55 protein-coding genes and 1 pseudogene (2 of these 56 only partly in view) are annotated in these 54,102 nt (G+C 67.5%); 28 read left to right on the top strand and 28 right to left on the bottom strand.

Going from position 1 to position 54,102, the window contains the following annotated elements:
* The 3 genes in view from ubiB to ubiE are tightly spaced (each overlapping or abutting the next) and all read right to left on the bottom strand, a layout consistent with a single transcriptional unit that may run on beyond the window.
* A protein-coding gene (ubiB, locus tag CXK94_RS01330; RefSeq protein ID WP_102892985.1) for a ubiquinone biosynthesis regulatory protein kinase UbiB crosses the window boundary here: on the bottom strand, nucleotides 1-752 show its 5' portion. Its footprint begins 859 nt before the window's first position; 752 of the gene's 1,611 nt are visible here — the first part of the coding sequence; its start codon is at nucleotides 750-752; the stop codon falls past the left edge of the window.
* Nucleotides 749-1,372, bottom strand: a complete 624-nt coding sequence (locus CXK94_RS01325) for a ubiquinone biosynthesis accessory factor UbiJ (protein ID WP_102892984.1) — start codon at nucleotides 1,370-1,372, stop codon at nucleotides 749-751. Before CXK94_RS01325 ends, ubiB begins: the two co-directional genes overlap by 4 nt.
* Nucleotides 1,372-2,142: a bifunctional demethylmenaquinone methyltransferase/2-methoxy-6-polyprenyl-1,4-benzoquinol methylase UbiE gene (gene ubiE / locus CXK94_RS01320; protein WP_102892983.1), complete on the bottom strand. Its 771-nt coding sequence runs from the start codon at nucleotides 2,140-2,142 to the stop codon at nucleotides 1,372-1,374. Before ubiE ends, CXK94_RS01325 begins: the two co-directional genes overlap by 1 nt.
* A gap of 207 nt (nucleotides 2,143-2,349) precedes the next feature.
* On the opposite strand from ubiE, the gene CXK94_RS01315 reads away from it, so the two are divergent.
* The gene (locus CXK94_RS01315) at nucleotides 2,350-2,625 is read left to right on the top strand and encodes a polyhydroxyalkanoic acid system family protein (RefSeq protein ID WP_037043643.1); all 276 of its coding nucleotides are present in this window, start codon (nucleotides 2,350-2,352) and stop codon (nucleotides 2,623-2,625) included.
* Nucleotides 2,626-2,746: 121 nt separating this feature from the next.
* Here CXK94_RS01315 and CXK94_RS01310 read toward each other — a convergent pair whose 3' ends face one another.
* The 4 genes from CXK94_RS01310 to CXK94_RS01295 all read right to left on the bottom strand — a co-directional run bounded on the left by CXK94_RS01310 (nucleotide 2,747) and on the right by CXK94_RS01295 (nucleotide 5,757).
* Nucleotides 2,747-3,121 carry a gamma-butyrobetaine hydroxylase-like domain-containing protein gene (locus tag CXK94_RS01310; protein WP_037043645.1) on the bottom strand — a complete coding sequence of 125 codons (375 nt, stop codon included), beginning with the start codon at nucleotides 3,119-3,121 and terminating at the stop codon, nucleotides 2,747-2,749.
* Nucleotides 3,122-3,234: 113 nt separating this feature from the next.
* Entirely contained in the window at nucleotides 3,235-4,575 is a 1,341-nt protein-coding gene (hslU, locus tag CXK94_RS01305) for an ATP-dependent protease ATPase subunit HslU (RefSeq protein WP_102892982.1), read from the bottom strand.
* A gap of 33 nt (nucleotides 4,576-4,608) precedes the next feature.
* Nucleotides 4,609-5,145 (bottom strand): ATP-dependent protease subunit HslV, encoded by a 537-nt coding sequence (hslV, locus tag CXK94_RS01300; protein WP_037043650.1) that lies wholly within the window; start codon nucleotides 5,143-5,145, stop codon nucleotides 4,609-4,611.
* Between the two features lie 117 nt (nucleotides 5,146-5,262).
* On the bottom strand, nucleotides 5,263-5,757 hold the full coding sequence (locus CXK94_RS01295; protein ID WP_102892981.1) for a tRNA (cytidine(34)-2'-O)-methyltransferase: 495 nt from the start codon (nucleotides 5,755-5,757) through the stop codon (nucleotides 5,263-5,265).
* Here CXK94_RS01295 and CXK94_RS01290 point away from each other — a divergent pair.
* Complete coding sequence (locus CXK94_RS01290; protein WP_102892980.1) at nucleotides 5,756-6,193, top strand: hypothetical protein; 438 nt, start codon at nucleotides 5,756-5,758, stop codon at nucleotides 6,191-6,193. The genes CXK94_RS01295 and CXK94_RS01290 overlap by 2 nt on opposite strands.
* Before the next feature lie 271 nt (nucleotides 6,194-6,464).
* Here the strand turns inward: CXK94_RS01290 and ntrC are convergent, their stop codons facing one another.
* The 5 genes from ntrC to glnA all read right to left on the bottom strand — a co-directional run bounded on the left by ntrC (nucleotide 6,465) and on the right by glnA (nucleotide 12,002).
* Nucleotides 6,465-7,901 (bottom strand): nitrogen regulation protein NR(I), encoded by a 1,437-nt coding sequence (ntrC, locus tag CXK94_RS01285; RefSeq protein WP_037043658.1) that lies wholly within the window; start codon nucleotides 7,899-7,901, stop codon nucleotides 6,465-6,467.
* Nucleotides 7,898-8,980, bottom strand: a complete 1,083-nt coding sequence (gene glnL, locus CXK94_RS01280; protein ID WP_102892979.1) for a nitrogen regulation protein NR(II) — start codon at nucleotides 8,978-8,980, stop codon at nucleotides 7,898-7,900. The genes ntrC and glnL overlap by 4 nt, the downstream gene beginning before the upstream one ends.
* 170 nt (nucleotides 8,981-9,150) lie before the next feature.
* On the bottom strand, nucleotides 9,151-9,774 hold the full coding sequence (locus CXK94_RS01275; protein WP_102892978.1) for a DUF4124 domain-containing protein: 624 nt from the start codon (nucleotides 9,772-9,774) through the stop codon (nucleotides 9,151-9,153).
* On the bottom strand, nucleotides 9,771-10,310 hold the full coding sequence (locus tag CXK94_RS01270; RefSeq protein WP_102892977.1) for a DUF4124 domain-containing protein: 540 nt from the start codon (nucleotides 10,308-10,310) through the stop codon (nucleotides 9,771-9,773). The genes CXK94_RS01275 and CXK94_RS01270 overlap by 4 nt, the downstream gene beginning before the upstream one ends.
* A gap of 288 nt (nucleotides 10,311-10,598) precedes the next feature.
* A complete protein-coding gene (glnA, locus tag CXK94_RS01265) occupies nucleotides 10,599-12,002 on the bottom strand; it encodes a glutamate--ammonia ligase (protein ID WP_102892976.1) in 1,404 nt (467 codons plus the stop codon).
* A gap of 339 nt (nucleotides 12,003-12,341) precedes the next feature.
* Here glnA and thiI point away from each other — a divergent pair, with 339 nt between their 5' ends.
* The 3 genes and pseudogenes from thiI to tnpC form a co-directional block, all read left to right on the top strand.
* Nucleotides 12,342-13,796, top strand: coding sequence for a tRNA uracil 4-sulfurtransferase ThiI (gene thiI, locus CXK94_RS01260; protein ID WP_102892975.1), 1,455 nt, complete (start codon nucleotides 12,342-12,344; stop codon nucleotides 13,794-13,796).
* A gap of 167 nt (nucleotides 13,797-13,963) precedes the next feature.
* Nucleotides 13,964-15,784 carry a translational GTPase TypA gene (gene typA, locus CXK94_RS01255; protein WP_102892974.1) on the top strand — a complete coding sequence of 607 codons (1,821 nt, stop codon included), beginning with the start codon at nucleotides 13,964-13,966 and terminating at the stop codon, nucleotides 15,782-15,784.
* Nucleotides 15,785-16,242: 458 nt separating this feature from the next.
* Nucleotides 16,243-16,965: pseudogene (gene tnpC, locus CXK94_RS01250) on the top strand (IS66 family transposase); the annotation flags it as partial.
* A 58-nt stretch (nucleotides 16,966-17,023) separates the two neighbouring features.
* Here the strand turns inward: tnpC and CXK94_RS01245 are convergent.
* The 6 genes from CXK94_RS01245 to CXK94_RS01225 all read right to left on the bottom strand — a co-directional run bounded on the left by CXK94_RS01245 (nucleotide 17,024) and on the right by CXK94_RS01225 (nucleotide 21,506).
* Nucleotides 17,024-18,451, bottom strand: coding sequence for a GMC oxidoreductase (locus tag CXK94_RS01245; RefSeq protein WP_102892973.1), 1,428 nt, complete (start codon nucleotides 18,449-18,451; stop codon nucleotides 17,024-17,026).
* Entirely contained in the window at nucleotides 18,451-18,582 is a 132-nt protein-coding gene (locus tag CXK94_RS22560; protein WP_256046097.1) for a hypothetical protein, read from the bottom strand. The genes CXK94_RS01245 and CXK94_RS22560 overlap by 1 nt, the downstream gene beginning before the upstream one ends.
* A gap of 93 nt (nucleotides 18,583-18,675) precedes the next feature.
* Complete coding sequence (locus CXK94_RS01240; protein ID WP_102892972.1) at nucleotides 18,676-19,383, bottom strand: NADPH-dependent F420 reductase; 708 nt, start codon at nucleotides 19,381-19,383, stop codon at nucleotides 18,676-18,678.
* 79 nt (nucleotides 19,384-19,462) lie between these two features.
* Nucleotides 19,463-20,035 (bottom strand): antibiotic biosynthesis monooxygenase, encoded by a 573-nt coding sequence (locus CXK94_RS01235; RefSeq protein ID WP_102892971.1) that lies wholly within the window; start codon nucleotides 20,033-20,035, stop codon nucleotides 19,463-19,465.
* A 276-nt stretch (nucleotides 20,036-20,311) separates the two neighbouring features.
* On the bottom strand, nucleotides 20,312-20,920 hold the full coding sequence (locus CXK94_RS01230) for a flavodoxin family protein (protein WP_102892970.1): 609 nt from the start codon (nucleotides 20,918-20,920) through the stop codon (nucleotides 20,312-20,314).
* A 199-nt stretch (nucleotides 20,921-21,119) separates the two neighbouring features.
* Complete coding sequence (locus tag CXK94_RS01225) at nucleotides 21,120-21,506, bottom strand: DUF4168 domain-containing protein (protein ID WP_102892969.1); 387 nt, start codon at nucleotides 21,504-21,506, stop codon at nucleotides 21,120-21,122.
* Nucleotides 21,507-21,656: 150 nt separating this feature from the next.
* Between CXK94_RS01225 and CXK94_RS01220 the strand changes: the two genes are divergently transcribed.
* The 4 genes from CXK94_RS01220 (at nucleotide 21,657) to CXK94_RS01205 (ending at nucleotide 26,490) form a co-directional block, all read left to right on the top strand.
* Nucleotides 21,657-23,141: a sensor histidine kinase gene (locus CXK94_RS01220; protein ID WP_102892968.1), complete on the top strand. Its 1,485-nt coding sequence runs from the start codon at nucleotides 21,657-21,659 to the stop codon at nucleotides 23,139-23,141.
* Entirely contained in the window at nucleotides 23,134-24,525 is a 1,392-nt protein-coding gene (locus CXK94_RS01215; protein WP_102892967.1) for a sigma-54-dependent transcriptional regulator, read from the top strand. The genes CXK94_RS01220 and CXK94_RS01215 overlap by 8 nt, the downstream gene beginning before the upstream one ends.
* 339 nt (nucleotides 24,526-24,864) lie before the next feature.
* Complete coding sequence (locus tag CXK94_RS01210) at nucleotides 24,865-26,133, top strand: PQQ-dependent sugar dehydrogenase (RefSeq protein ID WP_102892966.1); 1,269 nt, start codon at nucleotides 24,865-24,867, stop codon at nucleotides 26,131-26,133.
* 15 nt (nucleotides 26,134-26,148) lie between these two features.
* The gene (locus tag CXK94_RS01205; protein WP_102892965.1) at nucleotides 26,149-26,490 is read left to right on the top strand and encodes a c-type cytochrome; all 342 of its coding nucleotides are present in this window, start codon (nucleotides 26,149-26,151) and stop codon (nucleotides 26,488-26,490) included.
* A 112-nt stretch (nucleotides 26,491-26,602) separates the two neighbouring features.
* On the opposite strand, the gene CXK94_RS22555 is transcribed toward CXK94_RS01205, so the two are convergent.
* Complete coding sequence (locus CXK94_RS22555) at nucleotides 26,603-26,812, bottom strand: hypothetical protein (RefSeq protein ID WP_256046090.1); 210 nt, start codon at nucleotides 26,810-26,812, stop codon at nucleotides 26,603-26,605.
* Between CXK94_RS22555 and CXK94_RS01195 the strand changes: the two genes are divergently transcribed.
* From CXK94_RS01195 to CXK94_RS01150, 10 genes are all read left to right on the top strand, one after another.
* Nucleotides 26,811-27,479, top strand: coding sequence for a phosphoribosyltransferase (locus CXK94_RS01195; protein ID WP_102892964.1), 669 nt, complete (start codon nucleotides 26,811-26,813; stop codon nucleotides 27,477-27,479). The two genes, CXK94_RS22555 and CXK94_RS01195, sit on opposite strands and share 2 nt — an antisense overlap.
* A complete protein-coding gene (locus CXK94_RS01190) occupies nucleotides 27,476-28,126 on the top strand; it encodes a dienelactone hydrolase family protein (RefSeq protein WP_256046089.1) in 651 nt (216 codons plus the stop codon). Before CXK94_RS01195 ends, CXK94_RS01190 begins: the two co-directional genes overlap by 4 nt.
* A gap of 146 nt (nucleotides 28,127-28,272) precedes the next feature.
* Nucleotides 28,273-28,764, top strand: coding sequence for a Na+/H+ antiporter subunit E (locus CXK94_RS01185; RefSeq protein ID WP_256046087.1), 492 nt, complete (start codon nucleotides 28,273-28,275; stop codon nucleotides 28,762-28,764).
* Nucleotides 28,764-29,015, top strand: a complete 252-nt coding sequence (locus CXK94_RS01180) for a monovalent cation/H+ antiporter complex subunit F (protein ID WP_037045370.1) — start codon at nucleotides 28,764-28,766, stop codon at nucleotides 29,013-29,015. Before CXK94_RS01185 ends, CXK94_RS01180 begins: the two co-directional genes overlap by 1 nt.
* The gene (locus CXK94_RS01175; RefSeq protein WP_102892961.1) at nucleotides 29,008-29,301 is read left to right on the top strand and encodes a cation:proton antiporter; all 294 of its coding nucleotides are present in this window, start codon (nucleotides 29,008-29,010) and stop codon (nucleotides 29,299-29,301) included. Before CXK94_RS01180 ends, CXK94_RS01175 begins: the two co-directional genes overlap by 8 nt.
* A complete protein-coding gene (locus CXK94_RS01170) occupies nucleotides 29,294-30,202 on the top strand; it encodes a hydrogenase subunit MbhD domain-containing protein (protein ID WP_102892960.1) in 909 nt (302 codons plus the stop codon). Before CXK94_RS01175 ends, CXK94_RS01170 begins: the two co-directional genes overlap by 8 nt.
* On the top strand, nucleotides 30,199-30,477 hold the full coding sequence (locus CXK94_RS01165) for an NADH-quinone oxidoreductase subunit K (RefSeq protein ID WP_102892959.1): 279 nt from the start codon (nucleotides 30,199-30,201) through the stop codon (nucleotides 30,475-30,477). The genes CXK94_RS01170 and CXK94_RS01165 overlap by 4 nt, the downstream gene beginning before the upstream one ends.
* Nucleotides 30,474-31,898, top strand: a complete 1,425-nt coding sequence (locus tag CXK94_RS01160; RefSeq protein ID WP_102892958.1) for a proton-conducting transporter membrane subunit — start codon at nucleotides 30,474-30,476, stop codon at nucleotides 31,896-31,898. Before CXK94_RS01165 ends, CXK94_RS01160 begins: the two co-directional genes overlap by 4 nt.
* Nucleotides 31,895-33,391, top strand: a complete 1,497-nt coding sequence (locus CXK94_RS01155; RefSeq protein WP_102892957.1) for a complex I subunit 5 family protein — start codon at nucleotides 31,895-31,897, stop codon at nucleotides 33,389-33,391. Before CXK94_RS01160 ends, CXK94_RS01155 begins: the two co-directional genes overlap by 4 nt.
* Nucleotides 33,388-35,037 (top strand): complex I subunit 5 family protein, encoded by a 1,650-nt coding sequence (locus CXK94_RS01150; RefSeq protein ID WP_102892956.1) that lies wholly within the window; start codon nucleotides 33,388-33,390, stop codon nucleotides 35,035-35,037. Before CXK94_RS01155 ends, CXK94_RS01150 begins: the two co-directional genes overlap by 4 nt.
* A 7-nt stretch (nucleotides 35,038-35,044) precedes the next feature.
* On the opposite strand, the gene CXK94_RS01145 is transcribed toward CXK94_RS01150, so the two are convergent.
* From CXK94_RS01145 to CXK94_RS01125, 5 genes are all read right to left on the bottom strand, one after another.
* Nucleotides 35,045-35,488 carry a ketosteroid isomerase-related protein gene (locus CXK94_RS01145; protein WP_102892955.1) on the bottom strand — a complete coding sequence of 148 codons (444 nt, stop codon included), beginning with the start codon at nucleotides 35,486-35,488 and terminating at the stop codon, nucleotides 35,045-35,047.
* A gap of 82 nt (nucleotides 35,489-35,570) precedes the next feature.
* Nucleotides 35,571-36,968, bottom strand: a complete 1,398-nt coding sequence (locus CXK94_RS01140; RefSeq protein WP_102892954.1) for an ATP-binding protein — start codon at nucleotides 36,966-36,968, stop codon at nucleotides 35,571-35,573.
* Complete coding sequence (locus tag CXK94_RS01135; RefSeq protein WP_102892953.1) at nucleotides 36,965-37,642, bottom strand: response regulator; 678 nt, start codon at nucleotides 37,640-37,642, stop codon at nucleotides 36,965-36,967. The genes CXK94_RS01140 and CXK94_RS01135 overlap by 4 nt, the downstream gene beginning before the upstream one ends.
* 58 nt (nucleotides 37,643-37,700) lie before the next feature.
* Nucleotides 37,701-38,303 carry an outer membrane beta-barrel protein gene (locus CXK94_RS01130; RefSeq protein WP_037044705.1) on the bottom strand — a complete coding sequence of 201 codons (603 nt, stop codon included), beginning with the start codon at nucleotides 38,301-38,303 and terminating at the stop codon, nucleotides 37,701-37,703.
* A 227-nt stretch (nucleotides 38,304-38,530) separates the two neighbouring features.
* Nucleotides 38,531-39,115: a response regulator transcription factor gene (locus tag CXK94_RS01125; protein WP_037044718.1), complete on the bottom strand. Its 585-nt coding sequence runs from the start codon at nucleotides 39,113-39,115 to the stop codon at nucleotides 38,531-38,533.
* 261 nt (nucleotides 39,116-39,376) lie between these two features.
* Between CXK94_RS01125 and CXK94_RS01120 the strand changes: the two genes are divergently transcribed.
* On the top strand, nucleotides 39,377-41,095 hold the full coding sequence (locus tag CXK94_RS01120; protein WP_102892952.1) for an OPT/YSL family transporter: 1,719 nt from the start codon (nucleotides 39,377-39,379) through the stop codon (nucleotides 41,093-41,095).
* Nucleotides 41,096-41,180: 85 nt separating this feature from the next.
* Nucleotides 41,181-41,507, top strand: a complete 327-nt coding sequence (locus CXK94_RS01115) for a hypothetical protein (RefSeq protein ID WP_102892951.1) — start codon at nucleotides 41,181-41,183, stop codon at nucleotides 41,505-41,507.
* Between the two features lie 1,504 nt (nucleotides 41,508-43,011).
* Here the strand turns inward: CXK94_RS01115 and serA are convergent.
* Nucleotides 43,012-44,241 carry a phosphoglycerate dehydrogenase gene (gene serA / locus CXK94_RS01105; RefSeq protein WP_102893328.1) on the bottom strand — a complete coding sequence of 410 codons (1,230 nt, stop codon included), beginning with the start codon at nucleotides 44,239-44,241 and terminating at the stop codon, nucleotides 43,012-43,014.
* 200 nt (nucleotides 44,242-44,441) lie between these two features.
* Here serA and CXK94_RS01100 point away from each other — a divergent pair, with 200 nt between their 5' ends.
* From CXK94_RS01100 to CXK94_RS01090, 3 genes are all read left to right on the top strand, one after another.
* Complete coding sequence (locus tag CXK94_RS01100) at nucleotides 44,442-45,836, top strand: FAD-binding oxidoreductase (protein ID WP_102892949.1); 1,395 nt, start codon at nucleotides 44,442-44,444, stop codon at nucleotides 45,834-45,836.
* Between the two features lie 28 nt (nucleotides 45,837-45,864).
* On the top strand, nucleotides 45,865-46,530 hold the full coding sequence (locus tag CXK94_RS01095; RefSeq protein ID WP_102892948.1) for a fumarylacetoacetate hydrolase family protein: 666 nt from the start codon (nucleotides 45,865-45,867) through the stop codon (nucleotides 46,528-46,530).
* Nucleotides 46,531-46,620: 90 nt separating this feature from the next.
* Entirely contained in the window at nucleotides 46,621-47,523 is a 903-nt protein-coding gene (locus CXK94_RS01090) for an SdiA-regulated domain-containing protein (protein WP_102892947.1), read from the top strand.
* A gap of 179 nt (nucleotides 47,524-47,702) precedes the next feature.
* Here CXK94_RS01090 and CXK94_RS01085 read toward each other — a convergent pair whose 3' ends face one another.
* A complete protein-coding gene (locus tag CXK94_RS01085) occupies nucleotides 47,703-48,050 on the bottom strand; it encodes a YegP family protein (RefSeq protein ID WP_102892946.1) in 348 nt (115 codons plus the stop codon).
* 88 nt (nucleotides 48,051-48,138) lie between these two features.
* A complete protein-coding gene (gene rpiA / locus CXK94_RS01080; protein ID WP_102892945.1) occupies nucleotides 48,139-48,810 on the bottom strand; it encodes a ribose-5-phosphate isomerase RpiA in 672 nt (223 codons plus the stop codon).
* 158 nt (nucleotides 48,811-48,968) lie between these two features.
* Between rpiA and ilvA the strand changes: the two genes are divergently transcribed.
* Together ilvA and CXK94_RS01070 are read left to right on the top strand one after the other, a co-directional pair.
* On the top strand, nucleotides 48,969-50,492 hold the full coding sequence (gene ilvA, locus CXK94_RS01075; protein ID WP_102893327.1) for a threonine ammonia-lyase, biosynthetic: 1,524 nt from the start codon (nucleotides 48,969-48,971) through the stop codon (nucleotides 50,490-50,492).
* Nucleotides 50,493-50,516: 24 nt separating this feature from the next.
* A complete protein-coding gene (locus CXK94_RS01070; RefSeq protein ID WP_102892944.1) occupies nucleotides 50,517-50,957 on the top strand; it encodes a DUF2269 family protein in 441 nt (146 codons plus the stop codon).
* Between the two features lie 32 nt (nucleotides 50,958-50,989).
* Here the strand turns inward: CXK94_RS01070 and CXK94_RS01065 are convergent, their stop codons facing one another.
* Complete coding sequence (locus tag CXK94_RS01065; protein WP_102892943.1) at nucleotides 50,990-51,643, bottom strand: HAD family hydrolase; 654 nt, start codon at nucleotides 51,641-51,643, stop codon at nucleotides 50,990-50,992.
* Nucleotides 51,644-51,833: 190 nt separating this feature from the next.
* On the opposite strand from CXK94_RS01065, the gene CXK94_RS01060 reads away from it, so the two are divergent.
* Together CXK94_RS01060 and ptsP are read left to right on the top strand one after the other, a co-directional pair.
* Nucleotides 51,834-52,313 (top strand): RNA pyrophosphohydrolase, encoded by a 480-nt coding sequence (locus tag CXK94_RS01060; RefSeq protein WP_037043199.1) that lies wholly within the window; start codon nucleotides 51,834-51,836, stop codon nucleotides 52,311-52,313.
* Between the two features lie 22 nt (nucleotides 52,314-52,335).
* Nucleotides 52,336-54,102, top strand: partial view of a phosphoenolpyruvate--protein phosphotransferase gene (gene ptsP / locus CXK94_RS01055; protein WP_102892942.1) — the 5' portion only. The gene runs 507 nt beyond the window's last position; 1,767 of the gene's 2,274 nt are visible here — the first part of the coding sequence; it begins with the start codon at nucleotides 52,336-52,338; its stop codon lies beyond the right edge, outside the window.

Below are 54,102 nucleotides of genomic sequence, written 5' to 3'. Positions count from 1 at the left end.
GGCACGCCGTAGATGCGCTCCATCACCAACACCTGCGGGCGGCAGTAGTCCCAGTACACCTGCGGCACGTAGAGCAGCGCCGAGCCCTCGAAGTTACGCTTGAGCTGGCTGGCATTGGCCGCCTCGCGCAGCAGGTCGAGCTCGTCGTAGATGGTCTTGGCGTAGTCCTCGACCACCTCCACCAGGTGCAGGCGGCGGGCGTCGATGGAGATCCGCTCGGCGCTCTTGGCCAGCATGAACAGCCAGGCCAGGTCCTGGGCGATGACCGGCTTGAGATTCGGCCGCACCACCTTGACCACCACTTCCTCGCCGCTGCGCAGCCGGGCCGCATGTACCTGGGCCACCGAGGCCGAGGCCAGCGGCTTGCTGTCGAAGCGGGCGAACAGCTCGTCGACCGGGGCGCCCAGCTGCTGCTCGATCAGCGCGGTGGCGCGGGCGGAGTCGAACGGCGGCACGCGGTCCTGGAGCATCGCCAGTTCGTCGGCGATGTCCGGCGGCAGCAGGTCGCGACGGGTCGAGAGCAACTGGCCGAACTTGATGAAGATCGGCCCCAGTTCCTCCAGCGCCAGGCGCAGGCGGGCGCCGCGCGACAGCTCGCTGTGCCGCCGCGGAATCCAGCGCCAGGGCAGCAGGTAGCTGGTGCCGCGCAGCCACCAGGGCATCGGCAGGTCGAGGATGATGTCATCGAGGCGGTAGCGGATCACCACCAGCAGGATGCGGAACAGGCGGCGGGCGGCGGCGAACAGCTTCATTCGGGGCGATCTGGATTCAGGTTGTGGGCGAGGCGCTCGATGCGGGCCTCGAGGCGGTCGAGGGTGAGCTTCATGTCGTCCAGTTCGTCGAAGCACGCCTGGGCTTCGGCCTGGCCAACCAGGGCGCGGGCTTCTTCACTGAGATAGTCGGCCAGGTCCTGGCGCAACGTGTCAGCGTTTTCACGCATCCAGTGCAGCGGGTTGCGCAGGCTGCTGCCGAGCAGCTGGGTGCCGACCGGGCCGAGCCAGCGCGAGAATTCGTATTCCCAGTCGAGCTCCAGGTCCTGGAGAATTTCGGCCAGCCCCATCAGCAGGCCGCTGTCGCCGTCGATCTCCACGTCCGGGCCATGCAGCACGGCGGTCTTGTCGCGGCTGGCGGCCAGGCGCAGCAGGCTGGTGGCCGGCGCGCGCAGGCGGCAATCGGCTTCCGCGCCCCAGCTGGAGGCCAGGCGCAGGCCTTCGTCGTCGGCGAGCAGGAACAGCCGCCAGGCCGGCGCCGTGCAGTCGATCTCGATGATCCGTCCGCCCAGCCGCGCCAACCGCGGCAGTGCCGTGGGGTCCAGGCGCAGGACGCGATTGATGCCGCGCTCGGCACCGGCCAGCAGAGCCGCGCGCAGCATCAGGGCTTGATGCCCCGGTGCAGGGCGACGATACCGCCGGTCATGTTGTGGTAGGTGACGCGCTCGAAGCCGGCGTCGACCATCATGCCCTTGAGGGTTTCCTGGTCCGGGTGCATGCGGATCGACTCGGCCAGGTAGCGGTAGCTGTCGGCGTCGTTGGTGATCAGCTTGCCCATCAGTGGCAGCAGGCTGAACGAATAGGCGTCGTAGGCCTTGGAGAACAGCTGGTTGGTCGGCTTGGAGAACTCCAGCACCAGCAGCCGGCCGCCCGGCTTGAGTACGCGCAGCATCGAGGCGATGGCGTCTTCCTTGTGCGTCACGTTGCGCAGGCCGAAGGCGATGGTCACCACGTCGAAGTAATTGTCAGGGAACGGCAGCTTCTCGGCGTCGGCCTGGACGAACCGGACGTTGCCGGCCACGCCCTTGTCCAGCAGCTTGTCGCGGCCGACCTTGAGCATCGAGGCGTTGATATCGGCCAGCACCACTTCGCCGCTGGGACCGACGATGCGCGAGAACTGCCGGGTCAGGTCGCCGGTGCCGCCGGCGATGTCCAGCACGCGGTTGCCGTGGCGCACGCCGGAGAGTTCGATGGTGAAGCGCTTCCACAGCCGGTGGATGCCACCCGACATCAGGTCGTTCATCAGGTCGTACTTGGCGGCCACGGAGTGGAACACCTCGGCCACCTTCTGCGCCTTCTGGCTTTCCGGCACGTTCGTGTAGCCGAAATGGGTGGTCGGTTCTGCGTCATGCGCTTTGCGGGGATCGGTCATGTCACTGTCACCGGAAGAATGTGCCGGGCATTCTAAACCTAAAAAGCCAGCTAATAAGCGTCCAGCTGCGAGCGGTCGGCAAAAGGCGCAGCGACGACGCGTCGCAGGGGGCGACGTGGGTTTGGGGCGCGGTCGGCGGCCTTCGCGCCGTATGCCGGCGCTTTGCTATAGTGCGCACCTTTTCGGGCACAGCAGCCAGGAGTCGTAATGGCCCAGATCATCGTCGAACGTTCCCATAGCCTCGGCCGCGAGGCCGCTCGCGAGAAGGCCGAGCAGCTGGCTGGGCGGCTGGCCCGCGAGTACGGCGTGCACTGCCAGTGGCAGGGCGACGTGCTGGCGGTCAAGCGTAGCGGGGCGGACGGCCGCATCGAGGTGCACGCGGACAGCGTCAGGGTACAGCTCAAGCTCGGCCTGCTGCTCTCGGCGATGGGCAGCAGCATCCAGAGCCAGATCGAGCGCGCGCTGGACAAGGCGCTGGCCTGAGCCCCGCGCTGCCGTCAGCGCACCGAATGTGGCGAGACGGCGAGCTAGGGTGGCTGTCGCTTTTTACATCCACCGCAGCGTCGCCCGGTGGATCGCTGGAACGCGATCCACGGTTTCGCGCTCAGAGCATCAGCTTGACCACCGACTCATCGGGGTCGCGGGATTTGCCGGCGGCCGCCAGGGCCGCAAGGTAGTCATCCCAGAGCACCTGCTGATTCAGCGCCAGGCGTTCCAGGTAGTCCCAGGTGAACAGCCCGCTGTCGTGGCCGTCGCTGAAGGTCAGCTTCAGGGCGTACTGGCCGGCGGGCTCGATTCGCTCCAGGCCGACATTCAGCTTGCCGGTCTGCAACACCGGATTGCCATGGCCCTGCACCTCGGCCGAAGGCGAGTGCACGCGCAGGAATTCGGCGGGCAGGACGTAGCGTTCAGCGCCGCCGTATTCCAGCTCCAGCGTCTTCGAGGCCTTGTGCAGCTTGATGGCGGTGGGGATGCGCATGGGCATACTCCGTATGAGCTTGAAGCGGAAAGCCAAAGCCGGAAGCCTGTCTGCTGCTGAACAGGTCATCCATACCCTTCTTCCAGTTTCTGGCTTCCAGCTTCCAGCTGCTTTTAAAGGATATACCGCGACAGGTCTTCGTCCTGCGCCAGTTCGCCGAGGTGCTCGTTGACGTAGGCCGCGTCGATGCGGATCGGCTCGCCGTTACGCTGGCCGGCCAGGTCGGCGGCGCTGAAGGAGACTTCTTCCAGCAGGCGCTCGAGCAGGGTGTGCAGGCGGCGCGCGCCGATGTTCTCGGTCTTCTCGTTGACCTGCCAGGCGATCTCGGCGATGCGCTGGATGCCATCGGCGAGGAATTCGACGTGCAGGCCCTCGGTCTTCAGCAGCTCGCGGTACTGCTCGGTGAGGCTGGCATGCGGTTCGCTGAGGATGCGCTCGAAGTCCTGCGGGGTCAGCGCCTTGAGTTCGACGCGGATCGGCAGGCGGCCCTGCAGTTCCGGCACCAGGTCGCTGGGCTTGGACAGGTGGAAGGCGCCCGAGGCGATGAACAGGATGTGGTCGGTCTTGACCATGCCCAGCTTGGTGTTGATCGTGCTGCCCTCGATCAGCGGCAGCAGGTCGCGCTGCACGCCCTCGCGGGAGACGTCGGCGCCGCCGGTGTTGCCGCGCTTGGCGACCTTGTCGATCTCGTCGATGAAGACGATGCCGTTCTGCTCCACCGCTTCCAGGGCGCGGGCCTTGAGCTCTTCCTCGTTGACCAGGCGCGCGGCTTCCTCGTCGCGGATCAATTTGAGCGCGTCCTTGATCTTCAGCTTGCGGCTCTTCTTCTTGCCCTTGCCCATGTTGGCGAACAGGTTCTGCAACTGGTTGGTCATCTCCTCCATGCCGGGCGGGGCCATGATCTCGACGCCAGCGGGACTTTCGGCGACCTCGATGTCGATCTCCTTGTCGTCCAGCTGGCCTTCGCGCAGGCGCTTGCGGAACAACTGGCGGGTGTTGGAATCGCTGCTTGGTGCCGGGTCCTCGTTGAAGCCGGCGCGAGCCGGCGGCAGCAGGGCGTCGAGGATGCGCTCCTCGGCGGCGTCCTCGGCGCGGTGGCGCATCCGGTGCACTTCCTGCTCGCGTAGCATCTTCAGCGCGGCGTCGGCCAGGTCGCGGATGATCGAGTCGACGTCGCGGCCGACATAGCCGACTTCGGTGAACTTGGTCGCTTCCACCTTGATGAACGGCGCGTTGGCCAGCTTGGCCAGGCGGCGGGCGATCTCGGTCTTGCCGACGCCGGTCGGGCCGATCATCAGGATGTTCTTCGGGGTGACTTCCTGGCGCAGCTCGGCCGGCAGCTGCATGCGCCGCCAACGGTTGCGCAGGGCGATGGCGACGGCACGCTTGGCGTCGTCCTGGCCGATGATGTGGCGGTTGAGTTCGTGGACGATCTCGCGGGGCGTCATGGGCATTTTCGGTACTCCGGAGGGACGGGACGGCCGGTACTAGACCTCGCTGTCCAGCTCCTCGATGGTCAGATTCTGGTTGGTGAACACGCAGATGCTGCCGGCGATGTTCAGCGCCGTCTCGGCGATTTCCTGGGCCGACATGTCGTCGCCGGCCTTGAGCAGCAGCGCCTTGGCCGCGGCCTGGGCGAAGCCGCCGCCGGAGCCCATGGCGATCAGGTCGTCCTCGGGCTGCACCACGTCGCCGTTGCCGGTGATGATCAGCGAGGCGTCCTTGTTGGCCACCGCCAGCATGGCTTCCAGGCGGCTCAGCGAGCGGTCGGTACGCCAGTCCTTGGCCAGCTCGACGGCGGCGCGGACCAGGTGGCCCTGGTGTTTTTCCAGCTGGCCCTCGAAGCGCTCGAAGAGGGTGAAGGCGTCGGCGGTGGCACCAGCGAAGCCGGCCAGCACCTGGCCGTGGTAGAGACGGCGGACCTTCTTGGCGTTGCCCTTCATGACGGTGTTGCCCAGGGAAACCTGGCCATCGCCGCCCATGACGACTTTGCCGTTGCGGCGCACTGAAACGATGGTGGTCAAGGGGAAATCTCCACGCAGCGGGGCGATGAATGCCCGAATGCGCTTGATATGGGGGAGCCCCTGGAGCTTTTCAACGCCGTACGACCATCGGCGTGCAGGCCGCGTGCGGTAGGCTCTTCAGTCCATGGCGAAGTCGAGCTGGCGCCAGGCCTCGTAGACCGCGACCGCCACGGTGTTGGAGAGATTCAGGCTGCGGCTGTCGGGGCGCATCGGCAGGCGCAGGCGCCGGTCGGCAGGCAGGGCGTTGCGGATCTGCGCCGGCAGGCCGCGGCTTTCCGGGCCGAACAGGAAGGCGTCGCCGCGGCGGTAGCGCACTTCATGGAACGGTTGCGAGCCCTTGGTGGTGAAGGCGAACAGGCGCGGCGCGCCGGGCTCGGCCGGGCTGCCCGGCGGCGCGATGCCGAGCTGGCGCAGGCAGCTGTCCAGGTCGGCGTGCCGCGCGAGGCTGGCGTATTCGTGGTAGTCCAGGCCGGCGCGGCGCAGGCGCTTGTCGTCCAGTTCGTACCCCAGCGGTTCGATCAGGTGCAGGTTGCAGCCGGTGTTGGCGCAGAGCCTGATAATGTTGCCGGTATTCGGAGGGATCTCCGGTTGGAACAGGATGACGTGGAACATGCGTGGCACCGAGGCGGAAGACGAGCGACATTCTACTGTGCCGGACGATCCGCGGCCGCGCCTGCGGCGGCGCTTTTTCGCCTCACTGGTGCTGATCGGGCTGCTGCTGGGCGCGATGATCGGCCGGCTCACCGCGCCGGGGCCGGTGCAGCTGGAGCGCATCGAGGAGCAGGCAGGAGGGCTTACGCTGTGGTTCGATCGCCAGCCCGAGCTCTACGACGAGCACCTCGAAGGCGCCTTCGCCCTGCTGTTGCAGGCGCAGGGTGAGGCACAGTCCGGCCAGTTGCAGGTCGATGGCACGCGGGTCGGCTGGCGGCTGCAGCACACCGCCAAAGGCCTGCTCCTGCACCTGGTGGCGGCCCGCCCGTTGCGGGGGGAGTGGGCCGGGCAGGCCGAAGCCGGCGGCTGGCGCCTCGACGTGCGGGTGACGCCGTAGGGTGGATGGCCGAAGCCATCCACGCGGATGCGCTGCCGGATTTCTCGAGGCGTATCGCTGCACGCCCGCGTGGAAAATCGCTTCGCGAGTTTTCCACCCTACGCTCCTTCGCCCGCCCTCCGCGCCCCGCGCCAGCCTGCTGCCCATGCGTGATCGATACCCGGGTAGGTTGGCGCTGAGTGCAGCGAAGCCCAACAGATACAGGCCCCGCACGTGTTGGGCTTCGTCTCGGCGCTCCTTCGCAAGGATGGGGAGCATGGAGGGCGGCGGCTCAGCCGTCGTCGCCCTCGTCGTCGTCATTGCCGTCGACGCGCATGCCCAGTTCCTTGATCTTGCGCGTCAGGGTGTTGCGGCCCCAGCCCAGCAGCAGGGCGGCGTCGCGGCGGCGGCCGGCGGTGTGCTTGAGGGCGGTCTCGATCATGATCCGTTCGAAGGCCGGCACCGCTTCGTCGAGCAGGCTGGACTGGCCGCGCGCCAGGGCCTGGTCGGACCAGTTGCGCAGGGCCTGTTCCCAGTTGTTCGCCGGCTGTGCGTCGGCCTGCTGGCTGAGCAGCTCCGGCGGCAGGTCGCTGACGTGCACCTCGCGGCCGGACGCCATCACGGTGATCCAGCGGCAGGTGTTCTCCAGTTGGCGCACGTTGCCCGGCCAGGGCAGGTGCTGCAGGTATTCCTTGGTCTCCGGCTTGAGCACCTTGGTCTCGACCGCCAGTTCCTGCGCGGCGCTGGCGAGGAAGTGCTCGGCCAGCGCCGGGATGTCCTCGCGGCGGTCGGCCAGGCGCGGGATGTGGATGCGGATGACGTTCAGGCGGTGGAACAGGTCCTCGCGGAACTTGCCGGCCTGCACCAGGGTTTCCAGGTCCTGGTGGGTCGCGGCGATGATGCGCACGTCGACCCGCACCGGGGTGTGGCCGCCGACCCGGTAGAACTCGCCGTCGGCCAGCACGCGCAGCAGGCGGGTCTGGGTGTCGGCCGGCATGTCGCCGATCTCGTCGAGGAACAGCGTGCCGCCGTCGGCCTGCTCGAAGCGGCCGCGGCGCTGGCTGGCGGCGCCGGTGAAGGCGCCTTTCTCGTGGCCGAACAGTTCCGATTCCATCAGGTCCTTGGGGATCGCCGCCATGTTCAGCGCGATGAACGGCGAGGCCGAGCGCGGGCTGTGGCGGTGCAGGGCATGCGCCACCAGCTCCTTGCCGGTGCCCGATTCGCCATTGATCAGCACGGTGATGTTGGAATGGCTGAGGCGACCGATGGCGCGGAACACCTCCTGCATCGCCGGCGCCTCGCCGATGATCTCCGGCGTGTGGTGGTGGTTGGCCGGCTCCTTGAGCTGCAACTGTTCCTGCGCGTGCTGGTTGGCGCGCTTGACCAGCGACACCGCGTCGTCGACGTCGAACGGCTTGGGCAGGTACTCGAAGGCGCCGCCCTGGTAGGAGGCCACCGCGCTGTCGAGGTCCGAATGCGCGGTCATGATGATCACCGGCAGGCGCGGATACTGCTCGCGGATCTGCGACAGCAGGTCCAGGCCGCTGAGGCCGGGCATGCGGATGTCGGAAATGATCACGTCCGGCTGCTGGCGCGCCAGCCGGGCGAGCACGCCGTCGGCGCTGTCGAAGCTCTGCGTGGCCATGCCTTCCTGCTGCAGGGCCTTTTCCAGGACCCAGCGGATGGAGCGATCGTCGTCGACGATCCAGACGTTTTCGCTTCGGCTCATGCTGTTGGGGCTCCTTGTTCCAGTGGCAGGAAGATCGAGAACGCGGTGTGGCCGGGGTGGCTCTCGCACTCGATCAGGCCCTGGTGCTGACTGATGATGTTCTGGGTGATGGCCAGGCCGAGGCCGGTTCCGTCGGGCCGCCCGCTGACCATGGGGTAGAAGAGCGTGTTCTGCAGTTCGGCCGGGATGCCCGGGCCGTTGTCGATGATTTCGATACGCGCCACCAGGCGATGGCGGATATGCCCGATGGTGAACTGGCGCAGCGTGCGGGTGCGCAGGGTCAGGCGGCCGAGGCCCAGTTCGGTCTGGCCGGAAAGCGCCTGCATGGCGTTGCGCATGATATTGAGCACGGCCTGGATCATCTGCTCGCGGTCCATCAGCACTTCGGGAATGCTCGGGTCGTAGTCGCGCACCAAAATGATGCTTCCCTGGCATTCCGCTTCGATCAGGCTGGCGACGTGTTCCAGCACCTCGTGGATGTTGGTCATCTCCAGCGAGGGTAGCTTGTTCGAGCCGAGCATGCGGTCGACCAGATTGCGCAGCCGGTCGGCCTCCTCGATGATGACCTCGGTGTAGTCCTGCAGGTGCTCGTCGGGCAGTTCGCGCGCCAGCAGCTGGGCGGCGCCGCGGATGCCGCCCAGGGGGTTCTTGATCTCATGGGCGAGGCCGCGCACCAGCATCTTGGTGGTTTCCTGCTTGGACAGCTGCGCCTCTTCCTTGGTGATGCGCAGCAGGCGGTCGCGCGGCAGCACTTCCAGCAGCAGCATGGTCTCCTGGCGGGTCAGCACCGGGGTCACGGCATAGTCCACGGTCAGGCTCTGGCCGGTGGCCGAGGTCAGCGTCGCCTCGCGCTTGGTGAAGGGGTGGGCTTCTTCCACGGCCTGACGCAGCGCGGCCAGGGCCTCCGGCGACTCGGTGAACAGTTCGCTGATGAACTGGCCGTGGCTGCGCTGGCCGCTGACGGCCAGCAGCATCTCGGCGGCCGGGTTCATGTATTCCAGGCGCAAGCGCGAATTGAGCAGCAGCGTCGCGGTAGTCAGGTTCTCGATCAGCAGGCGTTGCAGGGCTTCGTTGATCATGGCTGGTCTGCATCCGGAAGGTCAGACAGGAAATGCAAGAACCAAACCAAGGCGCGCCATTCGGGCGCGGGGCGGTATGTTTCCGGCATCGGGCAGCCTGGCCGGTGAACCAAAATGGTGACGAACGGTATTGATGCCAATTGTGCGCACCAAACAGGTGCGTACCTTGATCATAGAAAGGGCACGAAGGGGATGTCGCGTTTTTCCGGCGGTTTATCCTTGAGCGGGCATTCCGGACGCACGCCGTAGTCGCCCTTCTGGCAGGGCTTGGCCATGCGCCGCTGGGCCAGCGAGGTGCGTATCAGGTGGAATGGCTGGCTCGCGGTGCGCTGCAGGATGCGGGCCTGCTCGTCAACGACTGCCATCGCGAGCCGATGCGTGCCGCGATCGACATTGCTCAGTACGATGGGTGACTGGCTGGCCGGTGTGCCAAGGGGCTGTTCGTCGAGCAGCAACTGGTAGGCATGCCCGGGCTGCAGGGCGGGCTCGCTCTGGAAGGTGACACTGACCGTGCCGGCGTTGTCGCGGATCGTCTCGTCCGCGACCGGGCTGAGGATGTGCAACTGGTAGGCGACGACGACCTCGGCCTCGACTGGCTCGGGCTTTGCGGCCTGGCGCGTGGGGATGGGTGGTGCCGGCATGCTGTTGCCGGGTTTCAGGCGGACCTGTTCGGCCGCCTGGCCGGCCGGGCGATCGGTGAAGACGCGGTTCCCCTCGGCATCTATATAGGTGTAGACCTGGGCGGCCGTCGGCAGCGCGATGACCAGTAGCGCGGCCGCCAGCCAGCGGCTCATGGTGCCGGCCTGGGGCGGAGGGCCGGGCTGGAGGTGTGCACGCGCTGCACGGTGAAGTATTCCGGCTCGCTGCGCTGGATGACCCGTTCGCCGCTGAGCACTTCGACCTGCAGGCGGTGTTCGCCGCGCTCGACATTATTCAGCTGCAGCGAGGTGTCGCTGCCGGCGGCGGCCTGGGGGATGCCGTCGAGCAGGAAGCGCAGGGTGTGGCCGCGCTGCAGCGGTGGCACCAGGCGGGCGCCGACGACGAAGCTGCCGTTGTTGGCGCGCAGTGCTTCTGCGTCCGGGATGCCGGTGACCGTCAGTGTCTGGTAGGGCGCCTGGCTGGCCGGCTGCTCGCCGGGCAGCGGCGGCGGTGGCTCGGGGGTGCGGATATTCACGGTATTGGCCGGTGGTAGTTCGACGGTATCGGCCTGGATGCCTTCCGGAGGCTGGTTGGTGAACACGGTATTGCCGTGCTCGTCGGTGTATTTGTAGATCTCGGCGCTGGCCGGGACGGTCAGGATCAACAGCAGGCCGAACAATGCGCTACGCATGGGGAGCTCCGCGGTGGTAGGTGCTGGAAGCCTTGCACCGTGCGGGGCTGCCGGCAAGTCCGATCGGTGGGAATTGCGAGCGGCGACAAGCTGCGGCCTCATCCTGGCCGCGCGGGTTTCACCCGCCCTACGGTTTGCACGGAGCCCCGGCTTGGCGTAGGGCGGGTTGCAACCCGCCGAACGAGGTTCGCAACACGCCATGGCCGAACCATGCATAACCATGTGGAGGAGGGGACGCGAAAACGAAAAAGGCCACCCGAGGGTGGCCTTCTTGTCGCGCTTAGCGGCTTAGACGCTGTAGTACAGGTCGTATTCCAGCGGGTGCACGAAGGTGCGCACCTTGATCTCTTCTTCCGCCTTCAGCTCGATGTAGGCATCGATGAAGTCGTCGGAGAACACGCCGCCCTTGGTCAGGAAGGCGCGGCCCTTGTCCAGCTCTTCCAGGGCTTCCTTCAGGCTGCCGCAGACCTGCGGGATCAGCTTGCCTTCTTCCGGCGGCAGATCGTACAGGTTCTTGTCGGCGGCATCGCCAGGGTGGATCTTGTTCTGGATACCGTCCAGGCCGGCCATCAGCAGGGCGGCGAAGGCCAGGTAGGGGTTGGCCGACGGGTCCGGGAAGCGCGCCTCGATGCGACGGGCTTTCGGGCTGTTGACGTACGGGATGCGGATCGAGGCGGAGCGGTTGCGGGCCGAGTAGGCCAGCATGACCGGCGCTTCGAAGCCCGGGACCAGACGCTTGTAGGAGTTGGTCGACGGGTTGGTGAAGCCGTTCAGCGCCTTGCCGTGCTTGATGATGCCGCCGATGAAGTACAGGGCGGTCTCGGACAGGCCGGCATAGCCGTCACCGGCGAAGGTGTTCTTGCCGTCCTTGGAGATGGACATGTGCACGTGCATGCCGGAGCCGTTGTCGCCGTACAGGGGCTTGGGCATGAAGGTGGCGGTCTTGCCGTAGGCGTCGGCGACGTTGTGTACGCAGTACTTGAGGGTCTGCACTTCGTCGGCCTTGGCCACCAGGGTGTTGAACTTCACGCCGATCTCGTTCTGGCCGGCGGTGGCCACTTCGTGGTGGTGCACTTCCACGACCAGGCCCATTTCTTCCAGGGCGTTGCACATGGCGGTGCGGATTTCGTGGTCGTGGTCGACCGGCGGAACCGGGAAGTAACCGCCCTTGACGGCCGGACGGTGGCCCTTGTTGCCGCCTTCGATCTCGCCGTCGGTCATCCAGGATGCCTGCTCGGAGTAGATCTTGAACATCGAGCCGGAGATGTCGGACTTGAACTTCACCTGGTCGAAGACGAAGAACTCCGGCTCCGGGCCGACGAATACGGTGTCACCGATACCGGTGGACTTGAGGAATTCCTCGGCGCGGCGGGCGATGGCGCGCGGGTCGCGATCGTAACCCTGCATGGTGGAGGGCTCGATGATGTCGCAGACCAGGATCAGGGTCGGCTCTTCGGTGAACGGATCCAGCACGGCGGTGCTGTCGTCCGGCATCAGGATCATGTCGGAGGCTTCGATGCCCTTCCAGCCAGCGATGGACGAGCCGTCGAACATCTTGCCGTACTCGAAGAAGTCATCGTCGGCATCACGGGCCGGCATGGTGACGTGCTGCTGTTTGCCTTTGGTATCGGTGAAGCGCAGATCAATCCACTTCACATCGTAATCTTTGATCAGTTGAAGCGACTTCGACATGGTGTTCTCCAAGTGGTGGAAGCGTGACAGTTATGCTTCCGAATCAGGGTGAAGCCGGCGGCGATGTTCCGCCAAGGCGACCTGCCTCACAAGAGAGCAAATTGCATGCCAGTGCTCTTTGTTGGAACTATTCGCCCTGTTTGGTGTGGTGGCGGCGATTTTTCGATGAAGAAGCCGGTATGCGCATCGTTGTAATGCACTGTAATAGTGCATTGATGTGCTTGCTGGCATTGTTTTGGTGCGCTGTAGGGTTGGTGAGAAAATCGGTCAAAGCTTGAGCAGTTTCCGCTATACTCCGCGCCCCTCTTTTCATGCCTCGCCGGCGCACGTGCTGTTTCCATGAAGCTGATCGTCAAGGTTTTCCCCGAAATCACCATCAAGAGCCCGCCGGTGCGCAAGGGGTTCATTCGCCAGCTGGCGAAGAACATCCGCACCGTGCTGCGCGAGCTCGATCCCGAGCTGCGGGTCGAGGGCGTGTGGGACAACATCGAGGTGGAAACCGCGCTCAGCGAGCCGAAGCTGTTGCGCGAGATGATCGAGCGCCTGCGTTGCACGCCGGGTATCGCCCATTGCCTGGAGGTGCACGAATACCCGCTGGGCGATCTGGACGACATCGTCGCCAAGTGCAAGGCGCACTACGCCGAGCGCCTGCCGGGCAGGATCTTCGCCGTGCGCTGCAAGCGTGCCGGCAAGCATCCGTTCAGCTCCATGGACGTCGAGCGCCATGTCGGCAGTCAGCTGCGCCAGCAATGCGGCGCCGCCGGCATCTCGCTGAAGGCGCCGGAAGTCGAGGTGCGCATGGAGATTCGCGACCAGCGCCTGTTCGTCGTGCACCAGCAGCACGACGGTATCGGCGGCTACCCGCTGGGTGCGCTGGAGCAGACCCTGGTGCTGATGTCCGGCGGGTTCGATTCCACCGTCGCCGCCTACCAGATGATGCGCCGCGGGCTGATGACGCACTTCTGCTTCTTCAACCTCGGCGGCCGCGCCCACGAGCTGGGGGTGATGGAAGTCGCCCACTACCTATGGAAGAAGTACGGCAGCTCGCACCGCGTGCTGTTCGTCAGCGTGCCGTTCGAGGAAGTGGTCGGCGAGATCCTGCAGAAGGTCGACAACAGCCAGATGGGCGTGGTCCTGAAGCGCATGATGCTGCGCGCCTCGACCGCGATCGCCGAGCGCCTGCGCATCGATGCGCTGGTCACCGGCGAGGCGATTTCCCAGGTCTCCAGCCAGACCCTGCCGAACCTCTCGGTGATCGATGCGGCCACCGACATGCTGGTGCTGCGCCCGCTGATCGCCAGCCACAAGCAGGACATCATCGACACCGCCTTCCAGATCGGCACCGCCGAGTTCGCCAAGAACATGCCCGAATACTGCGGGGTGATCTCGAAGAACCCGACCACCCGCGCCAAGCGCTACCGCGTCGAGCACGAGGAAAAGCAGTTCGACATGGCCATCCTCGAGCGCGCCCTGGCCAATGCCCGCCAGGTGCCGATCGACCGGGTGATCGACGAGCTGGGCCAGGACATCAGGGTCGAGGAAGTCCGCGAGGCGATGGCTGGCCAGGTCATCCTCGACATCCGTCACCCCGATGCCGCCGAGGACGAACCGCTCGAGCTGCCGGGCATCGAAGTACAGGCGCTGCCGTTCTACGCGCTGAACAACCGTTTCAAGGAACTGGATGAAAACCGCCAGTACCTGCTGTATTGCGACAAAGGTGTCATGAGCCGCCTGCATGCTCACCATCTGCTGAGCGAGGGGCATGTAAATGTTCGCGTCTATCGTCCGGCCTGACGCATCGGTGAAACAGCCGGGGCTATTGGGTGGCAGCATTCGCCACCGTCCTCCCGACCGCTGCTGATCGCAAGGCCCAGTCGTTACAACTCGGACAGCCTGACGTCGTCCGGACTATTCCCAAGCTTCCAGTCCGAGCTCGAAGCCATCTACAGAGAAACGAATCAGTGATCGAGAATCTCCGCAACATCGCCATCATCGCCCACGTCGACCATGGCAAGACCACCCTCGTCGACAAGCTGCTGCGCCTGTCCGGCACCCTCGACCGCAAAGAAGCGGAAAACGAGCGCGTGATGGACTCCAACGACCAGGAGAAGGAACGCGGCATTACCATCCTGGCCAAGAACACCGCGCTGAAGTGGAACGGCTACAACATCAACATCGTCGACACCCCCGGCCACGCCGACTTCGGCGGTGAAGTCGAGCGCGTGATGAGCATGGTCGACTCCGTGCTGCTGGTGGTCGACGCCCAGGACGGCCCCATGCCGCAGACCCGCTTCGTGACCCAGAAGGCGTTCAAGGCCGGCCTGCGTCCGATCGTCGTGGTGAACAAGATCGACCGCCCGGGTGCGCGTCCGGACTGGGTCATCGACCAGATCTTCGACCTGTTCGACAACCTCGGCGCCACCGACGAGCAGCTGGACTTCCCGATCGTCTACGCCAGCGCCCTGAACGGCATCGCCGGCATGGACCACGAGAACATGGACGACAACATGGATGCCCTGTTCCAGGCCATCATCGACCATGTCCCGGCGCCCAAGGTGGACCTCGACGGTCCGTTCCAGATGCAGATCTCCCAGCTGGACTACAACAGCTTCCTCGGTGTGATCGGTATCGGCCGCATCGCTCGCGGCACCATCAAGGCCAACAGCCCGGTGACCGCCATCGGCGCCGACGGCAAGAAGCGTAACGGCCGTATCCTGAAGATCATGGGGCACTCCGGTCTGCAGCGCGTGGAAGTCGCCGAAGCCGAAGCCGGCGACATCGTCTGCGTATCCGGCATGGACGAGCTGTACATCTCCGACACCCTCTGCGACCAGAACGCCGTCGAGGCGCTGCCGCCACTGACCGTCGACCAGCCGACCGTGAGCATGACCTTCCAGGTCAACGACTCGCCCTTCGCCGGCAAGGAAGGCAAGTTCGTCACCAGCCGCAACATCAAGGATCGTCTCGACAAGGAGCTGCTGCACAACGTCGCCCTGCGCGTCGAGCCGGGCGACAGCCCGGAGAAGTTCAAGGTCTCCGGTCGCGGCGAGCTGCATCTCTCGGTATTGATCGAAACCATGCGTCGTGAAGGCTTCGAACTGGCCGTGGGCCGTCCGGAAGTGGTGATCATCGAGAACGAGGCCGGTGAGAAGCAGGAGCCCTACGAGAACGTCACCATCGACATCGAGGAGCAGCACCAGGGACCGGTGATGGAGCAGATGGGCCTGCGCAAGGGCGATCTGACCAACATGATCCCCGACGGCAAGGGCCGCGTGCGCCTGGAATACACCATCCCGGCGCGCGGCCTGATCGGCTTCCGCAACAACTTCCTGACCCTGACCTCGGGTACCGGCATCCTGACCTCGACCTTCAGCCACTACGGCCCGATCAAGGCCGGCGAAGTCACCAACCGCCAGAACGGCGTGCTGGTCTCCATGGCCACCGGTACCGCGCTGACCTACTCGCTGGAAACCCTGCAGGCGCGCGGCAAGCTGTTCCTGGCGCCGGGCGACGAGATCTACGAAGGCCAGCTGTGCGGCATCAACAGCCGTGACAACGACCTGGTGCTCAACCCGACCAAGGGCAAGAAGCTCGACAACATGCGTGCCTCCGGCAAGGACGAGGTCATTGCCCTGGTGCCGCCGATCAAGTTCACCCTCGAGCAGGCGCTGGAATTCATCGCCGACGACGAGCTGGTGGAAGTGACGCCGAAGTCGATCCGCCTGCGCAAGAAGTTCCTCAACGAGAACGACCGCAAGCGCTACGAGCGCAGCAAGGTCTAAAGGCAGCTACAAGCGGCAAGCTTCAAGCTGCAAGAAAAAGCAAAAGCCCCGCCGGAGCGATCCGTGCGGGGCTTTTGCTTGCCGGCGACTCAAGTGGCGCATCGCCCCGAGGTCGGGCCTCCCACAAAAGCAGCGAGCACCGCCGAACCCCTGTGGGCGCGCCCTCGCGGCGATTGCAGGCCGAAGGACTGCCCAAAGCCTGAAGCATCGCCCCGGACAGCAGCCTGTACGCAACAAGTCGAAGGCTTGTTCGTCAGCCCTGTCTAGGATGGTCTGCCTGTGCTGATGTTCCTCTTGACTCGCGGCGTTCGCCCTTTCGGGCCAGTCGGCGGCTGTTACTTCGCTTCGCTACCTTCAGCTCGCGGTATTCACTGTAGTGTTGTCAGCCTGCTGGCAGGCAACGACATCCTCAACGAGCGCAGCGTCAGCGTGCACCAGAGCGCCGCCGGCAATCGGGAAACCGACCGGTGATCCTCTTCGACTACACGGCCAGCCGCGCGCAGGAGGTGCCGTTGCGCCTGCTCGACGGCTATCGCGGCTACCTGATGACCGACGACTACGCCGGCTACAACGCCGTGGCCGCGCAAGAGGGCATCGAACGTCTGGCCTGCTGGGCGCATGCGCGACGCAAGTTCGTCGAGGCGCAGAAGGTGCAGCCCAAGGGCAAAACCGGCCGGGCCGACATGGCGCTGAACCTGATCAACAAGCTCTACGGCATCGAGCGCGACCTGAAAGACACCGACGACAGCGAGCGCCTGGCCGCCCGGCAGCAACGCAGCCAGCCACTGCTAGACCAGCTCAAGGCCTGGCTCGACAAAACCCAGCCGCAGGTCACCGGGCAGACGGCCCTGGGCAAGGCGGTGAACTACCTGGCCAGCAACTGGAGCCGCCTGGTGCGCTACGTCGAAGGTGGGCACCTGCCTATCGACAACAACCGCGCCGAGAACGCCATCCGCCCCTTCGTCATCGGCCGTAAGAACTGGCTGTTCAGCGACACGCCCAAGGGCGCCACGGCCAGTGCGCAGATCTACAGCCTGATCGAAACTGCCAAGGCCAACGGGCAGGAGCCCTACGCTTGGCTGCGTCATATCCTTGAGCGCCTGCCCGCGGCACAGAGCGTCGAAGACTACGAAGCGCTGCTGCCGTGGAACTGCTTGCCGGCTTCTGCCTCGACTTCCTGAAAACAAACTCTGTCTGGCGGACGGGGTTTATGGAGCGCTTACGTTTGCCCGGCCGGGTTCACCCGTTGCGGCGTTTTTCGAGGTGCTCGGCCAGGCGCAGCGCCAGCTGCACGATGGTGTAGGTCGGGTTGGCGAAGCCGCCGCTGGGGAAGACCGAGGAGCCGGCGATATAGAGGTTGCGCTGGCCGAACACCTTGCAGTCGCGGTCGACGATGCCCTGTTCCGGCGTGCGCGCCATGCGGGTGCCGCCCATGTGGTGGCAGCCGCCGAGTTCGTCGTCGTCCGGGAACGGATCGGCGGTGGACAGCCAGTGCTCCAGGCGCAGGCGGCCGAAGTCGCAATCGGCGATATAGCGGCCCAGGCAGCGGGCGCTTTCCAGGGCGCTGCGCTTGTCCTCGTCATCCAGCGTCCAGTACAGCCTCACCCGGGGGATGCCGAGCCGGTCCTTATCCGGTGCCAGCGTGACGCGGTTTTCCGCACGCGGGCGTTGTTCCCAGCTGGCGCGCAGCAGCGCCCCGTAACCCTGCCCCTGGCGATAATCGCGCAGCAGGGTGGCGGCGAGGCGCGGTGCGACCCGGGCCAGCCGGCGGATGCTGGCGAGCGCCTCGACCTCGCCGCCGCGGATGATCCGCAAGCCGCAGTTGAGCAGCTGTTTGCGCGCCATCAGTTCCGGCGCGGGGGATACGAAACCGACGTTCTTCTCGTCGAAATGCAGGCCGGCCCGCTGCCTGAGCAGGGTCTCGCCGAGGGTGAAGTGCGGGTGCTCCATCCAGTAGCGGCCCAGGGTCGCCGGCCGCCTGATCAATACGCCCTGCGCCAGCTGGTTGCTCCACAGCAGCAGGCGGCTGTTCTCGATGCCGCCGGTGGCCAGGATGTAGCACCGCGCGGCGACGCTTCCGCGTTTCCCGCCGGCGTCCACCTGCAGGCCGGTGACCGCCGTGCCGTCGCTCAGTATCGCCAGCAGGCTGGTATCCAGGGCCACCGCGACGTTCGCCGAGGTGAACAGGCGCTCCTTGTATCGCTGGCCGAAGTTCACCGTCGAGTAGCGGAAGCGGCTCTGCTTGAGCGGCGCGCCGGGCAGCGGCGGTTCGTCTTCGGCGGGCCCCAGGCCGAACAGCTCGTCCGCGCGGGTCGCATAGGGTTCGAGGTCGCGGCGGTCGATTGGCCAGCCGCTGTCGGGCAGGCCCGGCCTGGCTGCGAAATCCACCGCGTCCAGCGGCCGGCACCAGCCGCCCCAGCCGTTCGACGAGCCGCCGAAGGCACGTATCCGGCAGCTGTCCAGCGGCCGGTAGACATGCCCGAGGGTTTCGCCACGATAGAGTTCCTGGCCCGCCGCGGAGGGCGATTCGCCGCCGCCTTCGAGCAGCAGGATGCGCTTGCCGGCGTCTTCCAGCGCCAGGGCCAGGGTGATGCCGGCCGGACCGCTGCCGACGATGCAATAGTCGAACGGCGGCGCTCCGGCGAGCTGTTCGACGCTGACCTTCATCAGTCGTCTTCCGGGCGCAGGATCCAGCCGTCGCGCTCGACGTGGCGTGCAAGGTGCGCACGCGCCCCGGGAAGCCCGGTGAGCAGCAGCAGGTTCAACAGGCCGAGCTTGAGCAGGCGTCGTCTTTTCATGTTCATTCACCGGCCTTTGCGGGTGCACACCATCGGCGCGGGTTTCAAGGCGTGTGGCAAGCGCCAGCGGCGGGAGTTCCGCTGCCCCGCGCCCTACAGCCCCAGCGCTTCGCGTAGCTCGGCGGCGGTCAGCATCCTCGCCGAAAGGCCGGAGCCGTAGTCGAAGCGCCTGGCGCTACTCAACGGGCCGACGATCACCGGATCGAAGCCGGCATCGGTGACCAGCCGCGTAGCGACGCGCAGGGCCTCGTCATCATCGCCGGCCAAGGGGATGGCCAGCCGCTCGCCGTCGCGATGGGCCTGGCTGCGCAGGTTGTAGGCCGAGATGGCGTTGAACGCGCGGACCAGCCGCACACCCGGCAGGAAACGCTGAGAGGCCAGTCCGGCGCCCAGCTCGCGAGCTTCCTCGGCCATGGGGCCGTCGCGTGCGGGGATGGGATTGCCGGCATCCAGCACGATCTTGTCCTTGAGCTCCATGGCGTGGTCGCGGCCCACCTGCGGGGTGGCGGCGTAGGGCACCGCCAGCAGGATCACCTCGGCGAGCGCCGCAGCCTCGCGCACCGTGCCGACGCGGGCGCGCTCGCCCAGCTCGTCGGCCAGGGGCTGCAGGCGTTCGGGATGGCGCGAGGAGATCATCACCGAGTGCCCGGCCTCCACCCAGAGCCGGGCCAGGGCGCTGCCGATATTGCCGGTGCCGATGATGCCGATGCGCACCGGCTGTTCCTGCGCCACACCGCATGCAGCGCCCAGCGCCAGTATCAGGCCCAGCAGGCAGGCGGCGAGGCGGTGGCGGGCTTTCATCGGGGCATCCTCCGGTTAGCGCTACCGGGAAAGCATAGGCAACCCTGCCGCACGGTGCTCTTCGAGCGCCGCTGGTGGCTCAGCGGCTCGCGACCGGCGCATTGCCGCGCCGCCAGCGCGCACGGACCGGCTTGTGCAACCAGGGCGCGAGCAGGCGGGTCGACAGCGGGATGAACAGGTACGTCATCAACGGGGTCAGCGCCAGGGTGCTGAGCAGGATGCGCAGCGTCAGCGGCAATTCGCTCAGGGCACCGCCGAACAGCGCGTGGAACAGCAGCGAGACGGGAAAGAACGCCAGCCAGATCGCCACGCTCTGTTTCCAGCGCGGCGGCAGGCGGTCGTCATTGCCGAACCAGGCGTCGATACCGCGGGCGCGGTGCTCGTGGGGCTGGACAAAGAGTTCGCCGCCGCGTTGCAGCCAGGTGCGGCGCGAGGCCGAATGCTCCCAGGCGTCGAGGGTCGGTTCGTCGACGAAGCGAAAGACCATCTGGTATTCATCGTCGCCCGGCGGCGGGGCGAGCACGCCGGAGCCGAGGTAGCCGGGAAAGTCGGCGGCCAGCTGTTCGCCTTCGTGCAGCCAGGCGAGGAAATCGTGATAACGGCCGTCGCGCACGCGGCGGGCCACCATCAGGGTGACGGGTTCGGTAGACATCGTGTATCTCCAGCAGCAGGCCGGCGACCCGGATAGGGCGTTCGGCGGTACGCAGCACCGGGGTGGTGGGCTGCGACGAAGGCCATGCGAGGATCGTTCCGGTTTGCGAAGAGCCCCGTCCCGCCTGGCTTTCCTGGGGAGGTCGGCGACGCGGGCGCGCCACTATACGGGGAAAATGCCCCGTTGAGCAGCGCGGTTCGCACCGCAATGGGTGTCGTCCTGCCGTGCCCTCGAGCCGCCGCGCGCGGGAGCGCCCGCGCATCGTGCCGGGCGGCCTCAGGCCTCGCCGGGGTACTGCGAAGCCTTCAGCAGGCGCGCCAGGTGGATGCTGTTGCGTGCCAGGGTCTGGGTGGTTTGCGCCACCTTTTCCGGAGGCTGCGGCAGGTCCTTGTAATCCGTGCCCTGCATGGCCTCGCCGACCCAGTAGGTCACGGCGTTGGGCGCCAGCGAAAAGCCGAGATCGTTGAGCCCCTGGAAGATCTGCGCGCTGACATGGTGCGCGCCGTCTTCGTTGCCGACCACGGCGACGCCGGCGACCGTGCCGTAGGAGAGCATGCGCCCGACGTCGTCCGTCTCGCCGAGCAGGGCGTCCAGGCGCTCCAGGACGCGCTGGCAGACGCTCGATGGATGGCCGAGCCAGATCGGCGTGCCGAGCAGGAAGATGTCCGCGGCGAGGATCTTGCTGCGCAGCAGCGGCCAGTCGTCGCCGTCGCCCTCGTCGGAGCTGACGCCGGGCTTGATGTTGAAGTCCGCGGCGCGCAGCAGTTCGCCGTAGACGCCCCGTTCGGCGAAAGCGCCCAGGGCCTGGCGCAGCAGCAGTTCGCAGGACGAATCGTTGGGTGAGGGCTTGAGTGTGCAGTTCAGGGCGAAGACCGAAAGCGACATGACGCGGCTCCTGTCAGCGGGGACGATGTTGCTTGGGACCGCGCAGGCGCCGGACCTTCTGCCGGAGATGGACGGGCGGGCATGCCGGTGCCGCTAGGCCGCGTTGCCCGTGATGACGAGAAAGCCCCGCCGACTGCCGTCGGCCGGGGCTTTCCAGGTGCTGTCGGCCCGCGCGGACGCTGCGGTCAGAAGCGGTAGGTCACTTCATCATCGCGATCACGCGGTTGCGCAACTCCGGGTCGGTCTGTACCGCCTGGTTGATGGCGTTGTACTCGTCGATGCTGATGTCGTTCTTTTCGATCACCCCGAGCATCTGCTCGTTGGCTTCCTGCTGCAGTTCGCGCGCCTTGGTGGCGTCCTCGGTCCGCTGCAGCTTGCCGGTGAACTCCTCGCGGATCTCCATGATCTCGCCGAGCGAACTGGCGAAGCCTTCCAGCTTGTCGTCGCTGAACTGCTGGGCGCCGGCCGCCGGTTGTGCGGCGGGCGCCGGTTTGGCAGGTGCCTGCGCGAGGGCGAGCGGCGCGCCGAGGCCGAGGAACAGCGAAAAAATGCCGACGAGAGCGAGACGGGCGTTGGGCTGGGTCATGTTCATTCCTTGCGTTCGATTGAGACGCCAGGTCAGGTGCAGGCGCTGTGCCAATTTCGATCGATTTGCATAACAACTTGATAAACAAGGTTTTTTACAGCTCGTCAGGGTGCCGTGGACCCGTCGGAAGGGCGCCTGTATCGTGCCGATATGACACATGTATCAATCTGGCAGCGGCCATCCAGCCTGCGCGGCGCACTGTTGCTCAAGGTCGTCGTGCCGCTGCTGGCGATCATGTTCGGCTTCTCTTCGGTGCTGCTGTGGACGGTCGAGCGCAATAGCGAGCGGCGCTTGCAGGCCGAGGTCGAGCTGGTGGCGCGAGCGATTCGCCTGCCGCTGAGCGCCAGCCTGGAGAAGAACCACGAACGCACCCTGCAGCAGGTGCTGGAATCGGTACTCGGCGTCGGCCGCGTCTACGGCGCCTACGTCTACGACCGCGACGGCAACCTGGCCGCCTCCGCCGGGGTGGTCGAGCCGGACCAGGACCAGACGGCGATCCAGCAGCTCACCGCCGGCGGCGAGCTGACCGGCGCGTACCAGCGCATCAGGGGCCGTGCGGTGTATTCCTACTTCGTCCCGCTGGCCGAGAGCGGCGGGCAGATCAACGGCCTGTTGCAGGTCACCCGGCGCTGGGGCGATTTCGAGCAGGACATCCGTCGCCTGCGGCTGATCGCCGGTGGGCTCGGCGGCCTGCTGGCCGGCGCGGCGCTGGTGGTGATCCTGCTCGGCCATCGTTCGGCGGTGGGCAAGCACCTGCGGCAGTTGACCAGCAGCATGGCGCGGGTGGCGGCGGGCGATCGCGCGCACCGTGCCTCGGCGGCTGGACCGCAGGAGATCGTGCTGCTGTCCGGCGCGCTCAACGCGATGCTCGACAGCATCGCCGCCGCCGAACGCCAGGTTGCCGAACAGCAGGCCCGCGAGGAGGCGTTGCAGGCGCGCCTGCGCCAGACCCAGCAACTGGCCGCGGTCGGCCGCCTGGCCGCCGGCGTGGCGCACGAGCTGGGCAGCCCGCTGAGCGTGATCGACGGCAAGGCGCAGCGGGTGCTGCGCGACGACGACCTGGGTGAGCCGCATCGCCGTGCGCTGCTGCAGGTCCGCCAGCAGGTGGCGCGGCTCAGCGCCATCGTCCGCCAGCTGCTGGATTTCGGCCGCGCCGCCGGCTCGCCGCTGCGCCGCGTTCCGGCCGAGGTGCTGGTGCATTCGGCCGCCGCCGCGGTGGCCGACGAGCTGGCGGCATTGCGGGTCGCGCTGGAACTGCAGGCACCGGCGCAGACACTGCATTGCCGGGTCGACCCTCCGCGCTTCGAGCAGGCGCTGACCAACCTGCTGCGCAACGCCGCCCAGGCCAGCCCCGGCGGGCGCGTGCGGCTGCGTTGGTGGCACCAGGCCGACCAGCTGCTGTTGCAGGTCGAGGACGATGGCCCGGGTATCGCCGAGGCGCATCGTGGCGCGCTGTTCGAGCCATTCTTCACCACCAAGCCGGTGGGCGAGGGCAGCGGCCTGGGGCTGGCCGTCGCCCACGGCGTGGTCAGCGAGTGCGGCGGGCGCATCGAGCTGGTCCACGGCCGGCTGCCGGGCGCGGCATTTCGCATCGCGCTGCCATTGAGCGAAGAAGAGGAGGAGGAGCATGAGTGATGCGCAGCAGGAACGGGTCCTGCTGGTCGAGGACGACGACGGCCTGCGCCAGTTGCTGGTCGAGGAGCTGGAGGACCGCGGCTTGCAGGTGCGCGCACGGGCCAGCGCGGAACAGGCCGCCGGCGAACTGGAAAGCTGGGAGCCGGCGCTGGTGGTCAGCGACCTGCGCCTGCCCGGTGCCGACGGCATGGCGCTGCTGCGGCGGGTCAAGGCGATGCAGGCGGCGCCGGCGTTCCTGGTGATCACCGCGTTCGGCAGCATCCAGCAGGCGGTGGCAGCGCTCAAGGAGGGCGCCGACGAATTCCTCACCAAGCCGCTGGACCTCGAGCACTTCGCCCTGGCCGTCGCGCGCGCGCTGGAGACCCGCCGCCTGCGCGACGAGGTGCGGCGCTTCCAGCAACTGCTCAGCGACGACCGCTTCCACGGCATGCTCGGCCGCAGCCGGGTGATGCGCGGGCTGTTCGACCAGATCCGCCAGCTGGCGCGCGCCGAAGGGCCGGTGCTGGTGATCGGCGAGAGCGGCACCGGCAAGGAGCTGGTGGCGCGCGCGGTGCATGCCGAGAGCGCGCGGGCCGAGCGACCGTTCCTGGCGATCAACTGCGCCGGGCTGCCGGCCGAACTGCTGGAAAGCGAATTCTTCGGCCATGTCGCCGGCGCTTTCACCGGCGCCAGCCGCGCGCACAAGGGCCTGTTCCAGCAGGCCGATGGCGGCACGCTGTTCCTCGACGAGATCGGCGAGATGCCGCTGCCGTTGCAGGCCAAGCTGCTGCGCGTGCTGCAGGAGGGCAGCATCCGCCCGCTGGGCGCCGAACGCGAGCTGCAGGTGGACGTGCGCATCATCGCCGCCAGCAATCGCCCGCTGGAAACCGCGGCCGGCCGCGAGGCATTCCGCGAGGACCTGTTCTTCCGCCTGGAGACCTTCATCCTGCAGGTCCCGCCGCTGCGCGAGCGCGAGGAGGACCTGGAACTGCTCGCCGCCGGCTTCGTCGCGCACTTCGCCGCGCGCAGCGGGCGGCCGGTGCGCGGGCTGTCCACCGCGGCGCTCGAACAGCTGCGCCGCTACCCCTTTCCCGGCAACGTGCGCGAACTGCAGAACGCCATCGAGCGCGCGGTCACCTTCTGCCAGGGCCGCAGCATCGAGCTCGAACACCTGCCCAGCCGCATCGCCGGCTACCGCGACGACAGCGCGCGCAACGCCGGCGGCGAACTGCTCGCCCGGCTCAGCGACGGCCCGCTGCTGCCGACCCTGGACGAACTGGAGCGACGCTATATCGCGTACGTGCTCAAGCAGGTGGACGGTAACAAGCGTCGCGCCGCGGCGCTGCTGGGCATCGGCCGGCGCACGCTGTACCGGCGGCTGGGAGAACGGGAGGAGGCTCCCTGAAGCCTGAAGCGCAAAATGCATCGCCCCGAGGTCGGGCCTCCCACAAAAGCAGCCGGTGCACACCGCCCTCTATGGGAGGCGCGCCCTCGCGGCGATGCAGGCCGCAGGCCTGCCAGAACGCTGAAACCTCCGTCCCGTGTCCGAGCTTTCGACAGAAGCCAGGTGGTGCACTCCGGCACCTGTGCCCGCCAACCGCGGCTGCGTTCCGTTCCTCCCTCGAGGGTCGCTGCGAGTGGTAAAGCGCGAATTCGCCGCTACGCTGAAGCAGGCTGCTCGCCGCTTTGCGCAGATAACAACAACGATCGCCGCCCACCGAGGCGGCGCCATGAGGTGCGTGCCATGAAGACTCTCCACCTGACCCTGAGCGCCCTGCTCACCCTCGGCTGCGCCGCCGCCAGCGCCGCGCCGACCAGCGACGAAGCGCTGGAACGCATGCGTTCGATGAAAACCACCGGCCAATCGCTGGACATGAAGACCGTCCCGCAGGACGGGCCCACGGCCGATGCCATCCGCGAGAACCTCAAGCGCATCAAGCTGCCCGAGGGCTTTCGCATCGACCTCTACGCCATCGTGCCGGATGCACGGCACATGGCAGTGGGGCCGTCCAGCGGCGTGGTCTTCGTCGGCACGCGCAAGACCGACCTGTGGGCCGTGACCGACCGCACCAAGAACCGCACGGCGGACGAGGTCAAGCGCTTCGCCCCGGCGATCTCCTTCACCCAGCCGGGGCCCTGCTTCAGCCCGGACGGCTTCCTCTTCGTCGCCGAGCACAACCGCGTGCTGGTGTTCCCCGCCGCGGAGTTCTTCTACGAAGGGCCGGACGTGGCGGCCGACATCGTGGTGCCGACCGGCGAGCTGATCCCCCAGGACGAGGAAAGCTACAACCATGGCGCGCGGGTCTGCGCCATCGGCCCGGACAACAAGCTCACCGTCTCGCTCGGCCAGCCGCACAACGTGCCGCCCAAGGACAAGCTGGACCTCTACGCCGAGCGCGGCATCGGCGGCATCGTGCGCATGGAGCGCGACGGCAGCAAGCGCGAGGTGTTCGCCAGCGGCGTGCGCAACTCGGTGGGCATCGCCTACCACCCGACGACCAAGGAGCTGTGGTTCACCGACAACCAGGTCGACGGCATGGGCGACGACATTCCGCCGGGCGAGATCAACCACGCGCCCAAGGCCGGCATGCGCTTCGGCATGCCCTGGTACGGCGGCGGCCAGGTGCGTACCAACGAGTACGCCGACGAAACCCCGCCGGAGGGCCTGACCTTCCCGGTGGTGGAAACCACCGCCCATGCCGCCGACATGGGCCTGACCTTCTACACCGGCAAGCAGTTTCCCGAGCAGTACCGCGGCGGCCTGTTCAGCGCCCAGCGCGGCAGCTGGAACCGCACCGTGCCGGCCGGCGCGCGGGTGATGTTCACGCCGTTCGCCGCCGACGGCAGCGGCCCTTCGGGCGAGACCGTGCCCTTCGCCGAGGGTTGGCTGGACGCGGACACCGGCGAGTACTACGGCCGCATCGTCGACGTCGCCCAGCTCAAGGATGGCTCGCTGCTGGTCAGCGACGACACCGCCGGGGCGATCTACCGCATCTCCTACCAGGGCAACTGAACCGAGGGGAACGCCATGCCGCTCGCCGGAAACGATCGCCCGCGCCCGCATTGGCTTGCGCTGCTGACGCTGCTGTGCCTGGCGTTCCCGGCGCAGGCGGACCTCGCCGAGGGCAAGGCCCGCGCCAGGATGTGCGCCGCCTGCCACGGCATCGACGGGCTCAGCAAGGTTGCCGATGCCCCGAACCTGGCCGGCAACGGCGAGCTCTACCTGACCCGCCAGCTGCAGGCGTTCCGCTCCGGCGAGCGCAAGCATCCGCAGATGAGCGTCATCGCGGCGGGCCTGAGCGAGGCGGACATCGCCGCCGTGGCGGCCTGGTATGCGGCGATCAAGGTCAGCGTCGAACTGCCGGAATGATGCCGCACGCCCCTCTTCAGCGTCGCTGACCGCCGTGCTGTCCCTGGGCAGCACGGCGTCAGTCCCGTCGCCAGTGCGCGCCGACGAAATACTCCTCGTCGCTGGAGTGGCTTCAGCTCGCCAGTTCGCCATCGTAGGCGGATTCCAGCGCGTGGCCGATGCGCTGCGCCAGGTGCAGGCCGGTGCTGGTCACGGAAGACCCTGGCAGCGCGGGTGCGAGCCAGCGACCGGCGGTTGCGATGATTTGTCGCGAGCGGCCTGCCGAGGGGCGATTCTTGAGCCAGACTCCTGGAATGCCGCGTCGTACGGAGGAGCCCGCCATGCCACCGATCATTCCTTTTCCCGACCGTGTACAGGCCGGTCGGGCGCTGGCCGAGCGGCTGGCGCAGATGGACAGCTGGAGCGGTGCGCTGGTGCTCGCGCTGCCCCGGGGCGGCGTGCCGGTGGCCTATGAAGTGGCCGACCGCCTGGGCCTGGAACTGGACATCCTCGTCGTGCGCAAGCTCGGCACGCCGGGCAACCCCGAACTGGCCATGGGCGCGATCGCCAGCGGTGGCGTGCGGGTGATGAACGAGGACATCGTCCATTACAGCCACGCTTCCCACGCCGAGATCGAGGGCACCGTCATCCAGGAGAGCCATGAACTGCAGCGGCGTGAGCGGGCCTATCGCGGCGACCGGCCGCGCCCGGTGATCCAGGATCGTGCGGTGATCCTGGTGGACGACGGCCTGGCCACCGGCGCGACCATGCGCGCTGCGGTCCAGGCCGTACACAAGCTGGGAGCCGGCAGCGTCACGGTGGCGGTCCCGGTGGGGGCGCCGGAGAGCGTCGCGCAACTGGAACAGCTGGCCGACCGCGTCGTCTGCCTGCATCTGCCCCACGACCTGTATGCCATCGGTCGTTGGTACGTGAATTTCGACCAGACGTCCGACCGGCAGGTGATGGACCTGCTGCTGCAGGCCTGGAGCAGGGGAGGAGAACCGGCATGAAACACCCGTCGACACCGATGCGCTTCACCCTCGGCAAGGCCCGCCTGCATGGCGATCTGTGCGTGCCGCAGGGCGCCAGTGGCCTGGTGGTGTTCGTGCATGGCAGCGGCAGCAGCCGGCACAGCCCGCGCAACCAGAGCGTGGCGCGCTATTTCAACGGGCTGGGGCTCGGCACGCTGCTGTTCGACCTGCTCACCACCAGCGAGCAGCCGATCGACGAGATCACTCGCCAGTTGCGCTTCGACATTCCGCTGCTCAGCCAGCGCCTGAGCGGGGTGGTGGATCAGCTGGGGCACGAGGCGAACCTGCGCGACCTGCGCATCGGCCTGTTCGGCGCCAGCACCGGTGCCGCCGCCGCGCTGATCACCGCAGCGTCGCGGCCGGCGGACATCGCCGCCGTGGTCTCCCGGGGTGGCCGGGTCGACCTGGCCGAGCAGTCGCTGGCGCGCGTCAAGGCGGCCTCGCTGTTCATCGTCGGGGAGCGCGACCTGGAGGTGCTGGAACTGAACCGCGAGGCCGCCGCCCACCTGCAGTGCGCACATCAGTTGGCGGTGGTGCCGGGCGCGACCCATCTGTTCGAGGAACACGGCACGCTGGAGGCGGTGGCGCAGCTGGCCGGTGAATGGTTCCTGCGGCACCTCGCCTAGGGGCTTCACCGCTCTCACCCCCATGCCGCCCCGCATACAGGCCGAGCGGCAATGCGCTGAAACAAGGCGTTGCGCCGTGGCTGGTGGACAGCGACGCACTCTTGGCCTCGACTTGTCATAAAGACCGGAATGCCATGGAGGATGAGATGACCCGGGCCCTACTGCGTCGCGCAGCCACCGACGCGCTCTTCTGGTCGTTGATCTATGCCGCGCTGTGGGCGCTGTTCGCCGCCGGGCGCGGCTGGAGCCTGGGCATTCCGACGGTGGCGCTGGCCGTTGCCCTGAGCCTGTGGCTGGGACTGCGGCCACCGGCCCTGCGCCTGGCAGCCTTGCCGGCATTCCTCGGCTGCTTCCTGCGGCACATGCTACTCGGCGCCTGGGACGTGGCGCGGCGCGCCTTTCAGCCCGGTTGCCCGCTGCAACCCGCCTGGCACGATTTCGTGCTGAGCAGCCCCTCGCCGCGGGTCCGCCTGCTGCTCTCGGCGATGGTCGGCCTGCTGCCCGGCACGCTGGCCTCGCGCCTGGACGGCGAGCGGATGCGTGTACACGTGCTGGACGAGCGCCTGCCCTGGCGCGACACCGTGGGCGAACTGGAGCGCCGGCTGGCGCGCCTGCTGGATACGGGGCCGGAACGCTGATGGCGCTGTTCTCGACGCTGCTGCTGCTGACCCTGGTGATCGGCCTGGGGCGCGTACTGCGTGGCCCGAGCCGGGTCGACCGGCTGCTCGCCGTGCAACTGCTCGGCACCACCGGCACCGCGCTGCTGTTGCTGCTGGCGCAATGGCAAGCCCTGCCGGCGCTGCGCGATGCCGCGCTGGTGCTGGCGCTGCTGGCGGCGATGGCCAGCGCGGCGCTGGTGCAGTTGCTGCGCCGGAGCCGGCATGAGTGAGCTGCTCGCCGCGCTGAGCTGGCTGCCGCTGGCCGGCGGCCTGCTGTTCTTTGCCGCCGGCAGTATCGGCCTGTTGCGCTTTCCCGATGCCGTCGCCCGGCTGCATGCGTTGACCAAGGCCGATACCCTCGGCCTCGGCCTGGTGGTCGCCGGGCTCGTGCTGCGCGCCGACGGCCTGCTGGAAATCGGACAGATGCTGCTGATCTGGCTGCTGGTGCTGGCGTCCGGCGCCACCACCTGCCAGCTGCTGGCGCGGCAGACCGAGGAGAAGCGGCCCGATGACTGACTGGTTGCTCGACGCCGTGTGCGGCCTGCTGCTGCTCGTCCTCGCCGGCGGCGCCCTGCATGTGCGCCAGCTGTATGCCGGTGTGCTGCTGTTCATCGCCTTCGGCCTGGTCCTGGCACTGGTCTGGGCGCGGCTGGGCGCGGCCGACCTGGCGCTGGCCGAGGCGGCCATCGGCGCCGGCCTGACCGGCGTGCTGCTGTTCGCCGCGCTGGCCCGCCAACCGCTGGAGGGCAGCGAGCCGCACCTGTCGGGCCGCCGCCGGCTGGCGGCCGTGCTGGTGCTGCTGCCGCTACTGATCCTGCTGCTGCCGCAGCTGGCGCCGCTGGCCACTTTGCACGCGCCGCTGCCGGCGCGCATCGAGGCGGCCATGCCGCACAGCGGCGTCGGGCATCCGGTGACGGCGGTGCTGCTGAACATCCGCGCCTGGGACACGCTGCTGGAACTGGCGGTGCTGCTGCTCGCCCTGCTCGGCGCGCGGCAGCTGGGGCCGGCACGGCTGCAACTGGACGCGCCATGGCCGTTGCTGCGGGCCTGGGGCCGGGCGCTGGCACCGCTGCTGGTGCTGGCCGGCGGCTATATCCTCTGGCGCGGTGCCGAGTCGCCGGGCGGCGCCTTCCAGGCTGGTGCGTTGCTGGCGGCGGGCATCGTGCTGCTGCGCCTGGCCGGCGCGCTGCCGGCGGTGCGCTGGTCGTTCTGGCCGCTGCGCCTGCTGGTGCTGCTCGGCTTGCTGCTGTTCGTGGCGGTCGCCGGGGGTTGCGCTGTATTCGGGGCCGGCTGGCTGAGCTACCCGGCGGGTTGGGCCAAACCGCTGATCCTGTTCATCGAGGCGGCGGCGACGCTGGCCATCGCCGCCAGCCTGAGCCTGCTGGTGATCGGCGACGAGCCGGAGCCGCGCGCATGAGCGCCACCGTATTCTGGATCGGCATCGGCCTGGCGCTCTGGCTGCTGGCCCTGCATGGCCTGCTGACCCTGCGCCACCCGCTGCGGCGGATCATGGCCATCAACCTGATGGGCAGCGGCGTGTTCCTGGTGATGATCGCCCTGGCGGCGCGCAGCCGTCCGACCGATCCGCTGCTGGTGGCGCTGGTGGTGACCGGGTTGGTGATCGCGGTCAGCGCCACGGCGCTGGCGCTGCGCCTGGCCAGCGCACTGGAGCGGCAGGAGGCGGACGAATGAGCGCGGCGCTGCTCAGCCTGTGGTTGCCACTGGCCGGCGCGCTGCTGCTGGTTCTGCTGCGCCCGCGCCATGCCGGGCGCTGGGTGATCGCGCTGAACCTCGCCAGCCTGCTGGCCGCCGCCGTGGCCTTGCAGCTGGCGATGGAGCAGGGCATGCAGCAGCTGTACATCGGCGGTTGGGAACGCGGCCTGGCGATCCGCTTCCAGCTTTCCCCGCTGGCGGCGCTGCTGCTGGTGTTCAGCGCCGGGCTGCACCTGCTGGTGGCGTTGTATGCGGCGCGTATCCCGCATGCCGCCGGCGGCCAGGACTACTGGCCGTTGTCCTGCCTGCTGCAGGCGGCGCTGGCCGCGCTGTGGCTGTCGGCCGATCTGTTCAACCTCTATGTGACGCTGGAACTGCTCGGCCTGGCGGCCGTGGCGCTGGTGGCGCTGGCCGGGCGCAGGGCCTGGCGGCCGGCGCTGAACTACCTGCTGCTGTCGCTGGCCGCTTCGCTCGCCTATCTGCTCGGCGTGGCGCTGTTCTACGGGCGCTACGGGTTGCTGGACATCGCACTGCTGGCGCAGCTGGCCGTGGCGGACGCCCCGACCCGTCTGGCGCTGCTGCTGATGAGCCTGGGGCTGATGCTCAAGGCGGCGCTGTGGCCGCTGCACCTGTGGTTGCCGCCGGCGCATGCCGCCGCGCCGACCGCGGTCAGCGCACTGCTCTCGGCGCTGGTGGTCAAGGGGCCGCTGTTCATCCTCTGGCTGCTCTGGAGCGAGGTCGCGCCGGCGCCGCTCGGCCGCGACGCCGGCGCGCTGTTCGGCGCGGCCGGTGTGCTGGCGCTGCTCGCCGGAGGCTGGTCGGCGCTGCGCGCGCCGCGGCTGAAGAGCCTGGTGGCCTATTCCACCGTGGCCCAGCTCGGCTATGCGTTGCTCGCCCTGGGCCTGCTGCTGCGCCTCGAGGAGCCGCGTCTGCATGCGGCGCTGTGGTTGTTCGTGCTGACCCATGGGCTGGCCAAGGTGTCGATGTTCCTCGCCGCCGGCGAACTGCAGACCATTCTCGGCAGCACCCGTGTGCAGGGCATGAAGGGCGCCAGCCAGAACGTGCCGGTCGCGCTGACGGCCTTCGCCGTGGCCGGCGGCAGCCTGATCGGCTTGCCGCCCAGTGGTGGCTTCCTGGCCAAGTGGCTGCTGTTGCAGCCGCTGTTCGAACGTCCCCAGCACTGGCCCTGGGTGCTGGCGGTGCTGCTCGGCACACTGATGTCCGCAGCCTACGTGTTCCGCGTGCTGGCCCACGGCTTCGACCGTGTGCGGCCGAATCCGCCGAGTATTCATCCGGATCGCCTGGCGCAGTGGCTGGCGCTGCTGCCGGGGTTGCTGGTGTGGAGCCTGGCGCTGATCAGCGAACCGCTGCTGCTCTGGCTCGGCGGGCTCGACCAATGAACTGGAACAGCGTGCTGCCCCTGGGCATCGTGCTCAGCTCGCTGCTGCCGGGGCTGGTGATCTTCGCCCTGCGGGAAGACCAGCAGCGCCTGCGGGTGAGCCTCAACCTGCTCGGGGTGACGCTGAAGCTGCTGCTGGTCGGTGGCATGCTCTACGGCGTCAGCCAGGGGGCCGGGTTCCGCTTCAGCGTGCCGCTGCTGCCCGGTGCCGCGCTGGTCTTGCAGGGCGATGCGCTGTCGCTGCTGTTCGTCGCGCTGTCGTCGCTGCTGTGGGCGGTGACCACTGTCTACGCCATCGCCTACCTGGAGGATTCGCCGCTGCGCTCGCGCTTCTTCGGCTATTTCAGCCTGTGCGTCAGTGCCACCGTGGGGGTGGCGCTGGCGGGCAACCTGGTCAGCTTCCTGCTGTTCTACGAGATGCTGACCCTGGCCACCTTCCCGCTGGTGGTGCACCGTGGCACGCCGGAGGCGCTGCGCGCCGGGCGCATCTACCTGGCCTATACGGTGGGCGGCGGCGCGCTGGTGCTGATGGGCGTGGCGCTGTTGCACAGCCTGGCCGGCACCCCGGATTTCCAGGCGGCCGGCTATCTGCTGGAGCGGGTGGGCGAACATGACGTGGCGCTACGCGTGGCGTTCGTCCTGCTGATCCTCGGCCTCGGGGTGAAGGCGGCGCTGATCCCGCTGCACGGCTGGCTGCCCCAGGCGATGGTGGCGCCGGCACCGGTCAGCGCGCTGCTGCATGCGGTGGCGGTGGTCAAGGCGGGCGCCTTCGGTATCGTGCGGGTGGTCTACGACGTGTTCGGCGCCGAGGCGCTGACCCGCCTGGAGCTGGCCGGCCCGCTGCTCTGGCTGGCGGCGGCGACCATTCTCTATGGCTCGCTGCGTGCGCTGCAGCAGCAGGAGCTGAAGAAGCGCCTGGCCTATTCGACCATCAGCCAGGTGTCCTACGTGACCCTCGGCGTGGCGCTGCTCGGGCCGATCGCCGCGATCGGCGGGCTGGTGCATCTGGTGCACCAGGGGCTGATGAAGGTGACGCTGTTCTACTGCGCCGGCAATTTCGCCGAGACCCTCGGCATCCGCCGTATCCGCGAGATGGACGGCGTCGGCCGGCGCATGCCCTGGAGCATGGCGGCGTTCACGGTCGGCGCGCTGGGCATGATCGGCATCCCGCCGATCGCCGGTTTCATCAGCAAGTGGACGCTGGGGCTCGGCGCGCTGCAGGTCGGGCAGGCCTGGGTGCTGCTGGTGCTGCTCGGCTCGGCGCTGCTCAATGCCGCCTATTTCCTGCCGCTGCTCTGGCGCGGCTGGTTCGCCGAACCGGCACGCTGGTCCAAGGACCGCTGGGCCGGCGAACGTCTCGAAACCCACTGGATGCTGCTGCTGCCGCCGTTGCTCACTGCGCTGCTGTCGCTGCTGGTCGGCCTGCTGGCCGCCACCGCGGTGAGCCCGCTGGGCTGGAGCCAGCTGATCGTCGAGCGGGAGTTCGCCTTGTGAGCGCCTGGCTGTGGCTGCTGGTGCCGGCGACGCCGCTGCTCGCCGCGCTGGTGCTGGCGTGGCTGGGTGCGCGGGTTGCGCCCTGGCTGTGGTTGAGCTGCCTGCCGGCGCTGCTGGCGGTATGGCTGCCGCCGCCGACGCTGGAGTTGCTCTGGCTATGGGAAGGCGTGCGCTGGGGCGCGAGCGATAGCCTGACCCGCGCCTGGCTGGGCTTTTCCGCGGTGCTCTGGAGCTGCGCCGCGAGCTTCGCCGGCAGCAGCGTCGCCGACACCCGGCGCCTGCGCTTCTGGATGTTCTGGCAACTGGCGCTGGCCGGCAACCTGCTGCTGGTGATCGCCACCGATGCGCTGAGCTTCTACCTCGGCTTCAGCGTCATGAGCCTGTCGGCCTACGGGCTGGTCGTTCACCGTGGCGGACCGGGGCCGCGTCGTGCCGGCCGGCTCTACCTGCAGCTGGCGATCTGCGGCGAGATACTGCTGCTGGCGGGGTTGCTGCTGCGCAGCCACGCGGGCGGCAATTCGTTCGATTTCGCCAGCTGGCAGGCGCAGCCGGTCGACAGCCTGAGCCTGGCGTTGCTGCTGCTCGGCCTGGGCCTCAAGGCGGGGTTCTGGCCGCTGCACGTGTGGTTGCCGCTGGCCCACCCCGAAGCGCCGGCACCGGCCAGCGCGGTGCTTTCCGGGGCAATGCTCAAGGCCGGCTTCCTCGGCCTCTGGCGCTGCCTGCCGGAAGCCGACCCGACGCTCGCGGCCTGGAGCGCGCCGCTGCTCGGGGTTGGTTTCTGCGGTGCGCTGTATGCCGCGCTACTGGGGCTGTGCGCCGGCAAGACCAAGGCGGTGCTGGCGTATTCCTCGGTGAGCCAGATGGGCCTGATGCTGATGATCCTGGCGCTGGCCTGGAGTCCCGGCACGCCGGGCGCGGCGCTGTTGCCGGCGCTGGTGCTGTTCGGCGTGCATCACGGCCTGGCCAAGGGCGCATTGTTCCTGGCCGCCGGGCTGCTTCATGACAGCCGCCTGCCGCGCCCTGCCTGGGTGCTGTCGTGGTTGCCGGCGTTGGCGCTGCTGGGCGCGCCATTCACCAGCGGCGCGGCGGTGAAAGTGCTGCTCAAGGACGCCTGGCAGGCCAGCGCCTTCGCGGCCTGGGCGCCCTGGCTGAGCCTTTCCAGCGTCGCCACCGCGCTGCTGTTGCTGCGTGCGCTGTGGCTGATGCAGCGTGACCAGCGGCAGGCGCCGCGGCGGCGTCCGCCTGCGGCCCAGTGGTTGCCCTGGACGCTGCTGAGCATGGCGCCGGTCGTGCTGCCATGGGCCTGGCCGGCGCTGCGCGATCCCTTGCTGGCCAGCGTATACCCGGGTGCTCTCTGGGAAGCGCTGTGGCCGTTGCTGGCGGCGCTGGGCCTGGCCGGGCTGGCCCAGCGGCGTGGCTGGCGGTCGCCGGCGCGCCTGGCCAGGTTGCCGAACCTGGCGCTGTGGTGGTCGCTGGCCCTCACCCGGGTGCTGCGCAATCCGCCGTTTCCCGAGCCGGCCATTCGCCTCGACAAGGCCCGCTGGCGTCGCCGCGAACGGCGCTGGAACCGTCTCTGGGAGGGCGGCACGCTGACCATCAGCGCCTGGCTGCTGGTGGGGTTGCTCTGGCTGGGCTGGCTCTGGTGAGCAGCTGTTAGGGCAAGGCTTTTTCGGCGAAGGGGCGCGTCTCCAGGCCCAGCTGCGCGCGGAAGCTTTCCATGTCGAACATGGTGCAGATTTCCTGGATCTGCCTGGCCGGGGTGAGGGTCCAGAAGGCCATGGCGGAGATGCTGAGCACCTTGTCGCTGGGCGGATAGCCGAACGCGGGGCGCTCGATGGTGCCGATCAGGGTGCTCCAGGTGACCACCTTGTTGCCCTCGGCGATGCACTCCTCGACGGCCACTTCCAGGTCCGGCATGGCATGGCGGATCTGTCGGATCATGTCGAGAAAGGCGGCGCTGTTCAACGGCCGGCCGGCGAACGAGCTCTTGTAGAGAAAGTCCTTGCTGTGCAGTTGCTCGGCCAGGGCCATGTGCCCGCGGTTCCAGGTCAGGTCGATGTGCTGGCGGGCCAGTTTCTTGCGGTCGTCCAGTGACATGCATGCGCTCCGCTGTTCCTGTTGGGGGGGATCGAGTGTGCACTCTAGCAGTGCCTCGGCCCTTGCGGGAGCGCTGGCGGAGTCAGTCGCTGCCGAGCCTGATGCGGAAGGCGGCGCCGCCGAGCGGCGATTCGTCGAGGCTGAGTTCGCCACCGTAGCTGTCGAGGATGTCCTTGACCACGGCCAGGCCGATGCCCTGGCCGGGATGCCGGGCGTCGAGGCGTTCGCCGCGGCGGATGATGCGTGCGCGCTGGTCGGGTGGCACGCCGGGGCCGTCGTCCTCGACGTCGAGCAGCAGTTCGCCGGCGCTGCTCGTCGCGCTGACGCGAACCTGTCGCAGGCACAGGCGGTAGGCGTTCTCCAGCAGGTTGCCGAGCAGTTCCATCAGCGCGCCCTGTTCCATCGATACCAGGCAGTCGTCCGCCAGGCGCAGTTCGACCTGCACCTGCTTGTCGCGGTAGACCTTGTCCAGCGTGCTGCACAGGCTGTGCAGCAGCGGTTGCAGTTCGACGCGGTGGCGCACCAGGCCGCTCTTGCCGAGGCTGGCGCGCTGCAGCTGGTAGCCGATCTGCTGGCTCATGCGCTCGATCTGCACGTGCATCACCTGCGCCTGCTCGCGGCTCTGCGGCTGGCCGCAGAGGCTTTCGCCGACGCCCTGCAGCACGCTGAGCGGGGTCTTCAGGCTGTGCGCCAGGTCGCCGAGGGAATTGCGGTACTGCTCGCGCTGGTGCCGCTCGCCGTCGAGCAGGCGGTTCAGCGAGCGGGTCAGGCGCAGCAGCTCGCGCGGGTGCCGGTCGCTGAGGTGCTCGCGGCGGCCGGCCTCCACTTCGTCGAGCTCGGCGCTGACCCGCCTGAGCGTGCGAAAACCCCAGGTCAGGCCGAGCCAGAGCAGCGCCAGCAGCACCAGCAGGCCGCCGCCGAGCCACAGGTAGAGCTGGCGGCGGAATTCCTCGTAGAGGCTGCGGTATTCGCTGGTCGGCTGCATGGTGACGAAGCTGAAGGCGGTGTCTTGGTTGCCGGGCAGGTATAGTTCGACGTCGTAGACGAAGTATTCCAGGCCCTCGGTGTCGCGCACGCGGAGGAACTCGGTGACCCCGCCCTGGTAGCGCGGGCGGTAGTCGATGCGCTCGTCGGCCGCCGAGCGCGAGCGCCAGAGCAGTTCGCCGCGCTGGTCGAAGATGAAGCCGAGCAACTGGGCATCCGGCAGGTCGAATTCCTCGTCCGGCAGCCGCTCGGGCATTTCCAGCCGCCCGCTTTCCAGCTGCGCGGCGCTGATCAGGGTGCTGGCGTCGGCGGCCAGGCGCTGCTCGATGACCTTTTCGAAGGCCAGGCTGAAAGCACCCTGCAGCAGCGGCAGCAGCGCCAGCATGAACAATGCCGCGAGGCTGGCGGCGCCGAGCATCAGCCGCAGGCGCAGTGACATGGCGCCGCCGCGGCGGCTGCCGAGGCGTGCCCGCAACCGGCGCCAGCGCCGGTTCATCGGCAGCGCTCGGTGAACAGGTAGCCGAGGCCGCGCACGGTCTCGATCGGCTTCATCGCGCAGCGGGCCTCGAGCTTGCGCCGCAGCCGGCCGACCAGCACCTCGATCACGTTGGGATCGCGCTCCTCGTCGTCGCTGTAGAGCTGTTCCATCAGCCGTTCCTTGGCCACCACCTGCTGCTGGTGGCGCATCAGGTATTCGAGGATGCGGTATTCGTAGGCGGTCAGCGCCAGCGGTTCGCCATGGGCGCTGGCCTGCTTGCGGTTGAGGTCGAGCTTCAGCGGGCCGGCCTCGATGCTCGCCTGGGTGAAGCCGCAGGAGCGCCGCAGCAGCGCATTCAGGCGCGCCTCCAGCTCCTCGAACTGGAACGGCTTGACCACGTAGTCGTCGGCGCCGGCGGCCAGGCCTTCGACCTTGTCCTGCCAGTTGCCACGCGCGGTGAGGATGAGGATGGGGAAGCTCTTGCCGCGGTTGCGCAGCTGGCGGATCAGGTCCAGCCCGCTGATGCCCGGCAGGCCGAGGTCGATGACGGCGAGGTCGTGGTTGAATTCGTGGCTCTGGTACAGGGCCTCTTCGGCGTTGGGCACGGCATCGACGACGTGGCCGCTCTCGCCGAGGCGGGTCTGCAAGTGGTGGCGCAGCAGCGCCTCGTCTTCCACCACCAGCACCTTCATGTTGGCTGCGCTCCCTGTATGGACGGCCGGGCGGCCCGGCCGTCGCTCATCGTATTCTTCAGAAGTGATAGTTCAGCCCGAGATAGGCCTGCTTGCTGCTGTGCAGGTCGATCGAGCCGAGCTTGCCGACGCCGCGCTCGGCCACTTCGGTGCCGGCGTTGCTGCGCAGGTAACGGTAACCGGCCTCCACCGAGACGTTATCGGCCAGCGTCTGCAGGATACCGGCCTGCAGGCCGACCAGGTAGCCGATGTCGCTGTCGCGGCTGTAGCCGCGCGATTCGTGCTCCAGCTTGGTCAGGCCGGCGCTGGCGCCGCCGAACAGGCGGGTGCTGTCGCCCAGCGGGAGGAACAGGTCGTAGCTGCCGATCAGGTTCTGCTGGCGCAGCTTGAGGGTGCTGCCGTAGTCGTCGGAGACGTTCTCGTAGGTCAGGTAGTAGCGGCCTTGGTCTGTCATCTGGCCGCCGCGTACGCCCCAGGTGCCGCTGTTCTTGATCACGTCATCGAAGCGGTCTTGCCCCATGTTCTGTTTCAGCGAGCCGGAACGGTCGATGTTGACGGTACTCTCGCCCCAGGTGATGCCGGCGAAGTTTTCCGCGGCATGGGTGCCGAGGCTGAAGAGTCCGAGGGACGTGGCGATGGCCAGAGTGTGCAGTGTTTTCATCGGTGACTCCTTTTCAGGCAGCGGGATACTGACGGCCCCTAGCCTGAACGGTGATCACTGAACCTCGACTGAATCCCGCCTGAACCTGCGCTGAACGAGTGCTGGATGGCCCGCCGCCGGTCGCTTGGCGAGCGAAGCGGAGCCGCGGCCAGGCACTCTACCTGGCAGGCAGCTGTTTCGTTCAGCGGGTTGCCCTACCTTTTCTGTTCGTTCGGAAGAAGCTGCGATCAGGCGCGGCACGACTCGTCCCAATCGAGGCGGCTGCGCAGCAGATACGCCGCTTCGGCTCGATTGGAGGCGCCGATCTTGCGCAACAGGTTGTGGATGTGGCTCTTGATGGTGTGCGGGCTCAGGCACAGCTGTTCGGCGATCTCGGCGTTGGACAGGCCCTTGCCGGCCAGGCTGAGGATTTCCCGTTCACGCAGGGTCAGGCTGGTCTTGGTTTCGGCGAGCTGACGCATCCGTCGCCATTGCCCGAGCAGGCGTTCGGTGAGCACGCGCGGCAGCCAGTCGCCGCCTTCGAGCAGCACGCGGATGCCTTCGAGCAGGTGCTCGCGGGTGGCGTGGCTGTAGAACACGCCGCGAATCACCGGGTGCTTGTCCACCAGCTGCTCGGCCTGTTCGGGCACGATGTTCACCAGCGCCACCGGCGTGTGCTCGTCGAGTTGGTCGATCACGCTGGAAATCTGTTCGGCCTGGCTGTGCCCGGCGTCGACCAGGAACAGATCGGCACCGCGATGCTGGCGGGATTCCAGCCCGGCCAGGGAGACTTCGAGCTGCGCCTGCTCGCCGAGGAAATGGCGAAAGAACAGCCCCAGCAGCTCATTGCCGGTCAGGAGGGTGACAGTCGGGGAGGGAGGGTCCCGGGTAAGATCCGCGTCCATGTTCGGTACCTAGGCAGTCGGGCATGAATGATGAAATCGATGAAAAAGTTACTAAACGACCAGCACCTTGCGGCGAAGTTCAGCTGCGTATCGGCGAACGCTCATTATCCCGGGCGAGCGTGCGCCGCTCGGCCGTGATCGGGGGTAGCCGTCCTGGCAGCTGCGCGTTTTTGCACTAAGGTTGGGGGCATGAGTGTGATCGCTTCTCGCGTGCAGCCGCGTGAACTCAGCCTGCGCGCGCTGGCGACCGGGCTGCTGCTGGGCGCCCTGCTGACGCCCTCGAACGTCTACTCGGGGCTGAAGATCGGCTGGTCGTTCAACATGTCGATCATCGCCCTGCTGATCGGCTTCGCCCTCTGGCGCAGCCTCGCGGCCGGCTTCGGCCTGCCGCGCTGGAGCCTGCTGGAAAGCAACATCAACCAGACCACCGCCTCGTCCTGCGCTTCCATCGTCTCCGGTGGGCTGGTGGCGCCGATCCCGGCCTACACGCTGCTCACCGGCCAGCAGCTGGACAACCTGGCGCTGATGGCCTGGGTGTTCTCGGTGAGCTTTCTCGGCATCTGGGTGGCCTGGTACCTGCGCCCGTCGCTGATCGTCGAGTCCAGGCTGCGCTTTCCCGAGGGCATGGCGACGCTGGCGACCCTGCAGCAGATCTACAGCCATGGCGCCGAGGCCGGCCGCCGCTTGTGGGTGCTGGGCGGTGCGGCGCTGCTTGCCGCCGGCGCCAAGTTGAGCGACGTCTTCCTCTGGGCGTTGCCGCGCTGGGCGCCGTCGGCGCAGTTCGAGCGCCTGACCTTCGCCGTCGAGCCGTCGCTGCTGTTGCTGGGCTTCGGCGGCATCATCGGCCTGCGCGTCGGCCTGTCGCTGTTGCTCGGCGCCGTGCTGGCCTGGGGGCTGCTCGCACCCTGGCTGCTGGCCGAGGGGTTGGTGCGGCTGCCGTCCGCGGCGCAAGGGCCGCAGTTCGCCGTGCTCGTCGAATGGCTGCTGTGGCCGGGCGTCAGCCTGATGGTCTGCGCCACGCTCACCGCGCTGGGGCTGCGCCTGTGGCGCGGGCGTGGCGCGTCGGCGCGCGGTTCGCTGCGGCTGCGGCGGCTGGCCGGGCTGCCCGCCTGTGGGCTGCTGCTGGCGGTGGGGCTGGTGGTGACGCTGCAGGTCGGCCTGTTCGGCATCGACCCGTGGCTGGCGCTGCTGTCGATTCCGCTGGCGCTGCTGCTGGCGGTGGTCGCCGCGCGGGTGGTGGGCGCCACCGGGATTCCACCGATCGGCGCCATCGGCCAGCTGTCGCAGCTGGGCTTCGGCGTGCTCGCTCCGGGGCAGGTGCCGATCAACCTGATGAGCGCCAACACGGCGGGCGGCGCGGCCGGGCAGTGCACCGACCTGCTCAACGACTTCAAGGTCGGCCATGTCATCGGCGCGGCGCCACAGCGCCAGGCGGTGGCGCAGTGCCTGGGCATCCTGCTCGGCAGCGTGGTGGGCGTGCTGGTCTACCGGGTGCTGATCCCCGATCCGCAGGCGCTGTTGATCAGCGCCGAATGGCCGGCGCCGGCGGTCGCGACCTGGAAGGCGGTGGCCGAGGCCCTGACCGGCGGGTTGGGCGCACTGGCCAGCGATATCCGCTGGGCGATGCTGGCCGGGGCGTCGTGCGGGGTGCTGCTGGGGCTGCTGGAGGGGCTGCTGCCGGAACGGCGGCTGCGCTGGTTGCCGAGCTCCGCGGCGCTCGGGCTGGCTTTCATCATCCCCGCCTCGATCTCGTTGATGATGACCTGCGGGGCGTTGCTCGCCTGGTCGTTCGCCTCGCGCTGGCGCAGCCTCGGCGAGCGCTTCGTGATCGTCGCGGCGGCGGGGCTGGTGGCCGGGGAAAGCATGGCCGGCGTCGGCGCCTCGCTGTGGCAGCTGCTGGGCGGATAACGCCCTCGGCGGATGCCGGGCCGCGAAACCCTCCTGGCGCCCTGTTGCCGGATATTAGGTACTCCCTTGAAAAGAGGTGACGACCATGAACATCAAGCAGATTGCGGTAGTGATCCTTGCCGGCCTGTTGTCGAGTACGGGCTTCGCCGGCGGCAGCGGCACGTCCGATGATGCCACCCATGATTCCATGGAGCACGGCACCATGGAGCAGGGCGCCGCGGGTGGCACGGGCAGCGGGACCGGCATGGGCAGCATGCCGGATACCGAAGGCAAGGCCGGCACGACCACCGATCCGGAGCGTGACGATGATGACGACGCGGCTGACCTCGATACCGGCGCCGACGGTGCGCCGCGGGGCGAGCAGGGCAGCACCGGTACGGGCGGTGAAGGCGGCGCACGCGGCGCCTACTGACCGCGGTGAACCACGCCGTCCCGGCGGGCGTTGCGTCCGCCGGGACGTTTGCGTTCGCATTGCCACTGGGCGTCGCGCTGAAACCTTCCCGGTGCCGGTTTGCCCAAACGGTATGGGCTCCATGGCTGGAGGTGTCGCATGTCGGTGCTGCGTTGGTGTGTGCTGTTCCTGGCCCTGCTGGGGAGCCAGGCAGTCGTTGCCGGAGGCACGGGACCGACCCATCCGCAGAAGGCTCGCCAGCATCCGCTGGACAGCAGCGAGCCGCGGCAGGAGGTCATCGAGCGGCCACGTGGCGGCCCGCGAAGCGGGGCGCCGGCGCTGCCCTCGGAGCGGGCGCCGGGCGAGGCGGATAGGCCGCCCTTGCCTGATCGGGAGGAAGGCCCGGCGGTGCCTGACGAGCGGGCTGGAGAACGGCGGGGAGCGAGGACTTAGCGACCGTGCCGCGGCACAAAAAAGCCTCTTCGCATTTCATGGGGACAGGCTGCTTGACGCCGGACTGGCAAGTTTGGGTGTTGCTGCCATTTGGTTTGGGCTTGCGCCTCGGTGATCAGGGCGCTTACCGAGCGTGCTGACACTTCTGGTTTCGGCCCCCCGGCCGAGTCACTTGACTCGCTTCGCTCGCCCTTCGGGCCAGCCTGCGGCTGTTACTCCGCTACGCTCTGTATCTCGTTGCTCGCCGAGAAAGCAATCAAAGAGAAAGCGCGCCCGGCATCCGTAATGCTGTTCACTTAACGACTCAAGCTGGATGTTGGATCTGTAGGAGCGGGCCACGCCCGCGATTCGCGCGCATGGCGCGCTCCTACAAAGTACTCTCCGTGCTTATCTGAACAGCATTACGTCCGGCATCCGGGTCTGGCCGCTGCGCGGCCAGGCTTCCCTCCGTCCTGTGCCGCTCCGAGGCCGTCACGATGGGACGTCCCTACCTCGGCGGCCCCGTCCTTCGTTCCTCGCTCGGCGTCCATGCCTTGCCTCCCCCTGCGCGAGCCTCCTGACGGGAACGGGGTCCGAGTCGCCTGGAAGATCGTTGCTTTTTGCTCAATGCACGAACTATCAGGCGACGCCAAACGCCCCTTCAGGAGGGTGAGCGGAATCGTTGCGTAGGGGGTTGAGCGGCATGGACGCCGCGAGAGACGCGAAGGGACAGGGACGTCCCTTCGCGGCGTGCCCCTGGAGCGGCGATGGAGTGAAACGGAGCGTAGCGGAGTAACAGCCGCAGGCTGGCCCGGAGGGCGAGCGAAGCGAGTAACGGACCCGGAGCGAAGCGCAGGGCCGGATGCAGGGGCAAGCGTTTTTGCTTACTTTTTTCGCGACTGAAAAAAGTGAGTCGCCCAGCAGGGCGAAACCAATCTCTCAAGCAACTCGCTAAACGCCAGTGAAAGCAAAACTTTCATTCAACACACCCAAACTTGCCAGTCCGGTGTCAATCCTTGCTTCCCCAAGAAAGCGCGATGAACCACAAAAAAGGGAGGCCGGAGCCTCCCTCAGCAACCTTCACGCCTTCGTATCAGAACAGTACCCGGCTACGGATGGTGCCATTGACGTGCTGCAGCTTCTCCAGCGCCAGGTCGGAATACTCCTTGTCCACGTCGATCACCACGTAGCCGACCTTCTCGTTGGTCTGCAGGAACTGGCCGCAGACGTTGATGCCGTTGTCGGCGAACACCTTGTTGATCTCGCTCATCACGCCCGGAATGTTCTGGTGGATGTGCAGCAGGCGGTGCTTGCCCGGGTGCGACGGCAGGGCCACTTCGGGGAAGTTGACCGAGGACACCGAGGTGCCGTTGTCGCTGTACTTGACCAGCTTCTCGGCCACTTCCAGGCCGATGTTGGCCTGCGCTTCGGCCGTCGAGCCGCCGATGTGCGGGGTGAGGATCACACGGTCCAGGCCGCGCAGCGGGCTTGCGAACTCCTCGTCGTTGGAGCGCGGCTCCACCGGGAACACGTCGATGGCGGCGCCGATCAGGTGTTCGTCCTTGATCGCGGCGGCCAGGTGGTCCAGCTCGACCACGGTGCCGCGGGCGGCGTTGATCAGGATGCCGCCCTTCTTCATCGCGCGGATTTCCTTCTCGCCGATCATCCACTGGGTGGACGGCAGTTCCGGCACGTGCAGCGAAACGATGTCGCACATGCCCAGGAGGTCGTACAGCGAGCCGACCTGGGTGGCATTGCCCAGCGGCAGCTTGGTCACCACGTCGTAGAAGTAGACCTGCATGCCCAGTGCCTCGGCTAGCACCGAAAGCTGGGTGCCGATGGAGCCGTAGCCGATGATGCCGAGCTTCTTGCCGCGGATCTCGAACGAGTTGGCCGCCGACTTGATCCAGCCGCCGCGGTGGCAGGAGGCGTTCTTCTCGGGGATGCCGCGCAGCAGCAGGATGGCTTCGGCGAGCACCAGCTCGGCCACCGAACGGGTGTTGGAGTAGGGCGCGTTGAACACCGCGATGCCGCGCTCGCGGGCGGCGTTGAGGTCGACCTGGTTGGTGCCGATGCAGAAGCAGCCGACGGCGATCAGCTTCTTCGCCGCGTCGAAGACCTCTTCGGTCAGCTGGGTGCGCGAGCGGATGCCGATGAAGTGGGCATCGGCGATCTTCGCCTTCAGCTCGTCGCCGGACAGCGCGGTCTTGAGGTATTCGATGTTCGAGTAACCGGCGGCCTTCAGGGTGTCGATGGCATTCTGGTGAACGCCTTCCAGAAGAAGGAACTTGATCTTGCTCTTGTCGAGAGAGGTCTGGCTCATCTGCATTAAAACCTTTAAGGCCGGAGGTTATCACTGATGTGTCCAGCGAAGGCTGACCGAACCGGCGGGAGCGGTGTCGGAAGTCTGCCGAGGCACGTTTCAAAGGGGGGCGTATGCTAGCATACGAGCCCCGCGAAACACCCCCATCCCTGTGCTGAAGCGTGCTCAGGGTGACCATGAATCGTATGAGAGTTCCCGTGATGACCGATCCCGCCTTGATCGATGAGCTGAAAACCCTGGTCGAACCCGGCAAGGTATTGACCGACGCCGATTCGCTGAACGCCTACGGCAAGGACTGGACCAAGCATTTCGCCCCGGCGCCCTCGGCCATCGTCTTCCCCAAGACCATCGAGCAGGTGCAGGCCATCGTCCGCTGGGCCAACCAGCACAAGGTCGCGCTGGTGCCCTCGGGCGGGCGCACCGGGCTTTCCGCCGCGGCCGTGGCGGCCAACGGCGAGGTGGTGGTGGCCTTCGACTACATGAACCAGATCCTCGACTTCAACGCCACCGACCGCACCGTGGTCTGCCAGCCGGGCGTGGTCACCGCCGTCCTGCAGCAGTTCGCCGAGGACAAGGGCCTGTACTACCCGGTGGACTTCGCCTCCGCCGGCTCCAGCCAGATCGGCGGCAACATCGGCACCAATGCCGGCGGCATCAAGGTGATCCGCTACGGCATGACCCGCAACTGGGTTGCCGGGCTCAAGGTCGTCACTGGCAAGGGCGACCTGCTGGAACTGAACAAGGACCTGGTCAAGAACGCTACCGGCTATGACCTGCGCCAGCTGTTCATCGGCGCCGAGGGTACGCTTGGATTTGTAGTGGAAGCGACCATGCGCCTGGAGCGCCAGCCGACCAACCTCACGGCGATGGTGCTCGGCACGCCGGACTTCGATTCGATCATGCCGGTGCTGCATGCCTTCCAGGACAAGCTGGACCTGACCGCCTTCGAATTCTTCTCCGACAAGTGCCTGGACAAGATCCTCGGCCGTGGCGACATCCCTGCGCCCTTCGAGACGCGCGCGCCCTTCTATGCGCTGCTGGAATTCGAGGCCACCACCGAGGAGCGCGCCGAGCAGGCGCTGGCGACCTTCGAGCATTGCGTCAACGAAGGCTGGGTGATCGACGGCGTGATGAGCCAGAGCGAGCAGCAGCTGCAGAACCTGTGGAAACTGCGCGAGTACATCTCCGAGACCATCAGCCACTGGACGCCGTACAAGAACGACATCTCGGTCACCGTGTCGAAGGTGCCGGCCTTCCTCGCCGACATCGACGCCATCGTCACCAGCAACTACCCGGACTTCGAGGTGCTCTGGTACGGCCATATCGGCGATGGCAACCTGCACCTGAACATCCTCAAGCCCGAGGCGCTGTCCAAGGAAGAGTTCTTCGACAAGTGCGCGTCGGTGAACAAGTGGGTGTTCGAGACCGTCGAGAAGTACAACGGCTCGATCTCCGCCGAACACGGTGTCGGCATGACCAAGCGCGACTATCTCGAGTACAGCCGCTCGCCGGCCGAGATCGCCTACATGAAGGCGGTCAAGGCGGCATTCGACCCGAACGGCATCATGAACCCCGGCAAGATCTTCGCGGCCTGACCGGGCCCAGGGATATCAGGAGTCTTCGATGAGCTACCAGCACCACTACACCGATGGCACGCCGATCCACTTCCCGCTGGGCAAGGTGGTCTGCATCGGCCGCAACTATGCCGAACACGCCAGGGAGCTGAACAACCCGGTACCGAGCGAGCCGCTGCTGTTCATCAAGGCCGGCAGCTGCGCCGTGCCGCTGGAAGGTGGCTTCGGCATTCCCGCCGACCGCGGCGCGGTGCACTACGAAGCGGAGATCGCCGTGCTGATCGGCAAGCCGCTGTCGCGCAAGCCGAACGAGGAAGAGGTGCGCGACGCCATCTCCGGCTTCGCCCCGGCTCTGGACCTGACCCTGCGCGACGTGCAGGCCAGGCTCAAGGAAAAGGGCCATCCGTGGGAGATCGCCAAGAGCTTCGACGGCGCCTGCGTGCTGGCGCCCTTCGTGCCGGGCGATGCGGTGGAGGACCTGAACGACATCGGCATCCGCCTGAGCATCAACGGCGAGGTCCGCCAGGACGGCAACAGCAACCAGATGCTCAACGCCATCGTGCCGTTGTTGCAGCACATCGCCGGGCATTTCAGCCTGCAACCGGGCGACGTGGTGCTGACCGGCACGCCGGCCGGCGTCGGCCCGCTCGAGCAGGGCGACCAACTGGTGCTGGAGCTGGTCGGGCTGTCGCGGTTCGAGAGCCGCGTGCTCTGATCTCCCCGCCGCGGCGGGACTCCCCCGCCGCGTTTGCCGCTTCCTCGCGGGCCGTACTGTAATCCGGCACCCTCCGCTGGAATGCTTCCCATGGCCGTTCGTTGTTCCCGTTGGCGCCTGCTCGTCGCCGTCGTCCTGTCGCTGCTGTTCGTCGCGCTGCTCGTCGCCGGGCGCCTGCTGCACTGGGACGATCAGCTGCAGCTGTACTGGGACGAACGTTCGGCCAGCCCGGAGCAGCGTGCGGCGGGCATCTGGTTGCCGGACTACCAACTGGTGCTGGAAACCACGCTGGCCGGCCTGGAGGAAGATGAAACCTCCGGGCTGACCTGGAACCCGCTGACCGGCACGCTGTTCACCGTGACCGGCCGGAATCCGCAACTCGTCGAGTTCACGCCCGCCGGCGTCGTCTTGCGGCGTATCCGCCTGAGCGGCTTCGCCGACCCGGAAGCGGTGGAAGCGCTGGGCGACGGCCGCCTGGCGATCGTCGACGAGCGCCGTCGGCTGGTCGCGGTGTTCCGCCTGGAACCGGACGTGGCAACGCTGGATCTGGATGACCTCGCCAGCTATGACCTGGGCTTCGCCGATGCCGGCAACAAGGGCTTCGAGGGGCTGGCCTGGAACCCGCATACGCAACGCCTGCTGCTGGCCAAGGAACGCGACCCGCAGGGGCTGTTCGAGCTGCCCTTCCCCGGCGAGGACGGTGCCGTCGGTGCGCTGCAGGCGCTGCCCAGCCAGCCGCTGCTGGTGCGCGACCTGTCGTCGGTGACGATCGATCCGCGCAGTGGCCATACCCTGCTGCTCTCCGACGAGTCGCGCCTGTTGGTGGAGCTCGACCTGCAGGGGCAGCCGCGCAGCTTCATCAGCCTGTTCGGCGGCCTCAACGGTCTGGCGCACGGCATTGCGCAGGCCGAGGGCGTCGCCATGGATGGCGAGGGCAACATCTATGTGGTGGGCGAGCCGAACCGCTTCTACGTGTTCAGCCGCAAGCGCTGAGGCGCAGTGCGCCCGTTAAGCCTGAGCTAAGCCCGGCCGGACGCAATCGCGATGCCAGAAAACTAGAAGAGCGCAGGTGTCATGCGCGCATTGAAATTCCTTCTGGCGAACCGGGCCCGTTCTACGTGTCCCGCAAGTGATCCGGGTGGCCGGCTGTCGCGCTGACCACCCGGCGCCGGTCAGGTGACCGGTGCGGCGCTCTCGTCCTGCAGCGCCGCATCGGGGGCATGGCGGCGAACCGAGTCGCAGCCCTGTTCGGCGCTGTGCAGGCTGGCATACATCTGGCTCTGGCCGACGACCTGGCCATTGGTGGCCTTGAGCACGAAGTAGTGCTTGCCGTTGCTGGATTCCTTGATCTCGAACGCACCTTCGCGCACGGCGTTCTTGCGTACCGAGTCGATGCCGTTCAGCGCCGAGGCATGGGCCTTGTATTGTTCGCTGGACAGCACGACCTGGCCGTTGCTGGCCAGCAGGTTGAAATGGAACTGGCCGTTGCTGGATTTCTTCAGCTGGAACTTGCCGGACATGGCGACACCCTCCTGTTGGTGGTCTGCGCTTGCTGGTGATGCAGCAAAGGCAAGCGTAGCCGCAAGCGGGGGATATCGCCGCTTCGCTTCAGCGTTCCAGTGTCTGCACGCCGCTTGCGGTGCCGAGCAGCAGGATATCGGCCGGCCGCATGGCGAACAGGCCATTGCTGACCACGCCGACAATGTCGTTGATCTTGCCTTCCAGCTCCGGCGCGAAGCCGATCATCAGGTTGTGCACGTCGAGGATGACGTTGCCGTTGTCGGTCACCACGCCTTCACGGTAGACCGGGTCGCCGCCGAGCTTGACCAGCTCGCGCGCGACGTGGCTGCGCGCCATGGGAATGACTTCCACCGGCAGCGGGAAGGTGCCGAGCTGCTCGACCAGCTTGCTGCCATCGGCAATGCAGATGAAGGTCCTGGCCACCGCCGCGACGATCTTCTCGCGGGTCAGCGCCGCGCCGCCGCCCTTGATCAGCTCGAGGTGCTTGTTGGCTTCGTCGGCGCCGTCGACGTAGAACTCCAGTTCGCTCACCGTGTTCAGGTCGTAGACCGGGATGCCGTGCTGCTTCAGGCGCTCGGCGGTGGCCTCGGAGCTGGCCACCGCACCGTCGAAGAAGCCCTTGTGCCGAGCCAGCAGGTCGATGAAGAAGTTGGCGGTGGAGCCGGTGCCGACGCCGACGATGCTGCGGTCGTTGAGCTTGGGCACGATATGGTCGACGGCGGCCTGGGCGACGGCCTGCTTGAGCTGATCCTGGGTCATGGGAGGGTCCGGGCGGGAAGACGGGGTGTCGATTATAGCCCTGCGTCGCCGACGGGTCTCGCCCGCCGGCTGTACCGGCATTTTTGCGTGCGCATTGTCTGTGGTCGAGGCCGGTGTCGCGGAGTAGACTCGCCGGATTGCCCGCAATTCCCGCCAAGATAGCCAGAATGCTCGAACACTACGTCAAGAAGATCCTCACCTCGCGCGTCTACGACGTCGCCATCGAAACCCCGCTGCAGCCTGCCCGCCAGCTGTCCGAACGCATCGGCAACCAGATTCTGCTCAAGCGCGAGGATCTGCAGCCGGTGTTCTCCTTCAAGGTCCGTGGCGCCTACAACAAGCTGGCACAGCTTTCGCCCGAGGAACTGGCACGCGGCGTGGTCACCGCCTCGGCCGGCAACCATGCGCAGGGCGTGGCGCTGGCGGCCAAGCAGCTGGGCATCAAGGCGACCATCGTCATGCCGCGCACCACCCCCGAGCTGAAGGTGCAGGGCGTGCGCGCCCGCGGCGGCAAGGTGGTGCTGCACGGCGACGCGTTCCCCGAGGCGCTGGCCTATTCGCTGAAGCTGGTGGAAGAGAAGGGCTATGTCTATATCCACCCCTACGACGATCCTGACGTGATCGCCGGCCAGGGCACCGTGGCGATGGAAATCCTGCGCCAGCACCAGGGGCCGATCGACGCGATCTTCGTGCCGGTGGGCGGCGGCGGGCTGGTGGCCGGGATCGCCGCTTACGTGAAATACCTCTATCCGCACACCAAGGTGATCGGCGTCGAGCCGGACGATTCCAACTGCCTGCAGGCGGCCATGGCCGCCGGCCAGCGGGTGGTGCTCGATCAGGTCGGGCTGTTCGCCGACGGCGTGGCGGTGGCGCAGATCGGCGAGCACACCTTCGACATCTGCCGGCGCTACGTCGACGAGGTGATCACCGTCAGCACCGACGAGATCTGCGCGGCGATCAAGGACATCTACGACGACACCCGCTCGATCACCGAGCCGGCCGGCGCGCTGGGCGTGGCCGGGATCAAGAAGTACGTCGAGCGCGAGGGGGCCAGCGGCCAGGTGCTGGTGGCCATCGATTCGGGCGCCAACGTCAATTTCGACCGCCTGCGCCACGTCGCCGAGCGCGCCGAGCTGGGCGAGAAGCGCGAGGCGATCATCGCCGTCACCATTCCCGAGCAGCCGGGCAGCTTCAAGGCCTTCTGCGAGGCCATCGGCAAGCGCCAGATCACCGAGTTCAACTACCGCTACCACACCAACCGCGAGGCGCACATCTTCGTCGGCGTGCAGACCCACCCGGAAACCGATCCGCGCGCGGCGCTGGTGGAGAGCCTGCGCGAGAAGGGCTTCCCGGTGCTCGACCTGACCGACAACGAGCTGGCCAAGCTGCACACGCGGCACATGGTCGGCGGCCATGCGGCCGGGGTCAGCGACGAACGGGTGCTGCGTTTCGAATTTCCCGAACGGCCCGGCGCGCTGTTCAATTTCCTCAACAAGCTGGGCGGGCGCTGGAACATTTCCATGTTCCACTACCGCAACCATGGCGCCGCCGATGGCCGCGTGGTCGCCGGGCTGCAGGTGCCGGAGCAGGAACTGCACCTGCTGCCGGCGGCGCTGGACAAGATCGGCTACCGCTACTGGGATGAAAGCGACAACCCGGCCTACAAGCTGTTTCTCGGCTGAGCGAACGGGCTGCCAGGAGAGCACATGGAACACTACCTGCTGCTGAGAATCGTCCACGCCGTATCGGCGGTGCTGCTGATCCTCGGGCTGATCGCCCACGTGCTGTTGCTGTGGAAGGCCTGGCGCGGCGGCGATGCCGCGCTGCTGCAGCGCAAACTGCGGCGTACCCGGCTGATTGCCCTGCCGCTGCTGGCATTGCTGGCGCTGAGCCTGCCGGCCAGCGGCTGGTGGCTGGCGCACCTGGCCGGCTGGCCGCTGGGCCAGCTGTGGCTGCTGGCCAGTTCGCTGCTGTTCGTCCTGCTGTTGCCGCTCGGGTTGCTGCTCGCCGGGCGCCTGCGCGCCTGCGCGACGCTGGGCGATACACCGGCACCGGCGCGCCTGCTGCGCTTTGCCCTCGCCTATGCCGGGCTGATCCTGCTGGTGCTGCTGGCGATCAGCGGCCTGATGGGCGCCAAGCCGGCCTGATTCCTCCCGCCCGGCCTGGCCGCTGCGCTGCCTCAGCGCAGCGAGATGATCTGCCAGCCGCGCTCTGCGGCGGTCTTGCGCAGGGTCGGGTCCGGGTCGACCGCCACCGGGTGGCTGACGCGCTCGAGCAGCGGCAGGTCGTTGCGCGAATCGCTGTAGAAATAGCTGCCCTCCAGGGTTAGCGCGTTCTCCGCCAGCCAGCGCTCGATGCGCGCCACCTTGCCTTCCTGGAAGCAGGGGATGTCGGTGAGGCGCCCGGTGTAGCGGCCATCCTCCATCCCGCATTCGGTGGCCAGCAGGGTGTCGACGCCCAGCCGTGCGGCGATCGGGCCGGTGATGAATCGGTTGGTGGCGGTGATGATCACCACCCGGTCGCCGGCCTCGAGATGCTGGCGCAGCAGCGCCTCGCCCTTGGCCAGCACGATTGGCTCGATGAAGTCGCGCATGAACTCCGCGTGCCATTGCTGCAGCTGCGGCAATTCGCTGCGGCCGAGGATTTCCTGGCAGAAGTTCTGGTAGGCATGCACGTCGAGGCTGCCGGCGAGGTAGTCCTGGTAGAAGGCATCGTTGCGCGCCCTGTAGCTGTCGGCATCGACGATGCCGCGCTGGCACAGGTATTCGCCCCAGGCGTGGTCGCTGTCACCGGCCAGCAGGGTGTTGTCGAGATCGAATAGAGCCAGGCGCACGGATGGTTTCCTCGGACTGTTGGGGAGGCACCAAGCATAACGGTTGGCGCGCCTGTGCGGCAGCCTCGGCGATGACCGCGTGCGGTGCCGCGCCGAGGCTCTCCTGCGCCGGATGGCCGCTTGCCGTGCTTTCGACTCGTTGCGGTTTTGTGGAACAATGCCGCGACATGCGTCAGCGAGGTTGTATGCCGTGATCGATTCCGATGGTTTTCGCCCCAATGTCGGCATCATCCTGACCAATGATGTCGGTCAGGTGCTCTGGGCTCGGCGGATCAATCAGGATGCCTGGCAATTTCCGCAGGGCGGGATCAATGCCCGTGAAACGCCGGAAGAGGCTCTGCTGCGCGAGCTCAACGAGGAAATCGGCCTGGAGGAGCAGGATGTGAACATCCTCGCCTGCACCCGCGGCTGGTTGCGTTATCGTCTGCCGCAGCGTCTGGTGCGCACCCATAGCCAGCCGCTGTGCATCGGCCAGAAGCAGAAATGGTTCCTGCTGCGCCTGACCAGTACCGAGGAGCGGGTGCGCATGGACCTGACCGGCAAGCCCGAGTTCGACGGCTGGCGCTGGGTCAGCTACTGGTACCCGCTGGGACAGGTGGTCACATTCAAGCGCGAGGTCTATCGTCGCGCACTTAAAGAACTCGCCCCGCGTCTGCCGGTGCGGGACTGAGACGAGGAGAAAGCCTCTGAGCATGCTCGGCACGCTGCGCAAGATTGTCCAGGAAGTGAATGCCGCCAAGGACCTCAAGGCGGCATTGGGCATCATCGTGCTGAGAGTCAGGGAGGCCATGGGTAGCCAGGTCTGCTCGGTCTATCTGCTCGATCCGGAGACCGAACGCTTCGTCCTGATGGCCACCGAAGGCCTCAACAAGCGCGCCATCGGCAAGGTCAGCATGGCACCCAACGAGGGCCTGGTCGGCCTGGTCGGCACCCGCGAGGAGCCGCTCAACCTCGAACACGCTTCCGAACATCCCCGCTATCGCTACTTCGCCGAGACCGGCGAGGAACGCTACGCCTCCTTCCTCGGCGCGCCGATCATCCACCACCGGCGGGTGATGGGCGTGCTGGTCATCCAGCAGAAGGAACGCCGCCAGTTCGACGAGGGCGAGGAGGCCTTCCTGGTCACGATGAGCGCGCAGCTCGCCGGCGTCATCGCCCACGCCGAGGCGACCGGTTCGATCCGCGGTCTCGGCCGCCAGGGCAAGGGCATCCAGGAAACCCGTTTCGTCGGCATTCCGGGCGCGCCGGGTGCTGCGGTCGGGACCGCCCTGGTGGTGCTGCCGCCGGCCGATCTCGAAGTGGTGCCGGACAAGACCGTCGACAACATCGAAGCCGAGCTGACGCTGTTCGAGGCGGCGCTGGAAGCGGTACGCGCCGATATGCGCGGGCTTTCGGAAAAGCTCGCCACGCAGATGCGCAAGGAAGAGCGTGCGCTGTTCGACGTGTACCTGATGATGCTCGACGACTCCGCCCTCGGCGGCGAAGTGGTCAAGGTGATCCGCACCGGCCAGTGGGCCCAGGGCGCGCTGCGCCAGGTGGTCAACGAGCACGTGCGGCGCTTCGAGCTGATGGACGATGCCTACCTGCGCGAGCGTGCCTCGGACGTCAAGGACATCGGCCGGCGCCTGCTTGCCTATCTGCAGGAAGCCCGCCAGCAGACCCTGGTCTACCCCGACAAGACCATCCTGGTCAGCGAGGAACTGTCGCCGGCGATGCTCGGCGAGGTGCCGGAAGGCAAGCTGGTCGGCATGGTCTCGGTGCTCGGCTCGAGCAACTCGCACGTCGCCATCCTCGCCCGCGCCATGGGCATTCCCACGGTGATGGGGGCGGTGGACCTGCCGTATTCCAAGGTCGATGGGATCGAGCTGATCATCGACGGCTACCGCGGCGAGATCATCACCAACCCCGGCAAGGTGCTGCGCGAACAGTACGAAGTGCTCGCCGAGCAGGAGCGCCAGCTCTCCGAGGGGCTCGACGTGCTGCGCGAGCTGCCCTGCGAGACCACCGACGGCCATCGCATACCGCTGTGGGTCAACACCGGCCTGCTCGCCGACGTGGTGCGTGCCCAGGAGCGCGGCGCCGAGGGCGTCGGCCTGTACCGCACCGAAGTGCCCTTCATGATCAAGGAGCGCTTCCCCAGCGAGAAGGAGCAGATGGCCATCTACCGCGAGCAGCTGGAGGCCTTCCATCCGCTGCCGGTGACCATGCGCAGCCTCGATATCGGCGGCGACAAGTGCCTGCCGTATTTCCCGATCAAGGAAGAAAACCCCTTCCTCGGCTGGCGCGGCATCCGCGTCACCCTCGACCATCCGGAAATCTTCCTGCTGCAGGCCCGCGCCATGCTCAAGGCCAGCGCCGGGCTGAACAACCTGCGCATCCTGCTGCCGATGATCTCCGGTATCCGCGAACTGGAAGAAGCGTTGCACCTGATCCACCGCGCCTGGTGCGAGGTGCGCGAC

Source organism: Stutzerimonas stutzeri (assembly GCF_002890915.1).
In the GTDB taxonomy this organism is placed as follows: domain Bacteria; phylum Pseudomonadota; class Gammaproteobacteria; order Pseudomonadales; family Pseudomonadaceae; genus Stutzerimonas; species Stutzerimonas stutzeri_AF.
Note: the sequence above shows the minus strand (reverse complement) of the source record. Positions and strands in the feature narration are given on the sequence as shown.

Bases quoted from the DNA above. Each gene is read 5' to 3' on its own strand.
- CXK94_RS01325 (WP_102892984.1), bottom strand. From the start codon at position 1,372: ATGCTGCGCGCGGCTCTGCTGGCCGGTGCCGAGCGCGGCATCAATCGC.
- ubiE (WP_102892983.1), bottom strand. From the start codon at position 2,142: ATGACCGATCCCCGCAAAGCGCATGACGCAGAACCGACCACCCATTTC.
- CXK94_RS01315 (WP_037043643.1), top strand. From the start codon at position 2,350: ATGGCCCAGATCATCGTCGAACGTTCCCATAGCCTCGGCCGCGAGGCC.
- CXK94_RS01310 (WP_037043645.1), bottom strand. From the start codon at position 3,121: ATGCGCATCCCCACCGCCATCAAGCTGCACAAGGCCTCGAAGACGCTG.
- hslU (WP_102892982.1), bottom strand. From the start codon at position 4,575: ATGCCCATGACGCCCCGCGAGATCGTCCACGAACTCAACCGCCACATC.
- CXK94_RS01290 (WP_102892980.1), top strand. From the start codon at position 5,756: ATGCGTGGCACCGAGGCGGAAGACGAGCGACATTCTACTGTGCCGGAC.
- CXK94_RS01295 (WP_102892981.1), bottom strand. From the start codon at position 5,757: ATGTTCCACGTCATCCTGTTCCAACCGGAGATCCCTCCGAATACCGGC.
- ntrC (WP_037043658.1), bottom strand. From the start codon at position 7,901: ATGAGCCGAAGCGAAAACGTCTGGATCGTCGACGACGATCGCTCCATC.
- glnL (WP_102892979.1), bottom strand. From the start codon at position 8,980: ATGATCAACGAAGCCCTGCAACGCCTGCTGATCGAGAACCTGACTACC.
- CXK94_RS01275 (WP_102892978.1), bottom strand. From the start codon at position 9,774: ATGAGCCGCTGGCTGGCGGCCGCGCTACTGGTCATCGCGCTGCCGACG.
- CXK94_RS01270 (WP_102892977.1), bottom strand. From the start codon at position 10,310: ATGCGTAGCGCATTGTTCGGCCTGCTGTTGATCCTGACCGTCCCGGCC.
- glnA (WP_102892976.1), bottom strand. From the start codon at position 12,002: ATGTCGAAGTCGCTTCAACTGATCAAAGATTACGATGTGAAGTGGATT.
- thiI (WP_102892975.1), top strand. From the start codon at position 12,342: ATGAAGCTGATCGTCAAGGTTTTCCCCGAAATCACCATCAAGAGCCCG.
- CXK94_RS01245 (WP_102892973.1), bottom strand. From the start codon at position 18,451: ATGAAGGTCAGCGTCGAACAGCTCGCCGGAGCGCCGCCGTTCGACTAT.
- CXK94_RS22560 (WP_256046097.1), bottom strand. From the start codon at position 18,582: ATGAAAAGACGACGCCTGCTCAAGCTCGGCCTGTTGAACCTGCTGCTG.
- CXK94_RS01240 (WP_102892972.1), bottom strand. From the start codon at position 19,383: ATGAAAGCCCGCCACCGCCTCGCCGCCTGCCTGCTGGGCCTGATACTG.
- CXK94_RS01235 (WP_102892971.1), bottom strand. From the start codon at position 20,035: ATGTCTACCGAACCCGTCACCCTGATGGTGGCCCGCCGCGTGCGCGAC.
- CXK94_RS01230 (WP_102892970.1), bottom strand. From the start codon at position 20,920: ATGTCGCTTTCGGTCTTCGCCCTGAACTGCACACTCAAGCCCTCACCC.
- CXK94_RS01225 (WP_102892969.1), bottom strand. From the start codon at position 21,506: ATGACCCAGCCCAACGCCCGTCTCGCTCTCGTCGGCATTTTTTCGCTG.
- CXK94_RS01220 (WP_102892968.1), top strand. From the start codon at position 21,657: ATGACACATGTATCAATCTGGCAGCGGCCATCCAGCCTGCGCGGCGCA.
- CXK94_RS01215 (WP_102892967.1), top strand. From the start codon at position 23,134: ATGAGTGATGCGCAGCAGGAACGGGTCCTGCTGGTCGAGGACGACGAC.
- CXK94_RS01210 (WP_102892966.1), top strand. From the start codon at position 24,865: ATGAAGACTCTCCACCTGACCCTGAGCGCCCTGCTCACCCTCGGCTGC.
- CXK94_RS01205 (WP_102892965.1), top strand. From the start codon at position 26,149: ATGCCGCTCGCCGGAAACGATCGCCCGCGCCCGCATTGGCTTGCGCTG.
- CXK94_RS01195 (WP_102892964.1), top strand. From the start codon at position 26,811: ATGCCACCGATCATTCCTTTTCCCGACCGTGTACAGGCCGGTCGGGCG.
- CXK94_RS22555 (WP_256046090.1), bottom strand. From the start codon at position 26,812: ATGGCGGGCTCCTCCGTACGACGCGGCATTCCAGGAGTCTGGCTCAAG.
- CXK94_RS01190 (WP_256046089.1), top strand. From the start codon at position 27,476: ATGAAACACCCGTCGACACCGATGCGCTTCACCCTCGGCAAGGCCCGC.
- CXK94_RS01185 (WP_256046087.1), top strand. From the start codon at position 28,273: ATGACCCGGGCCCTACTGCGTCGCGCAGCCACCGACGCGCTCTTCTGG.
- CXK94_RS01180 (WP_037045370.1), top strand. From the start codon at position 28,764: ATGGCGCTGTTCTCGACGCTGCTGCTGCTGACCCTGGTGATCGGCCTG.
- CXK94_RS01175 (WP_102892961.1), top strand. From the start codon at position 29,008: ATGAGTGAGCTGCTCGCCGCGCTGAGCTGGCTGCCGCTGGCCGGCGGC.
- CXK94_RS01170 (WP_102892960.1), top strand. From the start codon at position 29,294: ATGACTGACTGGTTGCTCGACGCCGTGTGCGGCCTGCTGCTGCTCGTC.
- CXK94_RS01165 (WP_102892959.1), top strand. From the start codon at position 30,199: ATGAGCGCCACCGTATTCTGGATCGGCATCGGCCTGGCGCTCTGGCTG.
- CXK94_RS01160 (WP_102892958.1), top strand. From the start codon at position 30,474: ATGAGCGCGGCGCTGCTCAGCCTGTGGTTGCCACTGGCCGGCGCGCTG.
- CXK94_RS01155 (WP_102892957.1), top strand. From the start codon at position 31,895: ATGAACTGGAACAGCGTGCTGCCCCTGGGCATCGTGCTCAGCTCGCTG.
- CXK94_RS01145 (WP_102892955.1), bottom strand. From the start codon at position 35,488: ATGTCACTGGACGACCGCAAGAAACTGGCCCGCCAGCACATCGACCTG.
- CXK94_RS01140 (WP_102892954.1), bottom strand. From the start codon at position 36,968: ATGAACCGGCGCTGGCGCCGGTTGCGGGCACGCCTCGGCAGCCGCCGC.
- CXK94_RS01135 (WP_102892953.1), bottom strand. From the start codon at position 37,642: ATGAAGGTGCTGGTGGTGGAAGACGAGGCGCTGCTGCGCCACCACTTG.
- CXK94_RS01130 (WP_037044705.1), bottom strand. From the start codon at position 38,303: ATGAAAACACTGCACACTCTGGCCATCGCCACGTCCCTCGGACTCTTC.
- CXK94_RS01120 (WP_102892952.1), top strand. From the start codon at position 39,377: ATGAGTGTGATCGCTTCTCGCGTGCAGCCGCGTGAACTCAGCCTGCGC.
- CXK94_RS01115 (WP_102892951.1), top strand. From the start codon at position 41,181: ATGAACATCAAGCAGATTGCGGTAGTGATCCTTGCCGGCCTGTTGTCG.
- serA (WP_102893328.1), bottom strand. From the start codon at position 44,241: ATGAGCCAGACCTCTCTCGACAAGAGCAAGATCAAGTTCCTTCTTCTG.
- CXK94_RS01100 (WP_102892949.1), top strand. From the start codon at position 44,442: ATGACCGATCCCGCCTTGATCGATGAGCTGAAAACCCTGGTCGAACCC.
- CXK94_RS01095 (WP_102892948.1), top strand. From the start codon at position 45,865: ATGAGCTACCAGCACCACTACACCGATGGCACGCCGATCCACTTCCCG.
- CXK94_RS01090 (WP_102892947.1), top strand. From the start codon at position 46,621: ATGGCCGTTCGTTGTTCCCGTTGGCGCCTGCTCGTCGCCGTCGTCCTG.
- CXK94_RS01085 (WP_102892946.1), bottom strand. From the start codon at position 48,050: ATGTCCGGCAAGTTCCAGCTGAAGAAATCCAGCAACGGCCAGTTCCAT.
- rpiA (WP_102892945.1), bottom strand. From the start codon at position 48,810: ATGACCCAGGATCAGCTCAAGCAGGCCGTCGCCCAGGCCGCCGTCGAC.
- CXK94_RS01070 (WP_102892944.1), top strand. From the start codon at position 50,517: ATGGAACACTACCTGCTGCTGAGAATCGTCCACGCCGTATCGGCGGTG.